Raw genomic sequence first — 47,999 nt, forward strand, 5'->3', positions numbered from 1 at the left:
GGCTTCAGCCGCGATGCTCTTGAAAAGCATCGCGGCTGAAGCCGCTCCCACAGGGGCTACGATGCTTTTACCGCTAAGCCAAACTCCTGGCTGGCGTCTTGCAACCACAGCCAGAAGTAGTCGCTGAAGCTGCGACGTACCAGCAGCTCCCAGGTGTTTTCGGCGGTGTGGCGGATCACCAGTTGCGACTTGGCGAAGGTGGTGCCCACGGCCTTGCCCACCGGGAAGTTGTTGGGGTGCACGTCGTAGCTGGTGGACTTTTTCAGCAGCTCGCGCACGTGGGTGCCGGTCAGTTCCAGCACGGTCTGCCCGCCGCTGACGTTGACGATTTGTATGTGTTGACCATCCAGCGCTTCACGCAGTTTTTTCTCGGCATCGAACTCGGTGCCACTTGGCACGATGAGCAGCCATTCATCCGGGCCCATCCATTGCAGCGAGGTTTCGCCAGCGGTGATCACCGCCAGGGCCCCGGGCAATTCCAGGCCGGTGGCTTTGTGCACGGCGCCAGCAAACGCGGCGTCGTGGCCGTCGCCGCGAAGGGTCAGGTGGCCGAGCAGTTTGCGTTCGCGCAGTTGAATACCGGCGCTGGCTTTGCCTTTGCCGGCGGCGTCGGCCAGGCCGGCGTGGTGCAGCGGCGACTCGGCTTTGCCGGCTTCAGGGCGCTGCTGGTACACGTTGATAGCTGTCATACAGACCTCGCGAATAAAACGTCCGGCATGGCGGTAAGGGTGTGATTCAGGGAGTCAAACATTCTGTTGCTCCCCTTTCGGATCGAAGAACACCGAGCTGCAAATTTCCGCTTCCACGAAACGGCCATCGGCCAACGGCGCCCACACCTTCTCGCCCATGCGTTTCAGGCCGCCTTTAACCATTGCCAGGGCAAAGCTGTAGCCCAGGCTGGCGCTGTAGTAGCTGGAGGTGACGTGGCCAACCATGGCCATGGGAATCTGCTGTTTGGTGTCGAACACCAGTTGCGCGCCTTCGGGCAGCACGAACTTGGGGTCTACCGGTTTCAGGCCAACCAGCTGTTTGCGGTTCTCGCGCACGCAGTCTTCGCGGTTCATGCCGCGCCAGCCGATCCAGGAGAACGGTTTGGTACGGCCCACGCACCAGCCCATGTTGAGGTCGTCCGGGGTGACCGAGCCGTCGGTGTCCTGGCCGACGATGATGAAGCCCTTCTCGGCCCGCAGTACGTGCATGGTTTCGGTGCCGTACGGGGTCAGGTTGTACTGCTTGCCGGCGGCGACGATTTTTTCCAGCACGCCCATGGCGTAGTCGGCCTGCACGTTGATTTCGTACGACAGTTCACCGGTAAACGAGATACGGAACACCCGCGCCGGCACGCCGCCGACCAGGCCTTCTTTCCACGTCATGAACGGGAAGCCGTCGCGGTCCAGGTCGATGTCTGTCACTTCGCTGAGCAGCTTGCGGCTGTTGGGGCCGGACAAGGTCATGGTGGCCCAGTGGTCGGTCACGGAGGTGAAGTACACCTTGAGGTCCGGCCACTCGGTCTGGTGGTAAATCTCCAGCCACTGCATCACGCGGGCAGCGCCGCCGGTGGTGGTGGTCATCAGGAAATGGTTGTCGGCCAGGCACGCGGTCACGCCGTCGTCGAAGACCATGCCGTCTTCTTTGCACATCAGACCGTAGCGGGCTTTGCCCACGTCGAGCTTGGTCCAGGCGTTGGTATACACGCGGTTGAGAAACTCACGGGCATCCGGGCCTTGAATGTCGATTTTGCCGAGGGTGGAGGCGTCCAGCAGGCCGACGCTGTCGCGCACGGCTTTGCATTCGCGGGCCACGGCGGCGTGCAGGTCTTCACCGTTTTTCGGGAAATACCACGGGCGTTTCCATTGGCCGACGTCTTCAAACTCGGCGCCCTGCGCCAGGTGCCAGGCGTGCAGTGCGGTGTAGCGAACCGGGTCGAACAGCGCGCCGCAGTTGCGCCCGGCTACCGAGCCGAAGGTCACCGGCGTGTAGTTGGGGCGGAACATGGTGGTGCCCATCTGCGGGATGCTGATGCCCAGCGAACGCGCGGCAATCGCCAGCCCGTTGATGTTGCCGAGCTTGCCCTGATCGGTACCGAAACCCAGAGCGGTGTAGCGTTTAACGTGCTCGACCGACTCGAAGCCTTCACGGGTGGCCAGTTCGATACCGGCGCTGGTGACGTCGTTTTGCAGGTCGACGAATTGTTTCGGGCCACGGGCGGTGGGTTTTTCGTGGGGCACTTGGAACAAGGCGATGCTCGCCTCTTCGCTGCGTGCAGCCACGTTTGGCACTTCACCGGTGACAGGTGCAAAACCGATTTCGCCAGCCGCTTTTACGCCCGCCTCGAAACCATCGGCCAGCACGTCGCCCAGCTGGAACACGCCGTTAACGGCACCGGCACACACGCGCTTCTGGAAACCTTCGCCGGGCACGAATGCCAGCAGGTCTTCACGCCAGGTCGGCTTGCCGCCCAGGTGCGAGGCCAGGTGAACGACCGGGCTGTAGCCGCCGGAGGTGGCCACGGTGTCGCAGTCCAGCCACTCGCCGGGGCTGGTGACTTTATGGGCAACCGGGTCGATGGCGGCGATACGCGCCGCACTCACGCGCTTGCTGCCACGGGTTTCGATCACGGCGCTGCCAGTGAGCACGCGCACGCCTTTGGCGCGGGCTTCTTCCACCCAGGCGCCGCGTGGGTTGGGGCGGGCATCAGCGATGGCGACCACTTTCAGGCCGGCTTCGAGCCAGTCCAGCGCAACGCGGTAGGCGAAGTCGTTGGTGGTCGACAGCACCAGCTGCTTGCCCGGCGCTACGCCGTAACGGCGGACATACGTCGAGATGGCGCCGGCGAGCATGTTGCCCGGCACGTCGTTATTGCCATACACCAGCGGCCGCTCGTGGGCGCCGGTGGCCAGGACCACACGTTTAGCACGCACGCGGTGCATGCGTTGACGCGTCTCGCCCAGCGGGGCGGTTTCGCCCAAGTGGTCGAAACGGCGCTCGTGAATGGTGAGGAAGTTATGGTCGTGGTAGCCGTTCACCGTGGCGCGCGGCAGCAGCAGCACTTCAGGCATGGCTTTCAATTCGGCCACGGCTTTGGCCACCCAGTCGGCAGCCGGACGACCGTCGAGGCTTTCGCGGCTGTCGAGCAACTGGCCGCCGAACTCTTCTTGCTCATCGGCCAGAATCACCCGCGCACCAGCACGGCCAGCCGCCAGCGCAGCGGCCAGACCAGCAGCGCCACCGCCGACCACCAGCACGTCGCAGTGCTGGTTCATGTGGTCGTAGCGGTCGGGATCGTTTTCCTTCGGCGCGCGGCCCAGGCCTGCGGCTTTGCGGATGTACTTTTCGTACGTCATCCACATCGACTGCGGGTACATAAAGGTTTTGTAGTAAAAGCCGGGCGCCATCATGTCGCCGCCAACCTTGCCGAGAATGCCCATCACATCGTTGTTCACGCTCGGCCAGCCGTTGGTGCTGGTGGCGACCAGGCCGCTGTACAGCGCTTGTTGCGTGGCACGCACGTTGGGGATTTGCGTGGCTTCGCGGGAGCCGATTTGCAGCACGGCGTTGGGCTCTTCAGCACCAGCGGCGACGATGCCGCGAGGGCGCGAATACTTGAAGCTGCGGCCGATGATGTCGACGCCATTGGCCAGCAACGCGGCGGCCAGGGTGTCGCCAGCAAAACCTTGGTAGGTGCTGCCGTTAAAGGTGAAGGTCAGCGGCTGGTTACGGTTGATCCGGCCACCGTTACTCAGGCGGTTGATCTGGCTCATGCCTGTTCTCCTGCGGCGCTGGCTTTCGGTTTGGCGGTCACCGAGGGCTTCTCGCCAATCTTGTAGGTTTCGAAAATTTCGTAGCTGATGGTGTCGCGCGTCGCGTTGAAGTACTGGCGGCAACCGGCGGCGTGAATCCACAGCTCGTGGTGAATGCCACGGGGGTTGTCGCGGAAGAACAGGTAATCGCCCCACTCCTGGTCAGTGCAGGCGTTGGGGTCGAGCGGGCGCGGAATATGCGCCTGGCCGGCCGCGTGAAATTCCTCTTCAGCGCGTAGCTCGCCACAGTGAGGGCAGAAAATTTGCAGCATGGCCGTACCTCCAGAATTCGTGTTTTTCGCTCCCCTCTGCCCGCCTGCGGGAGAGGGGCCGGGGGAGAGGGTTTTTGCGTCGCCGCTTAAAGCCCCTCTCCCGCCCTTTGGGCACCCTCTCCCGCATGCGGGAGAGGGAAACGCCCCCTTGATTAGTGGGCCACTGCCGCTGCGCCGTGCTCGTCGATCAAGGCGCCGTTGTGGAAGCGGTCCATCGAGAACGGTTTGGCCAGCGGGTGCATCTCGCCAGTGGCCAGGCTGGCGGCAAATACGTGGCCCGAACCGGGTGTGGCTTTAAAGCCGCCGGTGCCCCAACCGCAGTTGAAGAACAGGTTGGGCACCGGGGTTTTGCTGATGATTGGGCAGGCGTCCGGCGACGTATCGACGATGCCGCCCCATTGGCGGTTCATGCGCACGCGGCTGAGCACCGGGAACATCTCGACGATGGCTTGCAGGGTGTGTTCGATGGTCGGGTACGAGCCGCGTTGGCCATAGCCGACGTAGCCGTCAATGCCGGCACCGATCACCAGGTCGCCTTTGTCGGACTGGCTGATGTAGCCGTGCACGGCGTTGGACATGATCACGCTGTCGATAATCGGCTTGATCGGCTCCGACACCAGCGCTTGCAGCGGGTGAGATTCCAGCGGCAGACGAAAGCCGGCGAGTTTGGCCATGTGTCCGGAGTTACCCGCCGTGACCACGCCCACACGCTTGCCGCCGATAAAGCCTTTACTGGTTTCAACGCCGACGACCACGCCGTTTTCCTTACGGAAGCCGATCACTTCGGTTTGCTGAATCAGGTCCACGCCCAAGGCGTCGGCGGCACGGGCGTAGCCCCAGGCCACGGCGTCGTGACGGGCCACCCCGGCGCGCCGTTGCACGGTGGCGCCCATGACGGGGTAGCGGGTGTTTTTCGAGCAATCGAGGTACGGAATTTCGGCGGCGGTCTGCTTGGCATCCAGCAATTCACCGTCGATACCGTTGAGGCGGTTGGCGCTCACGCGGCGCTCGGAATCGCGCATGTCTTGCAGCGTGTGGCACAGGTTGTAGACGCCACGGGGGGAAAACATCACGTTGTAGTTGATGTCTTGCGACAGCCCTTCCCACAGCTTCATGGCGTGTTCGTACAGGTGCGCCGACTCATCCCACAGGTAGTTGGAGCGAACGATGGTGGTGTTGCGCGCGGTGTTGCCGCCGCCCAACCAACCCTTTTCGACCACCGCGACATTGGTGATGCCATGCACTTTGGCCAGGTAGTAAGCCGTGGCCAGACCGTGGCCGCCACCGCCGACGATAATCACGTCGTACACCGGTTTCGGTGTCGGGTTGCGCCACATGCGCTGCCAGTTTTCGTTGTGGCTGAGCGAGTGCTTGAACAGGCCGAAGCCGGAATAACGTTGCATCAGAGGTGCTCCTCGCTGCGTCCCTCGCCGACCGCTGGCGAGGGCTGGTAATTCAGTCGGGTGAAATCACTTGTAGACCGGGAAATCCGCACACAGGGCAGCGGCTTGCTTGGCCACCTGCGCCTCGACATCGGCATCGCCGAGGTGGTCGAGGATGTCGCAAATCCAGCCGGCCAATTCCACGCTCTGCGCCACTTTGAAGCCGCGTGTGGTGATGGCGGGTGTGCCGATGCGCAAGCCCGAGGTCACGAACGGCGACTGTGGGTCATTCGGCACGGCGTTCTTGTTCACGGTGATGCCGGCACGGCCGAGGGCGGCGTCGGCGTCTTTGCCGGTGAGGCCCTGGCGAATCAGGCTGACGAGGAACAAGTGGTTGTCGGTGCCGCCGGACACCACGTCATAACCGCGCTCGATAAAGACTTTAGCCATGGCCTGCGCGTTATCGATCACTTGCTGCTGATACGCCTTGAAGCCAGGCTCCAGCGCTTCCTTGAAGCACACCGCTTTGGCGGCAATCACGTGCATCAGCGGGCCGCCCTGGCCACCGGGGAAGACGGCAGCCTGGAATTTCTTTTCCAGGTCCGGGTTGGCCTTGGCCAGAATCAGACCGCCACGCGGGCCGCGCAGGGTTTTGTGGGTGGTGGTGGTGACCACATCGGCATAGGGCAGCGGGTTGGGGTACAAACCAGCGGCTACCAGACCGGCAACGTGGGCCATGTCGACAAAAAAGTAAGCGCCCACTTTGTCGGCGATTTCGCGGAAGCGCGGGAAGTCGAGGGTTTTCGAATAGGCCGAGAAGCCGGCAATGATCATCTTCGGCTTGTGCTCGACGGCCAGGCGCTCGACTTCGTCGTAATCAATCAGGCCGGTGTCGGTGTTGATACCGTACTGCACCGCGTTATAGAGCTTGCCGGAGAAACTCACCTTGGCGCCGTGGGTCAGGTGGCCGCCGTGGGCCAGGCTCATGCCCAACACGGTGTCGCCGGCTTGCAGCAGCGCGAGGTACACAGCGGCGTTGGCCTGGCTGCCGGAGTGCGGTTGCACGTTGGCGTAGTCGGCGCCGAACAGTTCTTTGGCGCGGTCGATAGCCAGTTGCTCGACCTTGTCCACATGTTCGCAGCCGCCGTAGTAACGCTTGCCCGGATAACCTTCGGCGTACTTGTTGGTCAGGCCGCTGCCCTGAGCTTGCATCACGCGCTTGCTGGTGTAGTTCTCCGACGCGATCAGCTCGATGTGATGCTCCTGGCGCGCTTCTTCGGCATCCATGGCTGCCAGCAGTGCATCGTCATAGCCTTTGATCTGGTCGTTTTTGCTGAACATCTCGGGTCTCCAGCGACAGCGGCTGCCGCATCATTGTTATGGGCGCCCACTCCGGCAGGCGGAGCGGTTGTGCGTGTAGCGATTCTGCGAAATCGCCAGCACAGCCATATGCCTGTTTGCGACGTCAAAATGCTCAAACTGACCAAGCCGGCAAACGACCCATCGCGGCTAAAGCCGCTCCCACAATGAAATACGTTCCACTGTAGGAGAGGCTTCAACCTCGATGCTCTTTGAACGACACAAAGACCGACCCGCGCTAAAGTGTTGCCCATCGCCGTCCCAGGAAATCCTCCATGACCGACACCACCCAACAGTTCGCCAGCGACAACTATTCCGGCATTTGCCCCGAAGCCTGGGCCGCCATGGCGCAGGCCAACCACGGCCACGACCGTGCCTATGGCGATGACCAATGGACGGCCCGCGCCTCGGACCACTTTCGCCGGCTGTTCGAAACCGACTGCGAGGTGTACTTCGCCTTCAACGGCACCGCCGCCAACTCGCTGGCGTTGTCGCAGTTGTGCCAGAGCTACCACAGCGTGATCTGCTCGGAGACCGCCCACGTTGAAACCGACGAATGCGGGGCGCCGGAGTTTTTCTCCAACGGCTCGAAACTGCTCACCGCGCGCACCGAAAACGGCAAGCTGACGCCCGCGACCATTCGCGAAATCGCCCTCAAGCGCCAAGACATTCACTACCCCAAACCGCGCGTGGTCACCCTCACCCAAGCCACTGAAATTGGCAGCGTGTACCGCCCCGAAGAACTCAAAGCCATCAGCGCCACCTGCCGCGAGCTGGGGCTGAACCTGCACATGGACGGCGCCCGTTTCGCCAACGCCTGCGCCTTTCTCGACTGCTCGCCTGCCGAGCTGACCTGGAAAGCCGGCATCGACGTGCTGTGCTTTGGCGGCACCAAAAACGGCATGGCCGTGGGCGAGGCGATTCTGTTCTTCAACAAACAACTGGCCGAAGACTTCGACTACCGCTGCAAACAAGCCGGCCAACTGGCCTCGAAAATGCGCTTCCTCTCCGCGCCGTGGGTCGGCCTGCTGGAAAACGACGCCTGGATGAAATACGCCCGCCACGCCAACAGCTGCGCGCGCCTGCTGGCCGAGCTGGTCAGCGACATTCCGGGCGTAAGCCTGATGTTCCCGGTGGAAGCCAACGGCGTGTTCCTACAACTCTCGGAACCGGCCATCGAAGCCCTGCGCGCGCGGGACTGGCGCTTCTACACCTTCATCGGCGCTGGCGGCGCGCGGTTTATGTGCTCGTGGGACACCGAAGAAGAACGCGTGCGCGAGCTGGCAGCGGATATTCGGTTGGTGATGCAGGCTTAACCCCTCAACCTCAACACCGTCATCCCCGCGCAGGCGGGGATCCAGAATCCCGAGCCGAACACGTTCATGGACACCCGATCCATACAGTCCCTCCCCCGCCTGTTCCTCGAACTATTCCTCGAACTCGGCTGGATCGCCCTAATCATCGTCATCCCCGTGTTCGCCCCACTCGCCCTGAGCGTGCTCGGCTGGCTGATCTACCTGCCCATCGCCTGGCTAACCAACCGCATCCGCGGCGGCGTGCCCTACCGCCTCCAGCAATTCAACTTCTTCTGGACCCTTGGCCTGGCCATCGGCATCGGCCGCGCCATCCCCACGTTTTGGATAGCCTTTTGCGCCGGCGTGCTGGTGATCTTCGGCGGCCTTCTGCTCATCAGCCACCTGGAAAAACGCCTCGCCCTGAACCTGGAAAAACAGGTCGAGCGCGCGAGCGACACCCACCCCATGCCGCTGCCCACCCCCTACAGCGCCCGCGGCGCTAGCGCCTGGGGTGGTGGCGAACCACGCCTGACGCCCGAAGGCGAAGCCGTGCGGTTACTGGGCGAAAGCGAAATCGCCATGGGCGGGCCGGTGGTGTGCGACTACCTGCTGCCCGACGGCAGCGTGATCTTCAACGCCAGCCCCTCGGCGCAATTCTCCAGCGACGGCCGCTACTTCGTGTCGCCAGCACCGAGCCGCAACGAATGGAGCTTGCTGATCTACGACCGCCAACAGCGCGTGCTGCACCACTGCGCCATCAGCCACTTCTGGGAACTGGACCACGTCAGCAGCACCGAGGTGATCGGCCGGGTCAGCCCGCTGACCTCCGACGCGCCCTACCGCGCCAACATCGACGAGCTGATAGCCGGCGCCAACCGAGTGGACACCTTCGTCGGCATTCAGGACCTGTGGCTGCCCGACAGCTACTGGCAGTACCTGCAAGCCGACCACCAGAACCGCACACTGCCCTCGCCCCCTCAGGCGCCGACGCTTGAACTGCGCACCCGCTTGCCCGAGCGCCTGATGGACCTCGGCGACCCGCTGGAACCGCTGCGCAATCCCCTAGGCGAACTGATACTCGACGGCCAGGCCACCGGCCTGATGCTGATGCAACCCGACCCCAGCCTGGTGTTCAGCAAAGACGCCCAGACCTTCGTCTGCGCCGCCAGCCGCGACGACGTCAGCGGCTTCTGGCTGTGGCAACGCAGCAGCGGCTGGCGCCTGATGAGCAACACCTGGCAGCCCAAAGCGCGCGAACCGCTGTCCAGCTCGCCAAACTTTATCGGCCTGGAAACGGAACATCTGCGCCTGCGCATGAACTGGGCGCAACCGTGCCTGGAATACCGCGACCACGGCCCCGTGACCTCGTACACCCACGGCCAAATCGAGCTGGTAACCGGCCAAACCCGTCGCGGCAAACCGACACTGGGCTACGCCGAGATGCCGGAAGTGGACCTGCTGCTGCCCCTCAACGACGCCCCGCTGCTCCTGCAAAGCGTCCCGCTGAAAAATGGCGAGCGCCTGACCTGGCAAGCGCTACGCACCAGCCGCGAAGGCGACCTGCGCGCCTACCAGTGCAGCATCGGTGACTGGCAATTGCCGGGCGAATGGGCGCTGGACCACCGGGTGTCCGATTGCGGCAATTTTATCGCCCTGATCGCCTTCGCCGAAGCGCCTGCCGTGCTCCACCGCGTCGCCATCGCCGAGCCGCGCAGCGATACGCTGCACTGGCTGCAAGACAATGTGCTCGACGTGCATTTCCAAGGCTTTATCGACGGCCAACTGCACCTGCTGCGTTTGCTCGGGCGTAATCGGTACGTGCCAATTACCGGGCCGGGGCAGGGAAACCCCGAGCGCGAAAGCCGGTTCACCGAGGCGGCGCCGGCGGCGGGCAAGGCGTATGAATTTGCCCAGCGGGACGGTAAGTGGCGATTGTTTTACCGGCAGCAGGTTGCGGTGGTTGAGGCAGGGGTTTGGCGGTTGCAGGAATTGCCCGAGGTGAAGGTTCAAGAATGAACAAACCGTATTTCTGCCGTGGCATTTTCGTTTGCAGGAATCGCGGCTAAAGCCGCTCCCACAGACGACGCACAGCCGCGATGCCTTTGATCTCCCGCTCTTGATCTTGATCTGGCTTGTGATCTACCCGCCCCGTTCATCGCAGGCCGAATGGAGGCGACGTGGAGGGGGTTGAGCGGCCGGGAGCCGCGAGAGGCGTGTCGGGCCATGGATGGCCCTTATCGCGGGGACGCCTAGTCCGTGCCCCCGGAGCGGCGGTGGAATGAGGGAAGTCGGAGCGCAGCGTAGACCCAAGGTAGGGGCTAGCGTTTTTGGTTACTTTTGGGTGGTCCGGCATACCGGCAATGACAAAAGTGACTCGCGCGTAAGGCGCGAAACAAAAACGTTCAGCACACGCGGTAATGAATACCTACGCCGATCTATCGTGTACGGCTTGAAATTCTGGATCCCCGCGTTCGCGAGGATGACGGAGGTTTTGATAACGGGCGCGGTAGAAAAGCTCGCGCGTAAGGCGCGAAACAGATCTCCGCGCAGACGCGCTAATGAAGGTTTTTCGCCGATCGAAAGCAGCCCGGCTAAGCCGGGCTTCGCTTAATAATCAATCACCACATCCCCCTTCGGCACACTGCAGCACGACAGAATGTACCCCTCCGCCACATCCTCATCCGTAATCCCCCCGTTGTGCTCCATCTCCACATCACCGGAAGTCTTCATCACCTTGCACGTCCCACAAATCCCCATCCCGCAAGCCTTGGGAATGTGCAGCCCCAGCTTGGCCGCCGCCGCATGCACGGTCTCACCAGGCGCCACGCGAATGCTTTTACCGGTGGCGGTGAATTCCACCTGATTGAGATCAGCCGCGTCCGGCGCCGGCGCTTCGGCGGCCTGTTCGGCGTTGACGATGGCTTCGGCTTTGTCTTCGGCCGGCGTCGCGCCGAACGATTCTTCGTGGTAGCGCGCCATGTCGAAACCGTTGGCTTCGAGCAGGCGTTTCACGGCGCTCATGTAAGGCGTCGGGCCGCAGCAGAAGATTTCACGATCACGAAAGTCCGGGGCGATCAGTTCCAGCATCGGTTGGTTGAGGTAGCCGCGATAGCCAGCCCACGGCTCACCTTCGCCGTGCTTTTCACAAATGATGTGCAAACCGAAATTACGCACACGCGAGGCCATGTGGTCCAGCTCGCGGCGGTAGATGACGTCGCGCGGCGAGCGGGCGCTGTGGACGAAGACCATGTCGACATTGGCGTTAGTGTCGAAGAACCAGCGCGCCATCGACATCACCGGGGTAATGCCCACGCCGCCGCTGAGGTAGAGCACTTTGTCGGTGGGGTAATCCATGGCGTTGAACAGGCCAACCGGGCCGTGCACCGGCAGCTCGTCGCCTTCTTTCAGGTTGTCGTGCAGCCAGTTCGACACCTTGCCGCCCGGCACGCGCTTGATGGTCAGCGAGAAGCTGTACGGCACCGATGGCGAGCTGGAGATGGTGTACGAACGCATGATCGGCTGGCCGTCGATTTCAAGTTCCAGGGTGACGAACTGCCCCGGCTTGAAGAAGAACATGATCGGCTGGTCGGCCATAAAGCAGAAGGTGCGCACGTCCCAGGTTTCCTGGATCACTTTGACGCAACGCACCAGGTGACGGCCGTTGGCCCAGGTCTGGGTGTTGACCGGATTAAGGAAAGTGTTGGACATGTTCGCTCCCGCTGACGCTTAGGGTTGCCTGGGTCTTGTGCCCGGGACTATGGCGCCGATTGTGGGCATGCGCCTAGTGGGTCACTTACCTATCTGCGACATCGACATGCTCACCGCGACCAGCCCCCAACCATCGGGGCTGGCGCGTCGGAAACGGATTCGGCCGTGTCGTCCATGGATAAGGCCATCAACGCGCCCGACTCCACACTCCACCTCAATCTAGAGCGCCTTACATAAGCGCCTTGCGTGAACACCAACCGCCAATTTCCGCTGCGCGCACACCGCGATCAGCCATGAGGACAGAGCCATGGATACCACCACCCTGAGTTTGGGCGACCCGCTGGAGCCGGCACGCAAGGCCACCGCCGAAATGCTGCAAAACCGCGAGCGCACCTATTCGCTGCCGCAGCCGTTTTACAGCGATGAGCGCCTGTTCGATATCGACATGCAGGAGATTTTCCACAAGGAATGGTTGATCGCCGGCATGACCTGCGAGATCCCGGCGAAGGGCAATTACCTAACCTTCCAATTGGGCAAAAACCCGATCGTGGTGATTCGCGGCGCCGACGGCGTGGTCAATGCGTTTCACAACGTATGCCGCCACCGGGGCTCGCGCCTGTGTACCGGCGAGAAAGGCAAGGTCGCCAAGCTGGTGTGCCCGTACCACCAGTGGACCTACGAACTCGACGGCCGCCTGCTGTACGCGGGCACCGAAATGGGCGACGACTTCGACATGAAGAAATTCGGCCTCAAGCCGGTGCATGTGAAAGTCGCGGGCGGCTACATCTTCGTGTCGCTGGCCGAGAACCCGCCGGCCATTGATGAATTCCTTTCCACCCTGGCTCATTACATGGAGCCCTACGACATGGAGAACACCAAGGTGGCGGTGCAAACCACCTTGATGGAAAAAGCCAACTGGAAGCTGGTGATCGAAAACAACCGCGAGTGCTACCACTGCAACGGCTCGCACCCTGAGCTGCTGAAAACCTTGCTGGAATGGGACGACGTCACCGACCCGCGCGCCGACCAGGCCTTCAAAGACCACGTCGCCGCTTCCGCTGCCGCCTGGGACGCCGAGAAAATTCCATACGCCCACGCCAGCTTCGGCCTGCGTAACCGCATCGTGCGCATGCCGCTGCTCAAGGGCACCGTATCGATGACCCTGGACGGCAAACAAGGCTGCAACAAATTGATGGGCCGCATCAAAAATCCCGACCTGGGCTCCATGCGCATCCTGCATTTGCCGCACTCGTGGAACCACTGCATGGGCGACCACATCATCGTGTTTACCGTGTGGCCGATCAGCGCCCAGGAAACCATGGTCACCACCAAATGGATCGTGCACAAAGACGCCGTTGAAGGCGTGGACTATGACCCGGTGCGCATGCGCCAAGTGTGGGACGCCACCAACGACCAGGACCGTCGCCTGGCCGAAGAAAACCAACGCGGCATCAACTCCACCGCTTATCAGCCGGGGCCGTATTCGAAGACCTATGAGTTTGGCGTGGTGAATTTTATCGACTGGTACAGCGAGCGCTTGCTGAGCAATTTGGGGGCTGCGCCGGCGCCGTATTTGTATGGGATCAAGACCCAGTAATACCCCTGGCGACGGTGTCTCTCGGGTTCGAAATAGCGTGTTACCGGTAAACTCTGGATCCCCGCCTACGCGGGGATGACGGACGTCTCGACAAATACCACCGTCATTCCCGCGCAGGCGGCGGTCCGACGATTCGGAATCCAGAATTCCAAGTGAATGGTGTGATAGAGCACGACACGGATGACGAAGGGACGTGCTCAGCCTCACACCCTGAACTGCGCCACCATCCCATTCAACCCCACCGCCAACCGCGACAACTCCTGGCTGGCCGCCGCCGTTTGGTTCGCCCCCGCCGATGACTGCAACGACAAATCGCGGATGTTGGTCAGGTTGCGGTCCACTTCTCGCGCCACCTGCGCCTGTTCTTCCGAGGCGCTGGCGATTACCAGGTTGCGTTCGTTGATGGCGGAAATGGCGACGGCGATTTCGTCCAGCGCCGTGCCCGCTTCGCGCGCGACTTCAAGCGTACTGCGCGCTCGCTGGTTGCTGTTCTGCATGGCATTCACGGCCTGATCGGCGCCGTTGCGAATGCCGCCAACCATTTGTTCGATTTCCTGGGTGGACTGTTGCGTGCGGTGCGCCAAGGCGCGCACTTCATCGGCCACCACGGCAAAGCCACGTCCGGCTTCACCGGCGCGTGCAGCTTCGATGGCGGCGTTCAGCGCCAGCAGGTTGGTTTGCTCGGCAATGGAGCGAATCACGTCGAGCACCTGGCTGATGTCGCGCACTTTTTCGGCCAGCTGCAGCACCTGATCGGCCGAGGTGGTGACGTCATCGGCCAGGCTGGAAATCGAGTTCACCGTTTGCAGCACCTGCTCACGACCGCGCTGGGTGGTGCGGTCGGATTCGCGCGAGGCTTCGGAGGTGATTACGGCGTTGCGCGCCACTTCTTCCACGGCCGTGGTCATCTCGTTGACGGCGGTGGCGGCCTGTTCAATTTCGTCGTTTTGCTGATGCAGGCCGCGCGTGGAGTCCTCGGTCACGGCGCTCAGCTCTTCGGACGCCGACGCCAATTGATTGGAGGAATCGGCAATGCTCTGAATGGTGCTGCGCAGGTTCTGCTGCATGGTGCGCAAGGCGGTGAGCAGGCGGGCGGGTTCGTCCGTGCCGTCGATTTCTATGCGTTCGGTCAGGTCACCGGAGGCCACCACTTCGGCCACATCCACAGCGCGCAGCAATGGCCGCACAATGCTGCGGGTGATCACCAGCGCCAGCACCGCCGTTGCAATGGCAGCCAAAATCATGGTGATGATCATGCTGTTGCGCGCGGTGGTGAACACATGGTCCGAGCGCTGCCGAGCGGCATTGGCGCCGGCCGTGTTGATGGCCGTCAACTGCACGATTTCCCGGGCCATGGTGTCGGTGAACTCCACCATGCGCCCAGAAGCCACTGCGGTGGCTTCGTCGAATTTCTGCTGTTGGACGAATTGGGTGATTTTTTCCTGCTCTTGCAGGTAGCTGGTCAAGGCTGCGGCAAATCGCTCGTAGCTGGCGCGTTCATCCGGGCTCGAAATCAACGCCTCGTAACGCCGCTGGTTGTCGCCCAGCGAAGCCTTGAGTTCCTGGGCGCGCTTGCTGTTGGCGGCTTGATCGTCGGCTTCACGGTTGACGATCAAGCGCAAGGTGACGGCGCGCAGTCGCAACGAATTTTGCGCCAGGGCGTCCAGCGCCAGGATACTGGGCAGCCAGTTATCGTTCACTTCCAATGAGTCGTTGCGCATGTCCGAGATCTTGGACAAGGCAATGGCGCCGAGAACCAGCACCATCAATGCAATAAGGCTGAACGCCAGGGTAGTACGTGGGCCGATGTCGATCTTTCGCAGCATGACGAATGTCCTTTCAGTCGAACCGAGCGCTGGCATTCGCTCAGGCAGGTTTTCCAGACGGCCCGCAGCACTACGCGCGAGTCGTATTGAAAACATAGCTCGAAACGGACAAACCATCGGCCTTTCGGTCGACGCTTGCTGCGCGGCTAGCGAATGACTCCTTCCTCCAGCAACAGCTTGAAGATCGCTTCCGCGCCCTCTTCGGCGCTGACGTCCTTCACTATCTGCCCGCCGCCGCCCGCCGCTTTCGCCGTCGCCGCTTTCATGCGTTCGGCACCGGTTTTGGCTTTGATTACTTTCAGCCGTTTGGGCCGCGGGCGTGCCGGTTGAAAGGTGGCGCTGGCGAGCAAGTCATCATCGAGCACTTCAACCTCATCGGCGCTCAACGTGCCGCGACGGGCTGGGCCAAAGGCGCTTTGCCGGGCGACCGGGGCGGCGTTGTCGACGCTGGCGAGAAACGGCAGGCGCACTTGCAGGCGCCGGCGTTGGCCGCGAGGCAGCGCTTGCAGCACCTGCGCTACACCGTTTTCAACCTTCTCCACTTCGGCCAGGCCGACCACCAGCGGCCAGCCCAATTGCTCGGCCAGCAGGTACGGCAACATGCCCGAACCTTCGCCGGTTTCAGCCTGGCTGCCGGTGAGTACCAGTTGCGCTTTGCTGTCTTTGAGGAAGTCGAGCAACACCGGCAACGCGTCGGCGCCGTCCGGCTGTTGCAGCACGCTGAGTTCGTTCAGGCCCATGCCCAAGTAGGCGCGCAAGGCGTCTTGCTGGGCGTCGCCGGCGTGCAGCACGCGCAGCTGTTCGCCGGCCAGGCGCAAGCCCAGTTCGACAGCGCGTGCATCTTGCTCGGCGCGACGGGCGCGGCCCGAGGTGGGGTGGGCGCCGATGGACACCAGGCACAACACTGAGAGTGGCTTAGGCTGCATCGCGATTGCCTCCGGCACGGTGCGCGGCCATGCGTTCGATTAGGGCGGTGAGAATGGCCGCCGAGTCGCCGATGACGGACAGGTCGGCGCGTTTGATCATGTCGCAGCCAGCGTCCAGGTTGACGGCCACCACTTTGTCGCAGGCGCCGATGCCTTGCAGGTGTTGGATGGCGCCGGAAATACCGACAGCCAGGTACACCCGCGCCGTCACCCAGGTGCCGGTCGCGCCGACTTGGCGGTTGCGTGCCATATGGCCGTCGTCGACCGCCACGCGTGAAGCGCCTTCGGTGGCGCCGAGGGCGACGGCGGTGCGGTGGAACAGGTCCCAGTCTTTAACGCCGTTGCCGCCGGACAGAATGAATTCCGCCTCGGCCATCGGCGTGGCGGCGGGGTCGACTGCCACGGCGCCGAGGTCTTCGATACGCGGCAGGCAACGGGCGACGTCGTGTTCAAGCACGATGGGCAGCGCTTCATGACGGGTTTCGCTGACCGGCTCGGCGCATTCGCTGGCGGCCAGAATCAGCCGGGCGAGTGGACGTTGCAGGTCTTGCTGGCCGGCACCGGCGCGGCCAATGCATTGCTCCTCGGTGACTTGCCACACGCGGGTAGCCGGACGTTCGCCCAACTGCGCCGCCAGGCGACGCCCCAGCTCGCCGCCGCCGGTGCGGCTGTCGGGCAGCAGCCAATGACGCGGTTGGAATTGCCGTTCAATGGCGGTCAAGGCTTGCACCTGTTGCTCGGGCGCGTAGCCGCTGTATAGCGCGCCGTCGAGGTGCAGCAGACGGTCGACGCCAGCGGTGTCGAAACTGTTTTCTTTGTGCTCGCCAAACACCACGGCCAACACCGCGCCCGCGCTGCCGGCGAGCTTGTGGGCCAGGCCGAGCAGGTCACGGTCGTGGGCGGTCAGGCGGCCGCCAACCATGTCGGGCACCACCACGATGTAAAAGCTGGGCGCCGGCACGCTGTGCAGCGGCAGTTGGACCACGGCGCTCTGGCTGGAGCGCTTGGTGGTGCCGCCCTGCTGCACGCCGCTGCGGTCGATGCGCTTGATGCCGTTGGGGCCGATAAAGCCGACCGCGTGGGGGTTTTTACGGATGACGCCGTTGGGGCCGATCCAGCTGGTTTCGCTGCGCTGCAAGGTGGCGTGCAACGGGTGCAGGCGGTTGCGGGCAATGCGCTCGGCGTGGGGGTTGCGGCGGATGAGGTCAGACATGGTCGGTTCTCCGGCGAGCGGGCAAGAGCGAAAGGCCCCTCTCCCCCAGCCCCTCTCCCGCAAGCGGGCGAGGGGAGTTAATTCGCGCGCGATTCGTCCCCTCGCCCCCCTGGGGGAGAGGGTTAGGGAGAGGGGGTGACAGCAAACGAAGGTCCATCATTCCACTCCCTCCGCCACGCGCTTAACCGTCACAACCGGCGTCTCCAGCAGCACCTCTGCCACCAGCTCGGCGATGTCTTTGATCTGCGGCCGAGGCTCGATCACACCTTCCAGCATCGCGGTGCATTGCGGGCAACCCACGGCTACCAACTCGGCGCCGGTTTCTTTGATGTCGACCATGCGCATGTCCGGAATTCGCTGCTTGCCCGGAATGTCGGTGATCGGCGCGCCGCCACCGCCGCCACAACAGCGTGAGCGAAAACCCGAGCGTTGCATTTCTTTCACTTCAATACCGAGGGCGCGCAGCACGTCGCGCGGCGCTTCATATTCGCCGTTGTAGCGGCCGAGGTAGCACGGGTCGTGATAGGTCACCGAACCGCCTTTGTGCTGGCCAAGGTTGAGTTTTTTCGCGGCGATCAGCTCGGCGATAAACGTGCTGTGGTGCAGCACTTGGTAGTGACCGCCGAGGGCGCCGTATTCGTTTTTCAGCACGTGAAAGCTGTGCGGGTCGCAGCTGACGATGCGTTTGAAGCTGTACTTTTCCAGCGTGGCAATGTTGCGTTTGGCCAGGCTCTGGAAGGTCGCTTCATCACCCAGACGCCGGGCCACGTCGCCGCTGTCGCGTTCTTCCAGGCCGAGCACGGCGAAGTCGACGTTGGCGGCCTTCAGCACTTTCACGAACGCGCGCAGGGTGCGTTGGTTGCGCATGTCGAAGGCGCCGTCGCCGACCCAGAACAGCACGTCGGTGGTGTGTTTTTCGCTGAGCAGGTTGAGGTTCAAATCCGCCGCCCAGTTCAGCCGGCCGCCGGGGTTGAAGCCGCCAGGGTTGTCGGTGGCGATCAGGTTGTCGAGCACTTCGGCGCCCTTGTTTGGCGTGGCGCCTTTTTCCAGGGTGAGGTGGCGGCGCATGTCGACGATGGCATCGACGTGCTCGATCATCATCGGGCACTCCTCCACGCAGGCACGGCAGGTGGTGCACGACCACAGCGTTTCGGCATCGACCAGGCCGTTAACGATGGGTTGATGCGGGCCGCCGGCGTGTTCGCCCACAGGTTTGCCCGGGTAGGGGCTGCCCGCAAACTTGGCATCGGTGCCGCCGGCCAGGCCGACGACCATGTCTTGAATCAGCTTTTTCGGGTTCAGCGGTTGCCCCGCCGCAAAGGCCGGGCACGCCGCTTCGCATTTGCCGCATTGCACGCAGGCGTCGAAACCAAGCAGTTGGTTCCAGGTGAAGTCGGTGGGTTTTTCCACGCCCAGCGGCGCGTTGGGATTGGACAGGTCGAGGGCTTTCAAGCCGGTGGAACGGCCACCGCCAAAACGCTCGGCGCGGCGGTGCCAGGCTAAGTGCAGGGCACCGGCGAAGGCGTGTTTCATCGGCCCGCCCCAGGTCATGCCGAAGAACAATTCCGACACGCCCCAGGCCACGCCAATCGCCAGCACTCCGGCGAGCACCCAGCCGCCAAAGTCGGCGGGCAGAATGCCGGCCACCGGCAAGGTGGCGATAAAGAAGCTGACGGAAAACATCAGCAGGCTTTTCGGCAGGCGCATCCACGGGCCTTTCGACAGGCGCGAGGGCGGGTCCAGCCGACGCTTGGCCACGAACAGCGCACCGACAAACATCAGCACGCAGGCGCCGAGCAAGGCAAAGCCGAGGATGCGGTTATGCAGGCCGAAACCATGCACCAGCAGCGCCAGCACGACAGCCAAGACAAAACCGCCAGCGGTGGCGACGTGGGTGTTGGCGATGTATTTGTCGCGGGCCACCACATGGTGCAAGTCGACCATGTAACGCTTGGGCATGGCCAGCAAACCGCCAAGCCAATCGACCTCGGCGGCGCGGCCACGGCGCCACATGAAAAAGCGCTTGGCCGCGCCGATCACCGCCAACAGCAGGGCGGCGAACAGGAGGATGGGCAGAAGGGTGTTTAACATCATTGGTCTCCTTCGCGGGACCGGGAAACAACACAAATCGGTCCCCTCGCCCCTGCGGGGAGAGGGCTAGGGAGAGGGGGCGGCAGGCGACGCGAATCACCGAATCAACAGCCCCTCTCCCCCGGCCCCTCTCCCGCAGGCGGGCGAGGGGAGACCATCGCTTAGAAGTCCTTACACAACCGCAACGCGTCATAAATCGCCGCGTGGGTGTTGCGCTGGGCTACGCAGTCGCCGATGCGGAACAGCAAGTAGCCGTCGCCCGCCTCGCTCAGGCACGGCTGCGGTTTGATGGCGAACAGCGCTTCGACGTCGATCTGGCCTTTGTTGCGCGAGCCTTCTTTCAGGGCGTAGTACAAAGTTTCGTCCGGCCGCACGCCGTTTTCCACCACCACCTGATCGACCACACGCTCTTCCTTGGCGCCGGTGTATTCGTTCTCCAGCACGGCCACCAGTTTGTCGCCTTCGCGGTAGACCTTTTCCAGCATCATGTCGCCGGTCATGACCACGTCTTTGGGGTACATGCTGCGGTAGTAGGTGGGGAACGAGGTGCCGCCCATGGCCACGCCGGGTTTGGTGTCGTCGGTGACGATCTCAACCTGCGAGCCCTTGTCGGCCATGAAGTCGGCGACGGACATGCCGGTAAATTCGCAAATGGTGTCGTACACCAGTACGTTTTTGGCCGGCGCCACTTTGCCGTCGAGCACGTCCCAGCTGCTGACCACCAGGCCTTCGGCCGAGCCCCAATGCTCGTTTTGTTCCAGGTACGGATGGCCGCCGTTGGCGAGCACGATCACGTCCGGGCGCAGGTCTTGAATGGTCGCGACGTCGGCGCCGGTGCCCAGGCGCAGGTCGATTTTCAGCCGCGCCAGTTCCAGCTGATACCAGCGGGTAATGCCGGCAATCTGGTCGCGCTGCGGTGCTTTCGAGGCGGTGGTGATCTGCCCGCCCAGTGCGTCTTTCTTCTCGAACAGGGTCACGTCGTGGCCACGTTCGGCAGCCACACGCGCCGCCTCCATACCGGCTGGGCCACCGCCGACCACCACAACCTTGCGTTTTACGCCGGTGGTTTTTTCGATGATGTGCGGCACGCCCATGTATTCGCGGGACGTGGCGGCGTTCTGGATGCACAGCACGTCCAGGCCTTGGTATTGGCGGTCGATGCAGTAGTTGGCGCCGACGCACTGTTTGATCTGGTCGACCTGGCCCATTTTGATTTTGGCGATAAAGTGCGGGTCGGCGATGTGCGCGCGGGTCATGCCGACCATGTCGACGTAACCGCCGTCGAGAATGCGCGTGGCCTGGTTCGGGTCTTTGATGTTCTGCGCGTGCAGCACCGGCACCTTGACCACTTCCTTGATGCCCGCCGCCAGGTGCAGGAAAGGCTCCGGCGGGTAGCTCATGTTGGGGATCACGTTGGCCAGGGTGTTGTGGGTGTCGCAGCCCGAGCCGACTACGCCGATGAAGTCGATCATGCCGGTGTCGTCGTAGTACTTGGCGATCTGCTTCATGTCCTCATGGCTGAGGCCGTCGGGGTGGAATTCGTCGCCGCAGATGCGCATGCCGACGCAGAAATCCGGGCCCACTTCCTGGCGAATGGCCTTGAGCACTTCGAGACCGAATTTCATCCGCCCTTCGAAGTCGCCGCCCCATTCATCGGTGCGCTTGTTAACGCGCGGGCTCCAGAATTGGTCGACCATGTGTTGGTGCACGGCGGACAGCTCGATACCGTCCAGGCCGCCTTCCTTCGCCCGGCGCGCGGCCTGGGCGTAGTTGCCGATCACACGCCAGATTTCTTCCACTTCAATGGTTTTGCAGGTGGCGCGGTGTACCGGTTCGCGGATGCCCGACGGCGACATCAGGGTTGGCCAGTTGAAGCCGTCCCACCGCGAGCGGCGGCCCATGTGGGTAATTTGAATCATGATTTTGGCGCCATGCTTGTGCATGGCGTCGGCCAGATTCTGGAAGTGCGGAATGATGCGGTCGGTAGACAGGTTTACCGAACTCCACCATTCCTGCGGGCTGTCGATCGCCACCACCGAAGAGCCACCACAAATCGCCAGGCCGATACCGCCCTTGGCCTTCTCTTCGTAGTACTTGATATAGCGCTCGGTAGTCATGCCGCCGTCGGTGGCATACACCTCGGCGTGCGCAGTGCTGAGCACGCGGTTGCGGATGGTCAGTTTGCCGATCTGGATCGGCTGGAACATAGATTCAAAAGCCATTACGGCACCCTCTGAAAACTACTGCGCTCGGTTATGCCGCGTTGGAGGGCAAAGCGAAAATGCTCATTTACTGAATGTAAACTCCGCTTTTCGCTTTGCCCTCCGCCTTGCCTACCCTTCGCTCGCTACGTTTTCACGTTGAGTTGGAAAGAGATGATCAGAGCGGCTTTACGACAAACAACCCATCGTCATGCCCTTCTTCCGAGCCGCCATACACCTGCTCGGCGACGGTGCGGATGCTGCTGCCGCTGGCGGCGAGAATCTGGTCCATGGCGCCGGCAAACCAGCCGGTGAACATGTAGTCCACCTTGCGCCCGACCTTGCCGTACACGTAGACGAAAGCAGAGTGTTCGAGCTTGACGCTGGCGGTGCCTTTTTCCAGGTCGATGTCCTGGATCTTGAACAGGCCCCAGCCGCGTTGGCTCAGGCGATTCATGTAGTGCTCAAACACCGCCACGCCTTCAATGCCGTGGCATTCAGCTTCTTTCTCGCACCAGTGCCAGGCCGATTTGTAGCCGGCTTTATAGAGAATGTCGGCGTAGGCGTCGGCGCCCAGCACTTCCTCGATGCCCATGTGGTTGTTGACGAAAAAGTGCCGTGGCACGTACAGCATCGGCAGCGCATCGCTGGTCCAGACACCGGTTTCGCTGTCGACTTCGATGGGCAGTTGCGGGGCGATTTTGGCCATGGTGTTACTCCGGAAAATTCATAAAGTGGCTGCCCTCTCCCCAGCCCTCTCCCGCAAGCGGGAGAGGGGGCTGATCGCGCAATGTCGTCAGATCGGGTTGGTCTTCCCTCTCCCGCTTGCGGGAGAGGGGCCGGGGGAGAGGGCCGAACGAAACGGCGTTATTCGTGCCAGACGTTAGCTAAAACGCGGACCCAGTTCTCACCCATGATCTTGCGCACCACGCGTTCGCTATGGCCGCGCTTGAGCAAGGTTTCGGTGAGGTTGGGGAATTCGCCCACGGTGCGGATGCCCAGCGGGTTGATGATCTTGCCGAAGCTGGTCAGGCGGCGGGCGTAGCCCTTGTCGTGGGTCAGGTATTCGAAGAAGTCTTGGCCGTGGCCCTGGGTGAAGTCGGTGCCAATGCCGATCGCGTCTTCGCCGACGATGTTCATCACGTATTCGATGGCTTCGGCGTAGTCGTCGATGGTGGAGTCGATGCCCTTGGCCAGGAACGGCGCGAACATGGTCACGCCGACAAAGCCGCCGTGGTCGGCGATGAATTTCAGTTCTTCATCGGATTTGTTGCGCGGGTGTTCTTTAAGCCCCGACGGCAGGCAGTGCGAGTAGCACACCGGCTTTTTCGATTCGAGGATGACTTCTTCGGACGTCTTGGAGCCGACGTGGGAGAGGTCGCACATGATGCCGACGCGGTTCATTTCCGCGACGATCTCGCGACCGAAACCCGAAAGCCCGCCGTCACGCTCGTAGCAGCCGGTGCCCACCAGGTTCTGGGTGTTGTAGCACATCTGCACAATGCCAACGCCGAGCTGCTTGAACACCTCGACGTAGCCGATCTGGTCTTCAAACGCATGGGCATTCTGGAAACCGAAGAGGATGCCGGTCTTGCCTTGTTCCTTGGCTTTACGGATGTCGGCGGTGGTGCGCACGGGCATCACCAGGTCCGCGTTCTCGCGCATCAGCTTCTGGCTGGCGGCGATGCTGTTGACGGTTGCCTGGAAACCTTCCCATACCGAGACGGTGCAGTTGGCCATGGTCAGGCCGCCTTTGCGCATGTCTTCGAACAGCTCACGGTTCCATTTGGCGATGATCAGACCGTCGATAACGATGCTGTCGGCGTGCAACTCGGCTGGGCTCATCAGGCTGTCCCCTCTCTAGTAACCTGCGCCGAATCGTTTGCCGGCGCTTTGGGGGTCAGCATATTCCTTGGGCATTGGCCGCTATCGCGCAAAAACGACAGGGGAATTGTCGAAAGCGTCAAAGTTGGGCGGGGGAGCCAAACGGACTGTAGGAGCGAGCTGGCTCGCGAAGGGTGGTGAACAGGTGGGATTAGGTCGGCGCGAATACCGCTTCGCGAGCAAGCTCGCTCCTACGGGGTCGGCGGGGATGGCGGGGAAACGCAGAAGCGGGAAAGCGGTGCTTAGCGCAGCACCGGGTCGAACTTGATACGGCGGCCAAACACCAGGGCCAGTACAAACATACCCACCAGCAAGCCGGTTGCCAGTTTCAATACTCCGACCAGCATCGCATTGCTCAACGGCGCGTAAAGCACCACAGCGCAGCAAACCAAGGCCAGTACCAGCAAGACCATCGCGGCTTTAGACATGGCAGTCATCCTCAAGCTCATACACACATAACTAACCCGACTTTCATGACAACCAGGCGCGTGGCCGGCCGGTCATTTGTCGGCTTTCAGGGAATCAGAATACAAAGCGCTGGTTAGCGGCTTGCGGGGTGTGGCCGGTTTCCACGTCGTCGCTGACGGTCAGCCACTGGGCGCCGCGCAGTACGTCGCCTTGTGGAGCGGTCTGGGCCATTTGCGGCTCAGGCTGCATGAACGGGCTTTCGGCCCATTGCGGCTCGGTCAGCGGTTTGTTCAGCAGTTGGGAATGGTTGACCTTGGCAGTCGCCTGAACGGCAACGGTGTCAGGGGCGGAGGTCGTGGCGGAAGCATATGCACCAGTGACAACCACAGCAGCGGCACTCAGCAGGTTCAGTACGGTATTCATGGCGGCGACTCCATCGCAGATCAAGTTTTCTTGAATCTGAAAGTGCAGCCGTCGTGCCAACTAAAAGTGAATTTTTTTCCCTTTAAAATCAATCACTTACAAATCAATTCCGTAATGGCCGGTTGCACATTGCACGACGGCCGTTTTTGCCGGGTTGCAAATTGCACGACCGCTTATCACCGTTTCGCAGGGGCTTAAGCGAAACGGCGTTTTTTCACGCGGCGGGGTCTGGCTCGGTGCGCGATTCCAGCGGCAGGTAAACGCGAAACAGCGAACCCTGGCCCAAGTGGCTTTCCACTTCGATGGTGCCTTGGTGCGAGGCAATGATCTGCTCGGTGATAAACAGGCCCAAGCCCAGCCCCTGGCTCACGCCGTTGGACGACACACGCTCGAATTGCTGGAAGATGCGCGCCAGGTCCGGGGCAGAAATGCCGATGCCGTGGTCTTCCACTTCCAGGCACGCGCCCTCAGGGGTGGCCAAAACGCGCAAATCCACGGGCTTCTGGTTGCCATAACGCAGCGCGTTGGTAAGCAGGTTGACCACCACCTGCTCGATACGGAATTCATCCCACAGGCCAACCACCGGTTCCGCGGCGCTCAGGGTGACTTCGCAGCCCGCTGCGGCGATTTGCGCTCCGTAGTTTTCCAGCACGCGGCCAACCAGAGCGGCAAGGTCGAAATGAGCCGGGCGGATGGACAGCTTGCCGGTGCGAATGCGCGACACGTCGAGCATGTCCTCGATCAAGCGCACCAAGCTGTTGATCTGACGTTCGTCGCGCTCGCTCATGGTCTTGAGCTTGTCGGGGGTGAACGCGCTCAGGTCGCCCTTGCTCAGGCGCAGCTTGCGCAGCTGGGTTTCCAGCACCAGACCGTTAAGCGGCGTTCGCAGCTCATGGGAGACGATGGACATAAAGTCGTCGCGCATGCGCACCGCACGCTCAAGGTCGTCCTGGGTGGCACGCAGTTCACAGAGCAGCACTTCCTGCTCCTTGCGGCTTTTTTCCAGGGCGATCACTTGTTCGTTGATGGCTTGGCGTTGGCGGAACAGTTCGACGAACACGGTGACCTTGCTTTTCACCGCCTGGATATCCAGCGGCTTTTGCAGAAAATCGACGGCACCGCTTTCGTAGCCGGTGAAGGCGTAGTTCATCTCGCGCCCGGCGGCGCTGACGAAGACGATGGGGATGTGTTTGGTCTTTTCCGTGCCACGCATCAGCTCGGCCAGCTCGAAGCCGTTCATGTCCGGCATCTGCACATCGAGAATGGCCAGGGCGAAGTCGTGTTGAAGCAGCAGCCCCAACGCCTCCTCGCCCGAGGTGGCTTGAAAAACCTGACGGCCTTCACCGCGGATCAACGCGTCGAGGGCCAGCAGGTTCTCCGGCAGGTCATCGACGATCAGCAGTTTGGTTTCGATGGTTGTCAGCATGGGCTTCTATTCAACTCTGCGAGCAGCGCCTGTATGCCGGGAACCGGCAGGACGAAATCGGCTGGATGCAACGCCAGCGCCGCTAGGGGCATGGTGGCAACCTGAGCGTCTGCGGGGTCTTGGACCACGGTCAGACCGCCACAGTGTTTTATGGTTGCCATTCCTTTTGCGCCGTCCTCGTTGGCGCCTGTCAGTAATACGCCCATCAATGCCGGGCCGTAGGCATCGGCGGCCGATTCGAACAGCACGTCGATGGAGGGCCGGGAGAAATGCTGCGGTTCTTCGCGGCTGAGGGAAAAGCTGCGGTCGTTTTCGATCAGCAAGTGATACCCGGCCCCGGCGAAATACAGCGTGCCGCCGTGCAGCGGTTCTTTGTCTTCCGCTTCTTTTACGCGAATGCCCAGGCGCGCCTGGAACACGTCGGCCAACTGGCTGCGACGGTCGTCGGGCAAATGCAGCACGGTGATGATGGGCAGGCGGTAGTCGGCGCCCAGGCCGCTGAAGATGGCCAGCAGCGCCTGCACACCGCCCGCCGACGCGCCGACCACCACCGCTTCCAACGCGTGGGCGCGGGTCAGCAGCAAGTCGTCGAGGGCGGCGGTGTTCATGATTTGCGGAAAATCCGTTCGGGTTTCACCAAGGGTTCAAAGCGTTTGGCGTAGCTGGAGAAGTCTAGGCTCTCCTTGCTGCCCAGGCCGAGGAAACCACGGTGACAGAGCGAGTCGTGGAACAGGCCGAACGCGCGGTCTTGCAGGGTTTTGTTGAAGTAGATGAGCACGTTGCGGCAGGAAATGAACTGGGTTTCCGAGAACACGCTGTCGGTGGCCAGGCTGTGGTCGGCGAAGGTCACGTTCTCGCACAGCGACCTGTCGAACAAAGCGCCTTCGTAGGCCGCCGTGTAGTAGTCGGAAAACGAGCGTTGGCCGCCGGCTTTTTGGTAGTTCTCGGTGTAGGTGCGAATGTTGTCGAGAGAAAAGATGCCGCGCTCGGCTTTTTCCAACGAGCGTGGGTTGATGTCCGTCGCGTAGATGATCGAGCGTTCCAGCAAGCCTTCTTCTTTGAGCAGAATCGCCAGCGAATAGACTTCTTCGCCCGTGCTGCAACCGGCCACCCACACTTTCACCGATGGGTAGGTTTTCAGCAGCGGCACCACTTGCTGACGCAACGCCAGGTAGTAGGTCGGGTCGCGGAACATTTCGCTGACGGGAATCGTCAGGTACTGCAACAACTGCATGAACGCGCCGGGGTCGTGCAGGATGCGCTCCTGCAACGCCGTGATGGTGTTGCAGTTGAATTGCTGCAACGCATGGCGCACGCGGCGCTTGAACGAAGCGCCGCTGTAGTCACGGAAGTCGTAGTTGTACTTGAGGTAGATGGCCTCGATCAGCAGGCGCAGCTCGATCTCAAGATCACGGTCGGGTGACATCAAATGCGTTCCAGTTTGGGCAGCCATACGCGAATTAACGAAAACAACCGATCCAGGTCGATGGGCTTGGCCAGGTAGTCATTGGCGCCCGCTTGCAGGCAGCGGTCCTGGTCATCTTTCATCGCCTTGGCGGTCACGGCAATCACCGGCAACTTGCGCCAGCGCGGATTTTTGCGAATTTCGGCGGTGGCTTCGTAGCCGTCCATTTCCGGCATCATCACGTCCATCAGCACCAGGTCGATGTCTTCGACCTCTTCCAGCTTAGTCAGTGCTTCACGCCCGTTGCGCGCCACTTCGACGATGGCGCCTTTGTGTTCCAGGGCGCTAGTGAGGGCGAAGATGTTGCGCACGTCGTCGTCGACCACCAACACGCGCCGACCTTCAAATACCTTGTCGCGGTTGCGCGCGGTTTTCAGCATGTTCTGCCGCTCGCTGGACAGCTTCGACTCGACCTTGTGCAGGAACAGCGTCACTTCATCCAGCAAGCGTTCCGGCGAGCGCGCGCCTTTGATGATGATTGAGCGCGAATACTTCATCAGCTCGATTTCTTCGTCGCGCGTCAGATTGCGGCCGGTGTAGACGATCACGGGCGGGAACGAGCAGATGTCTTCTTCAGACATGCGTTTGAGCAGCTCGTTGCCGCGCATGTCGGGCAGCTTGAGGTCGATGATCATGCAGTCGAACACCGTAGTGCGCAGCAACTCAAGCGCCTCGCGGCCGAACTCGACGGCGGTGATTTCGATGTCTTCATCGCCGATCAGGCGCGAAATACTGTCGCGCTGCAGGGCATCGTCTTCCACCAGCAGTACGCGTTTCACTTGCTGGGCGAGCTTGGCTTCGAGCTTGGCGAATACGTCTTTGAGGTGCTCTCGGGTGGTCGGTTTTACCGCATAACCGATGGCGCCCAATTGCAGCGCGGCCTCCATGCGGTCTTCAACGGAAATCACGTGCACCGGAATGTGCCGGGTGCGCGGGTTGTCTTTCAGGCGCTGCAGGGCGGCCAGGCCGGAAATGTCGGGCAGACGCATATCCAGCAGCACGGCGTCTGGCAGGAACTGCGCGGCCAACTGCAGGCCTTCGTCCGCGCCGTGCGCCACCAGGCAGTCGTATTTCAGCTCGTGGGCCAGGTCGTAGAGGATGCGCGCGAAGTTCGGCTCGTCTTCGATCACCAGAATGCGCCGGCTGCCTTCTTTGAGCTGCTCGCGGTCATCGTTGAAGCGGGGAATGGCCGGTGGCTCGGTGGCCGCTGGCACAGGCACAGGCGCAGACGGCACCACCAGCGGTGCGGGCGGCGGTGGTGGAACGTCGGCGACTGACTGGATCACCAGCCCTTCTTCGTACGACTGCGGCAACACCAAGGTAAACGTGCTGCCCTTGCCTGGCGCGCTGACCACGCTGATGGCGCCGCCGAGCAAGGTCGCCAGGTCGCGGGAAATCGACAGGCCCAACCCGGTGCCACCGTAGCGGCGGTTGGTGGTGCCATCGGCCTGGCGGAAGGCTTCGAAAATATAGGTTTGCTGGTCTTCGCGAATGCCGATGCCCGAATCTTTCACGGCGAACGCTACGCGGCCGTCTGGCTGGCCGCTGATGCTCAGCGTCACCTGGCCTTTCTCGGTGAACTTCATGGCATTGGAGAGCAGGTTTTTCAAAATCTGCTCCACGCGCTGCTGGTCGGTAAACAGCGCCGTCGGCAGGTCCGGGGCCATCTCAATGTCAAAGGCCAGCTGTTTATCCAGCGCAATCGGCTGGAACAAGGTGCGCAGGCTGTCGACCAGGCGGGTCAGCGGCATTTTTTGCGGGCGCACTTCCAGCTTGCCGGCTTCGACTTTGGAGATGTCGAGGATGTCGTTGATCAACAGCAGCAGGTCATTGCCGGCGGCGTAGATCGATTCGGCAAACTTCACCTGCTCGGGCGTCAAGTTGCCGTGCGGGTTGTCGCCCAGCAGCTTGGCCAGAATCAACGAGCTGTTGAGCGGCGTGCGCAGCTCGTGGCTCATGTTGGCGAGGAATTCGGATTTGTACAGGCTGGCGCGTTGCAGCTCTTGGGCGCGTTCTTCCAGCTCGCGCTGGGCCACGCCAAGGGCGTTGTTCTTTTCGTCCAGCGAGTCGCGCTGGTCTTCCAGGCGCTGCGCCTGGTCGGCCAGTTGCTCGTTGGTTTGCTCAAGCTCGGCTTGCTGGCTTTCCAGGTGCGCCTGGGATTCTTTGAGCACCCGCGACTGCTCTTCAAGCTCTTCGTTGGCGGTGCGCAATTCTTCCTGCTGCACTTGCAACTCTTCGTTGAGCTGCTGGGTTTCGGCCAGAGCCTGCTGCAGGCGCACACGGTAGTTAGCGGCATCGATGGAGGTGCCGATGTTGCCGGCGATGGTTTCCAGAAACTCGATGTCGGTGTCGGTGATCGGGCGCAGAAACGCCAGTTCGAGCACGCCGTTGACGACGTTGTCGCTGATGATCGGCAGCACCACGATATTGAGCTGCGAGGTGGCGCCCAGGCCCGACGCCACGCTGAGGTACGCATGGGGCAGGTTGTCCAGGCGGATCATGCGGCGCTCTTGCAGCGCTTGGCCGACCATCGATTCGTTGCCGGCCACTACTTGCTCCGAGCCATCGTGGTCGACACTGAAACCGTAGGTGGCCACGCGCTTCAACGCGCCGCCCAGCTCGCGCACATAAAACGCGCCCACGGTGGTGCCGATATAACTGGCCAGCTCGCTCAACACGCCCTGCCCCAATTGCGCCAGGGTTTGCTGGCCCAGCGCCCGCTCCGCCAGCAGGCTCTGGCCGTTGCGCAGCCAGGCTTTCTGCTCGATCACTTCGGCGCTGCGCTGTTGCTGCTGCAAGGTTTTGGCGTAACTGTTGGACAAGCCGAGCAATTCGCGACGGCCCATGAACGCCAGAATGCCGCTGACCACCAGACTGAACAGCAGGTACAGCGCGATGGTCAGCACCACCGTGTTGTTGGCTTCTTTGTTGCGCTGGAAGCGCAGCTGCTGCTCGGTGGCGATAACTTCGTCGAAACCTTTGCGGATTTCGTCAGTCAGTTCTTTGCCACGGCCGCTTGAGATGATGAGTTGGTAGTTTTCACCGGCACGGCGGCTATCGATCACCGCATCGGCGAACTTGGCCCACTGCTGCTGTAACGCCTCCAGGCGACGCAGCCGGTCAACCTGAGCCGGGTTGTCTGCCACCAGTTCTTTAAGCGATTGCAGTTCGGAATTAATGCGCGGCCGGGCAACATCAAACGGCGCGAGAAAGGATTCATTGCCGGTAATCAGGAACCCGCGCATGCCGGTTTCCTGGTCAACGGTCAGGCGGAACGCCTCGTTGGTATTACCGATGACGCGGTCGGTGTGTTCCACCCACTGCAAGACGTTAAGCAGGTAATACACCAGGCCAATAAAGAAGACCGCACTGAGAACGCCCACGCCCAACGGCAACGCGACGTTGCGGCTGAGAATGCGGCGAAAGCTGTTTTCGTCAATTGCAGTGGTGTCGCTCATTTGCCGTCCCTGCGTAAAAATTCCGGATTCTGCCGTAAAGGCCAGGAAATGTGCATGCTTATTCCTACATACGCTAGAGAAATGACCGGCTGACCGTAGCCGGTTTGTCGACCCTTCGGTAGTCTTGCGCCGCACGGAGGCTCATCGACAAACGCAAGGCCAGAGACTTGGTCAGCAGCACGTTCAAGCAGTTGCACATTTATTTTTCGTTGTTTATTTGCCCCCAATTCGAGACCGTTTCATGCCCGACAGCCTTAGTGAAAACAGCCATAAAACCATCCTGCTGGTCGAGGATGACGACGTGGTGCGCATGCTCACCGTCGAGGTGCTTGAGGAACTCGGCTACCAGCTACTGGAAGCCGAGAACGGCCCCGATGCGCTGGCCTTCATTAACAGCGAACAGCCCATCGACCTGCTGATGACCGACATCGGCCTGCCCGGCATGACCGGCCAGCAACTGATGGCCGCCGCCCATGAACGCCGGCCGAACCTGCCGGTGTTGTTCGCCAGCGGTTACGCCGCACAGGATTACCAGACGGGCGTGACCACCGCCAAAGTCGCCACCATCACCAAGCCGTTCAGCCTCGACCTGCTGCGCACCACGGTTGCCGACATGCTGGCGTAACGGCTCAAGGCTCAACCACAACAATAAGAGAGTCCGCCATGAACCCACTCAGCACCCTTAATCCGACCCGCGAGCAACTGGCCGCCTTCGCTGAAAAGCTGCCGGCCGATACGCCGATTTTGATGCTCAACCTGCTGCGCTATAACCCCGAGGCGCAGTACCCCGCCGACAGCGAGCACAGCCCATGCAGCGGCCGCGAAGCGTATGCACGCTACAGCCGCACGGCACTGACCAAAGTGCGCGGCGTGGGCGGTGAAGTGCAGGTAGTGGCGAGCATTGAAGTGGCGCTGATTGCGCCGGCGGGCGAGCAGTGGGACGAACTGCTGCTGGTGCGTTACCCGTCCAAGGACGCGTTTCTGAGCATGATCGGCGACCCCGAGTACAAGGCGGCGACGGTGCACCGCACGGCGGCCCTGGCAGATTCGCGGTTGTTGGCGAGTTTGCCCAAGCGTTGAAGCCGGCGATTATTTCGGCCGATTCATCCGATTAAGCACCACCAACAGCGCCGCTGTTTGCGCATCCGGCTGCCCGTCGAAGCGATGCGGGCGGTAGTGCATCTGGAACGCGGCGATCACGTGCCGCGTGGCCACATCCAACTCACCGTTCTGCGGCGTGGCGTAGCCCAAATGGGCCAGTTGCTGTTGATACCAGCCAATTGAAGGCAGGTTTTGTTCAAAGGCGGGCAACGCCTCGGCCACCGCGTTGGCATCGGGCCACAAGCCAAAACCGGCCTCGGCCAGGCGCTGCCAGGGGAATAGCGGCCCTGGGTCGAGTTTGCGCAGCGGCGCGATGTCGCTGTGGCCGATGACGTGGCGCGGCTCAATGTGGTTGCGCGCGGTGATGTCCTTGAGCAGCGCGATCAGCGCGGTAATTTGCTGCTCGCTGAACGGATACCAGACGCGGCCTTGCGGCGTGTCGTCGTAGCCGGCGTTCACCAGCTCAATGCCGATGGAGGTGGAATTGAGCCACGTGCGCCCTTCCCACTCGCTTTCGCCGGCGTGCCAGGCGCGTTTGTCTTCGTTCACAAGCCGGTAGATGGTCGCCGGGCCCGCGCCGATCAGGTAATGGCTGCTGACCTCGCCCTGAGTCAGCAATTGCAGCGAGCGCTCAAGGCTCGCCGAGGTGTAATGCAGGATGACGTACTGAACACGCTCATCCTGATTTTGCGAGGGATGGCGCGTGTCGATGGTCAGGCCGTTGGTGCAGCCAACGAGGGCGATAAGGAAGATGGCTAAAAACAGATTTTTCATCGGATACCGCAAAAGACTCGGGAAAAGCGGCCGGGTTGATCCCGCTCGGCGCTTGGACAAGGCTGGCTAGTTGCCACTCAAGCGCGGCCCTAGGTATAACGAGCGGTAGTTTAGTGCTTTACGCGCGCCACTGCTGCGCGGATGGACAAAGCGTCAGTTTCCCGGCGAAAAAAGCGCCAGACAAGCGGCGCAATGGAACGCAAACGCCCACCTAAATGCCCACCTATAGTTGCTGCACCCCGCTCCAGCTCTCGATCACCGCTGCCTAGCACTGAAAGGAAATCATGCATGCGCCGCTCTCTTCTTTGGTTCAAACACGACCTGCGTCTGGATGACCATCCTGCCTTGCACGCGGCTGCCCGCGCCGAGCGGATGCTGCCGGTATTTGTGCTCGATCCGAAACTATTGCAACCCGGCCCATTGGGCGCCCGCCGCCTTGGCGTGCACCGCGCACGGTTTCTGCTGGAAAGCTTGCTGGCGCTGGATGGCGCCTTGCGCGCGCGCGGCTCACACCTGTTAGTTGTACAGGGCCAACCGGAACATATTCTGCCCCTGCTGGCCGAGCGCCTGGCCATTGATGAGGTGGTGACCCACGAGGAAATCGCCCCCGAGGCGCGCGAGGAACTGGCCCGGGTGCGCGCCAAACTCGGCGCTACGTCGCTGCTGGAAGTCGCGGGCCATGGCCTGCTGCAAGCCAACGAATTGCCCTGCGCCATTGAGCAACTGCCGGCGGTGTACCGCGACTTCTGCGCGTTGATGGAAGAACGCCTGGTGGTGTTTCAACCGCTGGCGGCGCCGGAGCGTTTGCCGGCGATTCCTGAAGCGGCGAATGAATTGCTGATGCCGCCGCCGACCTTGTCGCACCTGGGTTTGGGCGAGCCGGTTTACATCGCCGACAGTGCCTTCCCGTTTTCTGGCGGCGAAGTGGCTGCCCAAGCGCGGTTGCGCGATTACCTGTGGGAGAGCCAGGACGTACGGCACTACGCAGCGGCGCGGGACAGCCTGATCGGCAGCGAATTTTCCTCGAAGCTTTCGCCGTGGCTGGCCAATGGCTGCCTGTCGGTTCGCCGTGTGGTCGCCGACCTGCGCCGCCATGAAGCGCAGTACGGGCGCAACGACTCCACCCAGGAACTGTGGCGCGCCGTGCTCTGGCGTGAATTCTTCCGCTGGACCTTGGTGCGTCGCGGCGAAGCACTGTTTCAAGCCGGCGGTTTGAAGGCCACGCAACAAGCCCCGACCGCCGTGGACGAGCGTTTTCAGCAATGGACGCAAGGCCGCACCGGCATGCCACTGGTGGACGCCTGCATGCGCGAACTGGCCGCCACTGGTTTTATCAGCAAGCGCGGCCGGCAAGTGGTGGCCAGTTATTTGGTCAACGAACTGCGCCAAGACTGGCGCCACGGCGCGGCCTGGTTCGAAGAGCATTTGCTGGATTACGAAGCGGCGAGCAACTGGGGCAATTGGGCCTATCTCACCGGTATCGCCTGCGACCCGGTGCGCAGCCAGGCGCTAAACCCACTGCTGCAAGCGCGGCGCTTCGACCCGCAAGCGGCCTATGTCAGCCTTTGGCTGAGCGAGCTTCGCGCCCTGCCAGTGAACATGCGCCACACGCCGTTTGTGCTGTCGCACCTGCAACTGGATGCGCTGAATTACCCGCGTTTGGAGCATGTGCCCGAGAGTTGGCAGCCGTATTTGCCGGGCGTGGCGGCGTAAATCGTCAGCAGTCACCAACCTGTAGGAGCCAGCTTGCTGGCGAAGCCCTTCAAGATTAAAAGCTTCGCCAGCAAGCTGGCTCCTACGGGGTTGCAGGCGACGGGATTGCAGGTGGTTTACACCGCAACCGGCGCCGAAATATGCGGGTGGGCCTGGTAGTTCTGCAGTTCGAAGTCTTCAAACTTGAAGGCGAACAAGTCTTTCACGTCCGGGTTCAGCTTCATGGTCGGCAGCGGCAGCGGCTCGCGGGTGAGCTGCAGGTCGGCCTGTTCCAGGTGGTTGGCGTACAGGTGGCAGTCGCCGCCGGTCCAGATGAATTCGCCCGGTTCAAGATTGCACACCTGCGCCACCATCAACGTCAGCAGCGCGTAGCTGGCGATGTTGAAGGGCACGCCGAGGAAGATATCCGCCGAGCGCTGGTACAACTGGCAGCTGAGCTTGCCGTCGGCGACGTAGAACTGGAACAGCGCGTGGCACGGCGGCAATGCCATCTGGTCGACCAACGCCGGGTTCCAGGCCGAAACCATCAGGCGGCGCGAATCCGGGTTCTTCTTGATCATGTCGATCAGCTTGCTGATCTGGTCCACTGACTCACCGTTGGGGGCTGGCCAGTTGCGCCACTGGTAGCCGTACACCGGGCCGAGGTCGCCGTTTTCGTCCGCCCATTCGTCCCAGATGCGCACGCCGTTGTCTTTCAGGTACTTGATGTTGGTGTCGCCCTGAAGGAACCACAGCAGCTCGTGGATGATGGATTTGAGGTGACACTTTTTAGTGGTCACCAACGGAAAACCATCGGCCAGGTTGAAGCGCATCTGGTGGGCAAACAGGCTGTAAGTGCCGGTGCCAGTGCGGTCGGCCTTGAAGGTGCCGGTCTCACGCACCAGGCGCATCATGTCGAGGTATTGCTTCATTGCACGACTCCTTTGGCGACCACGGGCGCGCGGCGGTGGGCCCAAACGACCAGGGCCAGGCCGGCGACAATCATCGGCACGCACAACACCTGCCCCATGGTCAGCCAGCCCCAGGCGAGGTAGCCCAGTTGCGCGTCCGGCACGCGGACGAATTCAACGATGAAACGGAAAATGCCATAGAACAACGCGAACATCCCGGAGATGGCCATGGTTGGCCGCGGTTTGCGCGAGTAGAACCAGAGAATGGCGAACAACGCGACGCCTTCCAGGGCGAACTGGTAAAGCTGCGAGGGGTGACGCGGCAGTTGCGCCGGGTCGGTGGGGAAAATCATGGCCCACGGTACGTCGGTGGCCTTGCCCCAGAGTTCGGCGTTGATGAAGTTGCCGATACGCCCGGCGCCCAGGCCGATCGGCACCAGCGGCGCGATAAAGTCCATCAGTTCAAAGAAGCTTTTGCCGTTGCGCCGTCCAAACCAGAGCATCGCCAGCATCACGCCGATAAAACCGCCATGGAACGACATGCCGCCGCGCCACACTTCCAAAATCAGCAGCGGGTTGGCGATGTAGGCCGGCAAATCGTAGAACAGCACGTAACCCAAACGCCCGCCGACGATCACGCCCATGGACGCCCAGAACACCAGATCGGAGAGCTTTTCCTTGGTCCAGGTGGCGTCGAAACGCTCCAGCCGGCGCGACGCCAGCCACCAGGCGCCGCCGATGCCCACCAGGTACATCAAACCGTACCAGTGGATTTTCAGCGGGCCGATGGCCAGGGCCACCGGGTCGATATTCGGGTAAGCCAGCATGTGGACTCCTTAAATCAAGAAACTCAAACCCACGCTGACAAGCAGCAGGGCGAACAGGCGCTTGAGCAACACCGGTGACAGCCGATGGGCCAGGCGCACGCCGTAACGGGCGAAAAACATACTGGTCAGGGCGATGCCCAACAAAGCCGGCAAGTACACAAAGCCCAGGCTCCAACTTGGCAGCCGTGGGTCATGCCAGCCCAATAGGATAAAACTCAGCGCGCTGGCCAGCGCGATGGGAAAGCCGCACGCCGACGAAGTGGCCACCGCCTGCTGCATCGGCACGCTGCGCCAGCTCAGGAACGGCACGGTCATAGAGCCGCCGCCCACGCCAAAGATCGCCGACGCCCAGCCGATCAACGCACCCGCTGCACCGAGACCGGTTTTGCCGGGCACGCCACGCGTAGCTTTGGGCTTCAACGAGAAGGCCATTTGAATGGCCACGGCGATGGCAAACACACCGATGATTTTTTGCAGGTATTCGCCGTGAATCGACTTGGCCGTCAGGGCGCCAAGGCCGGCGCCGACGACAATGCCCAGGCCCATCCAGCGCACGATCGTCCAGTTCACCGCGCCTTTGCGGTGGTGCTCACGAACGGCGTTGATGGAGGTGAAGATGATGGTCGCCAAGGAGGTGCCAACTGCCATCTGCGTGAGGATGGCCGGGTCAAAGCCTTGCGCGGTGAAACTGAATACCAGCACGGGAACAATGATGATGCCGCCGCCCACGCCGAACAGCCCGGCCAGCACACCGGCCCCGGCACCCAGCAGCAAATAGAGCAGGAATTCCATCGGCACCCCCGAAAACAATGCGGCATGGTAACGGAAGCCACCTTGGCTCTCCAGAGATGCCGTCGGGCTGTAGATTTTTCACCGGCCCGCAATGGAAGCGTCCTACCGGCTTGGGTAAAGTGAGCTAGCCTCCCGGCACGGGAGTACCTGTACGCAGAGCCACTGCGCCAGTTGTCTGCCGATTAAGGAATGGGTGATGTGCCTGATTGTTTTCGCGTGGCGCCCTGGCCACGTCCAGCCGCTGGTGCTGGCTGCCAACCGTGATGAGTTCTATGACCGACCTGCCCTGCCGCTAGCCCCCTGGGAGGATGCTCCACAGGTACTCGCCGGACGCGACTTGGAAGCGGGCGGCAGTTGGCTGGGCATCGGCAGTGCCGGTCGCTTTGCTGCGCTGACCAATATTCGCGACCCCCGCCAGCCCCCGCTCGGCCGGTCACGGGGTGAATTGGTGGCGGAGTTTCTACGCAGCGATCTGCCACCGGCGGCGTATCTGGATGGCCTGATGGGGCGCGCGGGCATTTATTCGGGCTTCAATCTGCTGCTGGGGGACCGCGACGGCGTGTGGTTTTTCAACTCCCGCGAAGGCCAGTCGCGCTTGCTGGCGCCGGGGGTGTACGGCCTGTCCAACGACACCTTGGACACACCGTGGCCGAAGCTCGATAAAGCCAAAGCCGCGCTGAACGAGGTGCTCGACGCGCCTGAACCCGAGGCGCTGTTTTCCATTCTCACCGACTCGCAACGACCACCCGACGCGGCGCTGCCGGACACCGGTATCGGCCTGGCCACCGAGCAATTGCTGTCGAGCGTGTTTATCGCCAGCCGCACCTACGGCACACGCGCCTGCACGGTGCTGATCACGCAAGCAGACGGCAAACGCGTGCTGATCGAGCGCAGCTTTGGGCCCTACGGCGGGCATTTGGGTGAGGTGCGGTTGGAAGACTGAAAAAGCGCTCTCCCGGTTTTCGCCGGGAGAGGCTTTAAGACTGAATGACCGACGCCGGGTTAAGCACACGGCTCAGGCCAAGATTGCGCAGCGCCAGGTGCAAGGTGCTGTGGATAACCTGTGGATTGTCGATGGTCATGATCTGCGCCAGCAGCTCTTTGGCCTTACCCAGGCTGATCTGGCGCAGCAGCCATTTCACTTTGGGCAGGTTGGTGGCGTTCATCGACAAGCCGTCAAAACCCATGGCCATCAGCAACACGGCGGACGACGGGTCGCCGGCCATTTCACCGCAAATGCTCACCGGCTTGCCTTCGGCATGGGCGCCATCGACGACCAGCTTCAAGGCCTGCAACACCGCGGGATGGAGGAAATCGTAGAGATCGGCGACGCGCGGGTTGTTGCGGTCGACGGCCAGCAAATACTGGGTCAGGTCGTTGGAGCCCACGGAGAGGAAATCCACCTGCCGCGCCAACTCGCGCACTTGGTAAACGGCGGCCGGTACTTCAATCATCACGCCGACTGGCGGCAGCGGTACGTCGGTGCCTTCGTCACGCACCTCGCCCCATGCCCTGTGGATAAGGTGCAGCGCTTCTTCCAGTTCGTGGGTGCCGGAAATCATCGGCAGCAGAATGCGCAGGTTATCCAGGCCTTCGCTGGCCTTGAGCATGGCGCGGGTCTGCACCAGGAAAATTTCCGGGTGGTCGAGGGTCACGCGAATGCCGCGCCAGCCCAGAAAGGGGTTGTCTTCTTTGATCGGAAAGTACGACAGCGCCTTGTCGCCGCCGATGTCCAGGCTGCGCATGGTCACCGGCAGCGGATGGAAGGCGGCCAACTGCTCGCGGTAGATGGCCAGCTGTTCTTTTTCGCTGGGGAAGCGCTCTTTCATGATGAAAGGCACTTCGGTGCGGTACAGGCCAACGCCTTCGGCGCCGCGCTCCTGCGCGCGCACCACGTCGGCCAGCAGACCGGTGTTCACCCACAGCGGCATGCGGTGGCCGTCGAGGGTTTCGCACGGCAACTCGCGCAACGCTGCCAGACCCTGGGTGAGCTGGCGTTCTTCTTCGACCACTTCAACGTATTGCTTGCGCAGCACGTCGCTGGGGTTGGTGAACACTTCACCGTGGTAGCCGTCGACGATCAGCTGAATGCCGTCGATTTTCGAATACGGCAGATCGACCGCACCCATCACCGTGGGAATACCCATGGCGCGGGCGAAAATAGCAACGTGGGAGTTACCCGAACCGAGTACCGAGACCAGGCCCACCAGCTTGCCTTCCGGCACTTCGCCGAGCATGGCCGGGGTGAGTTCTTCGCTGACCAGAATAGTGTTGTCGGGGTAAACCAAGTTCTGCTGACGCGCCTGTTGCAGGTAGCTGAGCAGGCGACGGCCGAGGTCTTTGACGTCAGAGGCGCGCTCGCGCAGGTAGGCGTCGTCCATCAAGCCGAAGCGGTTGACGTGTTCGCCCACCACTTGGCGCAACGCGCCCTGCGCCCACTGACCGGTTTTGATCACGGTGGTTACTTCGCCGCCGAGGGCCGCGTCGTCGAGCATCATCAGGTACACGTCGAACAGCGCGCGCTCTTCCGGGCGCAACTGGGTGGCGAGCTTGGCGGACAGCGCACGCATGTCGGCGCGCACACGCTCCAGGGCCTGATTGAACAGCAGCAGTTCGGCGGCGATATCGGAAACGGTTTTGTCGGGCACCACCTCAAGGTCAGCAGGCGGCAACACCACCACCGCCGTACCCACGGCAGCGCCCGGCGAGCCCGGCACGCCAGTGAATTTCGCTTCTTGAATGCCTTTGCCCTGACGGCCCAGGCCACGGATGGAACCGGTGGCCTCAGCGTGGGCGATAACGCCGGCGAGCTGGGCGCTCATGGTCACCAGGAAGGCTTCTTCGCCCTCGTCGAACTGGCGACGCTCCTTTTGCTGAATAACTAGAACGCCCATCACCCGCCGGTGGTGAATGATCGGCGCGCCGAGAAAGGAGGCGTAGCGCTCTTCACCGGTTTCCGCGAAGTAGCGGTAGCGAGGATGGTCGGCGGCGTTTTCCAGGTTCAGCGGTTCTTCGCGCGTGCCCACCAGGCCGACCAGACCTTCGCTGGGCGACATGCTGACTTTGCCGATGGAGCGCTTGTTCAAGCCCTCGGTGGCCATCAGCACGAAGCGATTGGTTTCGGGGTCCAGCAAGTACACCGAGCAGACCTGGCTGCCCATGGCGTCTTTTACCCGCTGCACAATGATCGTCAACGCCGACTTGAGGTCTTTGGCGCTGTTCACTTCCTGGACGATCTTGCGCAGCGTGTTGAGCATGGCTCGAGGTGAACTCCTAGGTCGGTCTTATTGCTTGCATCGTCAATCTCGCGCGAGAAGGCGCGGCGCCAGTTCCTTCAACGCGCGGCGGTAAACCTCACGCTTGAATGTCACAACCTGGCCCAGCGGGTACCAATAACTTACCCACTTCCAGCCATCGAATTCAGGTTTGTTGGTCAGGTCCATGCGCACCCGCTCTTCGGCGGATTTCAGGCGCAGCAGAAACCACTTCTGCTTTTGCCCGATGCACAACGGCTGACTGTGAGTACGGACCAAACGCTGCGGCAGACGATACCGCAACCAACCGCGGGTGCAGGCAAGAATCTGCACATCTTCCTGCTCCAACCCGACTTCTTCGTTCAATTCGCGGTACAGCGCTTCTTCGGGGGACTCGTTGTCATTAATGCCGCCTTGCGGAAACTGCCAGGCGTCCTGATTGATACGACGAGCCCAGAGCACTTGCCCAACATCATTGGTGAGAATGATGCCGACATTCGGGCGAAAACCATCAGAATCGATCACGGTACAACCTCGTAAACGCATGTTTTTGCATTCTTTCACAAAGGTCGTGATGCCAGCAACGCGCCTGCCAACCTTATGGGCAGGTCCCCCGAAACCCCGTATTCTTCCGACTCGAAGAAAAACTACTGCGCTCGGTTAGGCGGCGTTAAAAACGGATTCGCAATGCTCATTGGCTACAGCCAACTGCGCTTGCTCATCCGTTTTTGCCTTGCCTACCCTTCGCTCGCTACGTTTTTCTTCGGTCGGTTTTTCTATTTATATGTAAAGCGAGATTACGTATGCGCCTGGCCTTGTTCGACCTCGATAACACCCTTCTGGCTGGCGACAGCGACCACGCCTGGGGCGATTACCTGTGCGAGCGCGGCATCCTCGACGGCGCTACCTACAAAGCGCGCAACGACGAGTTTTATCAGGATTACCTGGCCGGCAAGCTGAACATCACCGACTACCTGAACTTCAGCCTGGAAATTCTCGGCCGCACCGACATGGCCCAATTGGACCAATGGCACTCCGAGTTCATGCGCGATTGCGTCGAGCCAATCATCCTGGCCCCTGCCCTGGCGCTGCTGGAAAAACACCGTGCTGCTGGCGACAAGCTGGTCATCATCACCGCCACCAACCGTTTCGTCACCGGCCCGATTGCCACGCGTCTGGGCGTCGACACGCTGCTGGCCACCGAATGCGAAATGGTCGACGGCCGCTACAGCGGCCGCACCACAGACATACCGTGCTTTAAAGAAGGGAAAGTGACGCGGCTGAATCGCTGGCTGGAAGAAACAGGTTTCAACCTGGACGACAGCTACTTCTATAGCGACTCGATGAACGATTTGCCGCTGCTGGAGAAAGTAGCCCACCCGTTCGCCGTTGACCCGGACCCCACGCTGCGCGCCGAAGCTGAGCGTCGGGGTTGGCCGGTGATTAGTTTGCGCGGCTGATCTCAACGGCATCGAGGCTAAAGCCTCTCCTACAGGGACCAGTCCCATGTGGGAGAGGCTTTAGCCTCGAGTTTTTGCTCTTTCTTACGCCGGCTTAGCACCCATCAGGCCAAGAATTGCCACCAGCAACAGCAGAATCAGCACGCCATACACCAGCGCAAAACGCTGCAACCGCTGCGGTGCGGCCACCGGGCCCAGCGCTTCCCAGGCGGCCAGGCGCCCCGACAGCAGCAGGCCGACAACAAACAGCACGATAAACAGCACCGAGCTGAGCAGCAGCCACAGCTGGCTAAGCGGCCAGCCGGCCACGTGCACCAGATAAAAACCGCTCACCGGCAGCGTGGCAGCCAGCACGGCGAACACCGGCAGACTCATTACGCGAGTGCGCCGTACTTTGCGTTGCAGCACGGCCAAGTCGCCCCGACGCTGGGCTTTGAACAGCATGAAGATATGAGCGATCACGCCCAGCGGCAGCAGCACGGCTACGGCGCTGTGGAGAATTTTGAAGAGCAGATAATGTTCCATGTCGCGTCCCTGTCAGGCGTGCCCATGCCGCCGAATGGCGGCTGCGCATCTGATCATTAATTAACCAAGAAACAGCTTATAGGCCGGATTGGCGCTTTCATCCCAGTACGGATAGCCAATTTCCTCCAGCGCGGCCGGCAGCAGATGACGCTCGTCTTCTGGCACTTGCAGCGCGGCTAACACTCGGCCATCGGCGGCGCCGTGGTTGCGGTAGTGGAACATGGTGATGTTCCAGCGCCCGCCCAGCTTGGTGAGAAAGTTGAAAAGCGCGCCCGGCCGTTCGGGGAATTCGAAACGGAACACGCTTTCGTCCGGCACCGCTGCCGCATGGCCGCCCACGGCGTGGCGAATGTGCAGCTTGGCCAGTTCGTTGTCGGTCAGGTCGAGCACCGGGAAGCCCTGGGCGCGCAGCCCTTCCACCAGCGTCGAACGCGGGTCGGTGTCCGGGTGCGTCTGCACCCCGACGAAAATGTGCGCCTCTTTATCGGTGTGGTAGCGGTAGTTGAATTCGGTGATCTGGCGCTTGCCGATGGCTTCGCAAAACGCTTTGAAGCTGCCCGGCTTTTCCGGAATGGTCACGGCGATGATCGCCTCGCGGCCCTCGCCCAGTTCGGCGCGCTCGGCTACATGGCGCAGGCGGTCGAAGTTCACGTTGGCGCCAGAGTCGATGCCCACCAGCACCTTGCCGGTCACGCCTTCGCGCTCGACGTACTTCTTGATGCCCGCCACGGCGAGGGCGCCGGACGGCTCGGTGATCGAGCGGGTGTCGTCGTAGATGTCTTTGATCGCCGCGCAGATTTCATCGGTGCTGACGGTGATGACTTCGTCCACGTACTCGCGGCAGATGTCGAAGTTCAGCTTGCCGATCTGCGCCACCGCCACGCCGTCGGCGAACAGGCCCACCTGGCTCAGCACCACCCGTTCGCCCGCCGCCAAGGCGGCTTGCAGGCAGTTGGAGTCGTCTGGCTCGACGCCGATGATCTTGATCTCCGGACGCAGGTACTTCACGTAGGCGGCCATGCCAGCAATCAGCCCGCCGCCGCCGACCGGGATAAAAATGGCGTCGATCGCGCCGGGCTGCTGGCGAAGAATTTCCATTGCCACCGTGCCCTGGCCGGCGATGACGTACTCGTCGTCGTACGGATGGATATAGACATAGCCTTTTTCCTCGACCAGCTTGAGCGAATGGGCCAGCGCCTCGGGGAATGCGTCGCCATGCAGCACCACTTTGCCGCCACGGCTGCGCACCCCGTTAACCTTCAGCTCGGGCGTGGTGCGCGGCATCACGATGGTGGCTTTAACGCCCAGGTGTTTGGCGGCCAATGCCAGGCCTTGCGCATGGTTGCCGGCCGAAGCGGTAACCACGCCGCGGGCGAGTTCTTCGGCGCTGAGCTGCGCCAGCTTGTTGTACGCGCCGCGAATTTTGAACGAGTAAACCGGCTGCAAATCTTCGCGCTTGAGCAGAATCTGATTGCCCAGGCGGTCCGACAACTGGCGCGCGGGCTGCAACGGGGTTTCCACCGCGACGTCATACACGCGCGAGGTCAGGGTTTTCTTCACGTACTGTTCAAGCATGGCGGCATCTTTGGCTTACAGGGCGGGTCGGCCAGTCTACTCCAGCGCTCTGGCCTGCGGCCACCTGCGGACTGGCGTGATGGCGCCTATGTTGGCGCCACCCGACCCGGCGCCAAGGCTATAATCCGCGCCTCCCCGTTTACCTTCAGGCGCAGAACCCGCGATGACTCAGGATCAACTCAAGCAAGCCGTGGCCCAGGCGGCCGTTGACTTCATTCTTCCGAAGCTCAATGACAAGAGCATCGTCGGCGTCGGCACCGGCTCGACGGCTAACTGTTTTATCGACGCGCTGGCCAAGCACAAAGGCGCTTTCGATGGCGCCGTCGCTAGCTCCGAAGCCACCGCCGCGCGCCTCAAAAGCCATGGCATCGCGGTGTATGAACTCAACAGCGTGAGCGACCTGGAGTTCTACATCGACGGCGCCGACGAAAGCGACGAGCACCTGAACCTGATCAAAGGCGGTGGCGCTGCGCTGACCCGCGAGAAAATCGTCGCCGCCGTGGCACAGACATTTATCTGCATTGCCGACGGCAGCAAGCTGGTGCCGGTGCTGGGCAATTTCCCCTTGCCGGTAGAGGTCATTCCCATGGCCCGCAGCCATGTCGCCCGCGAATTGGTGAAACTGGGCGGCGACCCGGTGTACCGCGAAGGCGTGATTACCGACAACGGCAACATCATTCTGGATGTGATGAACATGCAGATCACCAACCCGGCGGAGCTGGAAACCCAGATAAACGCCATCGTCGGCGTGGTCACCAACGGCTTGTTCGCCGCGCGCGGTGCCGATCTGTTGCTGCTGGGCACCGCCGAAGGCGTCAAGACGCTGAAGCGCGCCTAAGCAAGCGCCGCGAAGCCTTAACCGTTGCGTGCAGCCAAAAACGCCATAAAGGCTTCGCGGCTGCTGTAGCGCGGTTGATAGCCGAACTCTTCTTTCAAACGGCGGTTACTCAGCACCGGCCGGTAGCGCAGAAAGTCGAGTTGCTCCGGGCCGTACTGGCTCAACCCCAACGGTTTAAGAATGCGCAAGGCGTTGCGGATCAGGCCGGCCGGCAACGGCCGATACGGCTTGCCCAGCAGCGCGGCAATCTCGCGCAGGCTCAGGGCGCCGTCGCCGGCCAGGTTAAAAATGCCCTGCGCATGGGTTTCCAGACCTTTGCGAATGATGCTGACCACGTCCTGATCCCAGATAAAAACAAAGCGGCTGTCACTGCCTTTAATACCGAGCACGGCGCGCTTGCTGAACATGTCGGTGATCTGGTTGTTCACCCGCTTACCCAAAATCGTGCCCGGCCGCAGCACCAGCTGGTGCAGCTGCGGATGATGGCGGCGGGCATTGGCCAGGAACACCTCCACTTCCTGTTTGTGCTTGGCGTAAGCGAAATGCGGGTGGCCGCGCAGCGGATCGTTTTCGTCGATCCACTCGGCGTTTTCGGGAAAATAGCCATACGCCGCGCCGGAGCTGGTGACGATCAGCTGCTTCACGCTGCTGGCCACTGCCGCTTCAACAATCGAGCGGGTGCCGCCGACATCAATCGCGTGCAACTGCGCGTCGCTCATGCCGCGCGGCGGCGTGACCACCGACGCCAGATGAACAATCGCCTCGGGCTTCCACGCCGCCACGCATTCGCGCACCTGGTTCGGCTGGCTGATATCGAGCAACACCGGCTCGACATTCATTTTCAAACCCTGCGTGGTTTGTGAGCGGATGTCGGCGGCGATCAACGTCCATTTGGGATGCTGCGCCGCCAGGTCGTTAAGCAGTTGCTGGCCGATAAAACCTGCCGCGCCGGTAATCAGGACGCGCATGTCAGCGTCTCCTTGTCAGCGCCGGCCACCGCCAGCGGGCGATTGCGCCAGAACAGCACCAGCAGCAACCCGCTGACCAGATGCCAGGTGCCCCACAGCGCTGCGACGAGGGCCATGTTGGCCTCGCCGCCAAACTGGGAAAAGATCAGCCCCAAGGCAAGCCCGGAGTTGTGCATGGAAATCTCGATAACCATGGCCCGCAAATTGGCCCCGCGCTGGCGCGCCAACTTCGCCATCAACCAACCGAGCACGATGGCGCTGGCGTTGTGTACCACCACCAACACCAGCACCAAGCCGAGCGAGGCGGTGAACATTTTCCAGTTGCTCGCCAGCGCGCCAACCACGAAAAACGCGAACGCCAGCAGAGCGAAGCGCTTGAACCACGGCATGATCCGTTCGGCCACGTGGGGCCACAGGTTGCCCACCAACATGCCCAGCGCCAGCGGCAGACCGAGCAGCCACAGCAGGTTGAGGATGATGCTCAGGTGATCGACATGCAGGCTGCTCAGGCGCTCGGCCAGGTAGGCGGACGCTTCGGGATTGCAGGCGCTGGTCAGCGCGAAGTTGAGCGGCAACAGCACCAGCGCCAGCAGGCTGGACAGCGCCGTCATGCTCATCGACAGCGCCGTATTGCCGCGCGCCAGGTGGGTCATCACATTCGAGAGATTGCCGCCGGGGCAGCAGGCCACTAACAGCAGGCCCAGCTCCAGCCCAGGGTGCAAGTCGACCAGCAAGGTCACCAGCAGCGTGAGCCAGGGCAGCAGCAGGCACTGACCCAACATGCCGGCGAGCACCGGTTGCGGGTGCCGCACGATGGCGCGAAATTGCGCCACGCGAAGTTCCAGCGACACGCCGAAAATCAGCGCCGCCAGCACCAGGCCGAGGATGAGTTGAGAACTCGCGTCGTAATTCATAAACGGGCCTTTTATTTTTGTTTTAGCCCGCCGCACTGTACGGGCGCAAACGGGCGGGCAACAGTGGCAACGGCGGCCAGCGGCGGTGGCCAATTGCGCCAGCAGCGCCGATGAACAAACAAGCGCAACGTAATTGGCGCGCCACACTCCTACTTAAAGCGCCACCATGGACCCCCGCTGTGTCCGCCCGTATTCTGCGCTCCTGCTTTTCAACCTGCCGGCCTGCCTCCGTGATAGACACCTGGAAAACCCGCGCACTCGCCGTTATTGCCCTGCTGCAACGCTACCCTGGCGTGGTGGCGGCATTCGGTTTTATCTCGGGTGTGTTGAGCTTCGTGCTCGTCGACCGGCAAGCGCGGCTGGCCACGCCCATTGCTGTAATGCTGCTAATCAGCTGGCTATGGCTGACCTTGGAAAGCGTCGTGACCCGCGTGTTCGCCAGGCTCTTTGGCCGCGAACTGCCGCAACCTCTGGTGCGTTACCTGACGCAGATGATCCACCAGGAAAGCCTGTTCTTCGTGCTGCCGTTTTTCATCATCACCACCACCTGGAACAGCGGGCAATTAATGTTCACCGGGTTGCTGGCCTGTGCCGGCCTGGTGAGCATCATCGACCCCATCTACAACAAATGGCTGGCCCCGCGCCGCTGGCTATACCTGGCCATGCACACGCTGACCCTGTTCGCCGCGCTGCTGACGGCGCTGCCCATCATCCTGCACCTGACCACCGCGCAGAGTTACAAACTGGCGCTGGGCATTGCGGTGGCGCTGTCTTTTCCCAGTTTGCTGGTGACCTTCCCTATTCAACGCTGGTGGCGTGGCTTGGCGCTCATCGGCCTGACCCTGGCGCTGGGCGGTGCGGGTTGGTTGCTGCGCTCATGGGTGCCGCCGGCCACGCTGTGGCTGACCGAAGTGGCCGTGACCACCGAACTGGACGACTTCAACCGCGCGCCCGGTGAAAGCCTGAGCACCATGACCGCCAACGACCTGCGCACCAAAGGCCTGTATGCCTACACGGCCATCAATGCGCCGCGTGGTTTGGCCGAGCGCATCTATCATGTATGGCGCCACAACGGCGAAGAGATGGACCGCATCGCCCTGGACATCAGCGGCGGGCGGGCGAAGGGGTATCGGTCTTGGACGCACAAACAGAACTTTCCGCAGGAAGTGGAAGGGGATTGGGAGGTGCGGGTGTTGACTGAGGATGGGCAGGTGATTGGGGTGTTGCGGTTTGAGGTGACGCCTTAGGGCGTTTGGTTTGGTTTGGTTTGGTTTGGTTTGGTTTGGTTTGGTAGTTTTTCGCGGGATGGCACTTCGGTTCAATAGCCTGGATCCCCGCGTTCGCGAGGATGACGGTGGGTTAAAGAAGCCTTGCGTTCATGCCCTTCGCAAACTACCGCGAGCCGGACGCCGCACCCTCCTTCCAAAGCCTGGATCCCCGCGTTCGCGAGGATCACGGTGGGTTAAAGAAGCCTTGCGTTCATGCCCTTCGCAAACTACCGCGAGCCGGACGCCGCACCCTCCTTCCAAAGCCTGGATCCCCGCGTTCGCGAGGATCACGGTGGGTTAAAGAAGCCTTGCGTTCATGCCCTTCGCAAACTACCGCGAGCCGGACGCCGCACCCTCCTTCCAAAG

General features: G+C 61.9%; 39 protein-coding genes and 1 pseudogene. 10 read left to right on the plus strand and 30 right to left on the minus strand.

The window, feature by feature from the left end; translation table 11 throughout:
• Positions 1–56 precede the first annotated feature (56 nt).
• The 5 genes from AC0IW7_RS07490 to glyA form a co-directional block, all read right to left on the minus strand.
• Positions 57–689, minus strand: coding sequence for a sarcosine oxidase subunit gamma (locus AC0IW7_RS07490; protein ID WP_471816813.1), 633 nt, complete (start codon positions 687–689; stop codon positions 57–59).
• A gap of 54 nt (positions 690–743) precedes the next feature.
• Positions 744–3,761 carry a sarcosine oxidase subunit alpha gene (locus AC0IW7_RS07495; protein WP_471816815.1) on the minus strand — a complete coding sequence of 1,006 codons (3,018 nt, stop codon included), beginning with the start codon at positions 3,759–3,761 and terminating at the stop codon, positions 744–746.
• On the minus strand, positions 3,758–4,072 hold the full coding sequence (locus AC0IW7_RS07500; RefSeq protein WP_122492052.1) for a sarcosine oxidase subunit delta: 315 nt from the start codon (positions 4,070–4,072) through the stop codon (positions 3,758–3,760). Before AC0IW7_RS07500 ends, AC0IW7_RS07495 begins: the two co-directional genes overlap by 4 nt.
• A 152-nt stretch (positions 4,073–4,224) precedes the next feature.
• On the minus strand, positions 4,225–5,475 hold the full coding sequence (locus AC0IW7_RS07505) for a sarcosine oxidase subunit beta family protein (RefSeq protein ID WP_471816817.1): 1,251 nt from the start codon (positions 5,473–5,475) through the stop codon (positions 4,225–4,227).
• Between the two features lie 66 nt (positions 5,476–5,541).
• A complete protein-coding gene (gene glyA, locus AC0IW7_RS07510; RefSeq protein ID WP_122492053.1) occupies positions 5,542–6,795 on the minus strand; it encodes a serine hydroxymethyltransferase in 1,254 nt (417 codons plus the stop codon).
• Between the two features lie 293 nt (positions 6,796–7,088).
• On the opposite strand from glyA, the gene AC0IW7_RS07515 reads away from it, so the two are divergent.
• Positions 7,089–8,129, plus strand: coding sequence for a threonine aldolase family protein (locus AC0IW7_RS07515; protein ID WP_122492054.1), 1,041 nt, complete (start codon positions 7,089–7,091; stop codon positions 8,127–8,129).
• Between the two features lie 66 nt (positions 8,130–8,195).
• A complete protein-coding gene (locus tag AC0IW7_RS07520; RefSeq protein WP_471816819.1) occupies positions 8,196–10,124 on the plus strand; it encodes a ferredoxin in 1,929 nt (642 codons plus the stop codon).
• A gap of 591 nt (positions 10,125–10,715) precedes the next feature.
• On the opposite strand, the gene gbcB is transcribed toward AC0IW7_RS07520, so the two are convergent.
• The gene (gene gbcB / locus AC0IW7_RS07525) at positions 10,716–11,816 is read right to left on the minus strand and encodes a glycine-betaine demethylase subunit GbcB (RefSeq protein WP_471816821.1); all 1,101 of its coding nucleotides are present in this window, start codon (positions 11,814–11,816) and stop codon (positions 10,716–10,718) included.
• A 307-nt stretch (positions 11,817–12,123) separates the two neighbouring features.
• Between gbcB and gbcA the strand changes: the two genes are divergently transcribed.
• Positions 12,124–13,413, plus strand: coding sequence for a glycine-betaine demethylase subunit GbcA (gene gbcA, locus AC0IW7_RS07530; RefSeq protein ID WP_463384146.1), 1,290 nt, complete (start codon positions 12,124–12,126; stop codon positions 13,411–13,413).
• Positions 13,414–13,616: 203 nt separating this feature from the next.
• Here the strand turns inward: gbcA and AC0IW7_RS07535 are convergent, their stop codons facing one another.
• The 14 genes and pseudogenes from AC0IW7_RS07535 to AC0IW7_RS07600 all read right to left on the minus strand — a co-directional run bounded on the left by AC0IW7_RS07535 (position 13,617) and on the right by AC0IW7_RS07600 (position 30,734).
• On the minus strand, positions 13,617–14,669 hold the full coding sequence (locus AC0IW7_RS07535; RefSeq protein ID WP_471817012.1) for a methyl-accepting chemotaxis protein: 1,053 nt from the start codon (positions 14,667–14,669) through the stop codon (positions 13,617–13,619).
• A gap of 81 nt (positions 14,670–14,750) precedes the next feature.
• Positions 14,751–15,356: pseudogene (locus AC0IW7_RS07540) on the minus strand (MCP four helix bundle domain-containing protein); the annotation flags it as partial.
• Between the two features lie 29 nt (positions 15,357–15,385).
• Positions 15,386–16,165, minus strand: a complete 780-nt coding sequence (gene etfB, locus AC0IW7_RS07545; RefSeq protein ID WP_471816823.1) for an electron transfer flavoprotein subunit beta — start codon at positions 16,163–16,165, stop codon at positions 15,386–15,388.
• Positions 16,155–17,378: an electron transfer flavoprotein subunit alpha gene (etfA, locus tag AC0IW7_RS07550; RefSeq protein ID WP_471816825.1), complete on the minus strand. Its 1,224-nt coding sequence runs from the start codon at positions 17,376–17,378 to the stop codon at positions 16,155–16,157. The genes etfB and etfA overlap by 11 nt, the downstream gene beginning before the upstream one ends.
• 156 nt (positions 17,379–17,534) lie before the next feature.
• The gene (gene dgcB, locus AC0IW7_RS07555; RefSeq protein ID WP_471816827.1) at positions 17,535–19,469 is read right to left on the minus strand and encodes a dimethylglycine demethylation protein DgcB; all 1,935 of its coding nucleotides are present in this window, start codon (positions 19,467–19,469) and stop codon (positions 17,535–17,537) included.
• A 161-nt stretch (positions 19,470–19,630) separates the two neighbouring features.
• The gene (gene dgcA, locus AC0IW7_RS07560; protein WP_471816829.1) at positions 19,631–21,691 is read right to left on the minus strand and encodes a dimethylglycine demethylation protein DgcA; all 2,061 of its coding nucleotides are present in this window, start codon (positions 21,689–21,691) and stop codon (positions 19,631–19,633) included.
• Between the two features lie 157 nt (positions 21,692–21,848).
• The gene (locus tag AC0IW7_RS07565) at positions 21,849–22,379 is read right to left on the minus strand and encodes a DUF5943 domain-containing protein (protein ID WP_471816831.1); all 531 of its coding nucleotides are present in this window, start codon (positions 22,377–22,379) and stop codon (positions 21,849–21,851) included.
• 158 nt (positions 22,380–22,537) lie between these two features.
• Positions 22,538–23,515 (minus strand): dipeptidase, encoded by a 978-nt coding sequence (locus tag AC0IW7_RS07570; RefSeq protein ID WP_471816833.1) that lies wholly within the window; start codon positions 23,513–23,515, stop codon positions 22,538–22,540.
• Between the two features lie 281 nt (positions 23,516–23,796).
• Positions 23,797–23,982, minus strand: coding sequence for a PA3371 family protein (locus tag AC0IW7_RS07575; RefSeq protein ID WP_163016479.1), 186 nt, complete (start codon positions 23,980–23,982; stop codon positions 23,797–23,799).
• A 94-nt stretch (positions 23,983–24,076) separates the two neighbouring features.
• A complete protein-coding gene (locus AC0IW7_RS07580; RefSeq protein WP_122492065.1) occupies positions 24,077–24,385 on the minus strand; it encodes a hypothetical protein in 309 nt (102 codons plus the stop codon).
• 214 nt (positions 24,386–24,599) lie between these two features.
• Complete coding sequence (locus tag AC0IW7_RS07585; RefSeq protein ID WP_471816836.1) at positions 24,600–25,811, minus strand: hybrid sensor histidine kinase/response regulator; 1,212 nt, start codon at positions 25,809–25,811, stop codon at positions 24,600–24,602.
• Positions 25,805–26,419 (minus strand): chemotaxis protein CheB, encoded by a 615-nt coding sequence (locus AC0IW7_RS07590; RefSeq protein WP_463550855.1) that lies wholly within the window; start codon positions 26,417–26,419, stop codon positions 25,805–25,807. Before AC0IW7_RS07590 ends, AC0IW7_RS07585 begins: the two co-directional genes overlap by 7 nt.
• On the minus strand, positions 26,416–27,237 hold the full coding sequence (locus AC0IW7_RS07595) for a CheR family methyltransferase (protein ID WP_471816838.1): 822 nt from the start codon (positions 27,235–27,237) through the stop codon (positions 26,416–26,418). Before AC0IW7_RS07595 ends, AC0IW7_RS07590 begins: the two co-directional genes overlap by 4 nt.
• The gene (locus AC0IW7_RS07600; protein WP_471816840.1) at positions 27,237–30,734 is read right to left on the minus strand and encodes a response regulator; all 3,498 of its coding nucleotides are present in this window, start codon (positions 30,732–30,734) and stop codon (positions 27,237–27,239) included. Before AC0IW7_RS07600 ends, AC0IW7_RS07595 begins: the two co-directional genes overlap by 1 nt.
• Before the next feature lie 241 nt (positions 30,735–30,975).
• Between AC0IW7_RS07600 and AC0IW7_RS07605 the strand changes: the two genes are divergently transcribed.
• Both AC0IW7_RS07605 and AC0IW7_RS07610 read left to right on the plus strand, forming a co-directional pair.
• Positions 30,976–31,359, plus strand: a complete 384-nt coding sequence (locus AC0IW7_RS07605) for a response regulator (protein WP_463384155.1) — start codon at positions 30,976–30,978, stop codon at positions 31,357–31,359.
• A 38-nt stretch (positions 31,360–31,397) separates the two neighbouring features.
• Positions 31,398–31,814, plus strand: a complete 417-nt coding sequence (locus AC0IW7_RS07610; protein WP_471816842.1) for a DUF1330 domain-containing protein — start codon at positions 31,398–31,400, stop codon at positions 31,812–31,814.
• A gap of 9 nt (positions 31,815–31,823) precedes the next feature.
• On the opposite strand, the gene AC0IW7_RS07615 is transcribed toward AC0IW7_RS07610, so the two are convergent.
• Positions 31,824–32,609: an N-acetylmuramoyl-L-alanine amidase gene (locus AC0IW7_RS07615; RefSeq protein WP_471816844.1), complete on the minus strand. Its 786-nt coding sequence runs from the start codon at positions 32,607–32,609 to the stop codon at positions 31,824–31,826.
• Positions 32,610–32,897: 288 nt separating this feature from the next.
• Between AC0IW7_RS07615 and AC0IW7_RS07620 the strand changes: the two genes are divergently transcribed.
• Entirely contained in the window at positions 32,898–34,322 is a 1,425-nt protein-coding gene (locus tag AC0IW7_RS07620) for a DASH family cryptochrome (protein WP_471816846.1), read from the plus strand.
• A gap of 116 nt (positions 34,323–34,438) precedes the next feature.
• Here the strand turns inward: AC0IW7_RS07620 and AC0IW7_RS07625 are convergent, their stop codons facing one another.
• From AC0IW7_RS07625 to AC0IW7_RS07635, 3 genes are read right to left on the minus strand one after another with little or no spacing between them, the layout of a single operon-like run.
• Positions 34,439–35,233, minus strand: coding sequence for a thymidylate synthase (locus tag AC0IW7_RS07625; protein WP_471816848.1), 795 nt, complete (start codon positions 35,231–35,233; stop codon positions 34,439–34,441).
• Positions 35,230–36,039 carry a prolipoprotein diacylglyceryl transferase gene (gene lgt, locus AC0IW7_RS07630; protein ID WP_122492074.1) on the minus strand — a complete coding sequence of 270 codons (810 nt, stop codon included), beginning with the start codon at positions 36,037–36,039 and terminating at the stop codon, positions 35,230–35,232. The genes AC0IW7_RS07625 and lgt overlap by 4 nt, the downstream gene beginning before the upstream one ends.
• 9 nt (positions 36,040–36,048) lie before the next feature.
• Positions 36,049–36,831 (minus strand): sulfite exporter TauE/SafE family protein, encoded by a 783-nt coding sequence (locus tag AC0IW7_RS07635; protein WP_463550889.1) that lies wholly within the window; start codon positions 36,829–36,831, stop codon positions 36,049–36,051.
• A gap of 196 nt (positions 36,832–37,027) precedes the next feature.
• Here AC0IW7_RS07635 and AC0IW7_RS07640 point away from each other — a divergent pair, with 196 nt between their 5' ends.
• Positions 37,028–37,774: an NRDE family protein gene (locus AC0IW7_RS07640; protein WP_471816851.1), complete on the plus strand. Its 747-nt coding sequence runs from the start codon at positions 37,028–37,030 to the stop codon at positions 37,772–37,774.
• A gap of 34 nt (positions 37,775–37,808) precedes the next feature.
• On the opposite strand, the gene ptsP is transcribed toward AC0IW7_RS07640, so the two are convergent.
• On the minus strand, positions 37,809–40,088 hold the full coding sequence (gene ptsP / locus AC0IW7_RS07645) for a phosphoenolpyruvate--protein phosphotransferase (protein WP_122492077.1): 2,280 nt from the start codon (positions 40,086–40,088) through the stop codon (positions 37,809–37,811).
• Between the two features lie 42 nt (positions 40,089–40,130).
• The gene (locus AC0IW7_RS07650) at positions 40,131–40,610 is read right to left on the minus strand and encodes an RNA pyrophosphohydrolase (protein ID WP_122492078.1); all 480 of its coding nucleotides are present in this window, start codon (positions 40,608–40,610) and stop codon (positions 40,131–40,133) included.
• 278 nt (positions 40,611–40,888) lie between these two features.
• On the opposite strand from AC0IW7_RS07650, the gene AC0IW7_RS07655 reads away from it, so the two are divergent.
• A complete protein-coding gene (locus tag AC0IW7_RS07655; RefSeq protein ID WP_471816854.1) occupies positions 40,889–41,545 on the plus strand; it encodes a histidinol-phosphatase in 657 nt (218 codons plus the stop codon).
• 84 nt (positions 41,546–41,629) lie between these two features.
• Here the strand turns inward: AC0IW7_RS07655 and AC0IW7_RS07660 are convergent, their stop codons facing one another.
• Positions 41,630–42,070, minus strand: coding sequence for a DUF2269 family protein (locus AC0IW7_RS07660; protein WP_471816856.1), 441 nt, complete (start codon positions 42,068–42,070; stop codon positions 41,630–41,632).
• Between the two features lie 60 nt (positions 42,071–42,130).
• Positions 42,131–43,645, minus strand: coding sequence for a threonine ammonia-lyase, biosynthetic (gene ilvA / locus AC0IW7_RS07665; RefSeq protein ID WP_471816858.1), 1,515 nt, complete (start codon positions 43,643–43,645; stop codon positions 42,131–42,133).
• Positions 43,646–43,808: 163 nt separating this feature from the next.
• Between ilvA and rpiA the strand changes: the two genes are divergently transcribed.
• Positions 43,809–44,483, plus strand: coding sequence for a ribose-5-phosphate isomerase RpiA (gene rpiA / locus AC0IW7_RS07670; protein WP_471816860.1), 675 nt, complete (start codon positions 43,809–43,811; stop codon positions 44,481–44,483).
• Positions 44,484–44,500: 17 nt separating this feature from the next.
• On the opposite strand, the gene AC0IW7_RS07675 is transcribed toward rpiA, so the two are convergent.
• Positions 44,501–45,451 (minus strand): SDR family oxidoreductase, encoded by a 951-nt coding sequence (locus AC0IW7_RS07675; protein ID WP_471816862.1) that lies wholly within the window; start codon positions 45,449–45,451, stop codon positions 44,501–44,503.
• Positions 45,439–46,365, minus strand: coding sequence for a bile acid:sodium symporter family protein (locus AC0IW7_RS07680; RefSeq protein ID WP_463550894.1), 927 nt, complete (start codon positions 46,363–46,365; stop codon positions 45,439–45,441). The genes AC0IW7_RS07675 and AC0IW7_RS07680 overlap by 13 nt, the downstream gene beginning before the upstream one ends.
• Before the next feature lie 233 nt (positions 46,366–46,598).
• On the opposite strand from AC0IW7_RS07680, the gene AC0IW7_RS07685 reads away from it, so the two are divergent.
• Complete coding sequence (locus tag AC0IW7_RS07685) at positions 46,599–47,612, plus strand: DUF5924 family protein (protein WP_463384768.1); 1,014 nt, start codon at positions 46,599–46,601, stop codon at positions 47,610–47,612.
• Positions 47,613–47,999: the final 387 nt, after the last annotated feature.

The organism is Pseudomonas sp. AC229 (assembly GCF_979254655.1).

Bases quoted from the DNA above. Each gene is read 5' to 3' on its own strand.
- AC0IW7_RS07675 (WP_471816862.1), bottom strand. From the start codon at position 45,451: ATGCGCGTCCTGATTACCGGCGCGGCAGGTTTTATCGGCCAGCAACTG.
- AC0IW7_RS07580 (WP_122492065.1), bottom strand. From the start codon at position 24,385: ATGAATACCGTACTGAACCTGCTGAGTGCCGCTGCTGTGGTTGTCACT.
- dgcB (WP_471816827.1), bottom strand. From the start codon at position 19,469: ATGTTAAACACCCTTCTGCCCATCCTCCTGTTCGCCGCCCTGCTGTTG.
- AC0IW7_RS07625 (WP_471816848.1), bottom strand. From the start codon at position 35,233: ATGAAGCAATACCTCGACATGATGCGCCTGGTGCGTGAGACCGGCACC.
- ptsP (WP_122492077.1), bottom strand. From the start codon at position 40,088: ATGCTCAACACGCTGCGCAAGATCGTCCAGGAAGTGAACAGCGCCAAA.
- dgcA (WP_471816829.1), bottom strand. From the start codon at position 21,691: ATGGCTTTTGAATCTATGTTCCAGCCGATCCAGATCGGCAAACTGACC.
- ilvA (WP_471816858.1), bottom strand. From the start codon at position 43,645: ATGCTTGAACAGTACGTGAAGAAAACCCTGACCTCGCGCGTGTATGAC.
- AC0IW7_RS07610 (WP_471816842.1), top strand. From the start codon at position 31,398: ATGAACCCACTCAGCACCCTTAATCCGACCCGCGAGCAACTGGCCGCC.
- AC0IW7_RS07640 (WP_471816851.1), top strand. From the start codon at position 37,028: ATGTGCCTGATTGTTTTCGCGTGGCGCCCTGGCCACGTCCAGCCGCTG.
- AC0IW7_RS07660 (WP_471816856.1), bottom strand. From the start codon at position 42,070: ATGGAACATTATCTGCTCTTCAAAATTCTCCACAGCGCCGTAGCCGTG.
- AC0IW7_RS07620 (WP_471816846.1), top strand. From the start codon at position 32,898: ATGCGCCGCTCTCTTCTTTGGTTCAAACACGACCTGCGTCTGGATGAC.
- AC0IW7_RS07515 (WP_122492054.1), top strand. From the start codon at position 7,089: ATGACCGACACCACCCAACAGTTCGCCAGCGACAACTATTCCGGCATT.
- AC0IW7_RS07605 (WP_463384155.1), top strand. From the start codon at position 30,976: ATGCCCGACAGCCTTAGTGAAAACAGCCATAAAACCATCCTGCTGGTC.
- AC0IW7_RS07505 (WP_471816817.1), bottom strand. From the start codon at position 5,475: ATGCAACGTTATTCCGGCTTCGGCCTGTTCAAGCACTCGCTCAGCCAC.
- gbcA (WP_463384146.1), top strand. From the start codon at position 12,124: ATGGATACCACCACCCTGAGTTTGGGCGACCCGCTGGAGCCGGCACGC.
- AC0IW7_RS07585 (WP_471816836.1), bottom strand. From the start codon at position 25,811: ATGCTGACAACCATCGAAACCAAACTGCTGATCGTCGATGACCTGCCG.
- AC0IW7_RS07565 (WP_471816831.1), bottom strand. From the start codon at position 22,379: ATGGCCAAAATCGCCCCGCAACTGCCCATCGAAGTCGACAGCGAAACC.
- AC0IW7_RS07520 (WP_471816819.1), top strand. From the start codon at position 8,196: ATGGACACCCGATCCATACAGTCCCTCCCCCGCCTGTTCCTCGAACTA.
- AC0IW7_RS07595 (WP_471816838.1), bottom strand. From the start codon at position 27,237: ATGTCACCCGACCGTGATCTTGAGATCGAGCTGCGCCTGCTGATCGAG.
- AC0IW7_RS07500 (WP_122492052.1), bottom strand. From the start codon at position 4,072: ATGCTGCAAATTTTCTGCCCTCACTGTGGCGAGCTACGCGCTGAAGAG.
- AC0IW7_RS07655 (WP_471816854.1), top strand. From the start codon at position 40,889: ATGCGCCTGGCCTTGTTCGACCTCGATAACACCCTTCTGGCTGGCGAC.
- etfA (WP_471816825.1), bottom strand. From the start codon at position 17,378: ATGTCTGACCTCATCCGCCGCAACCCCCACGCCGAGCGCATTGCCCGC.
- lgt (WP_122492074.1), bottom strand. From the start codon at position 36,039: ATGCTGGCTTACCCGAATATCGACCCGGTGGCCCTGGCCATCGGCCCG.
- AC0IW7_RS07600 (WP_471816840.1), bottom strand. From the start codon at position 30,734: ATGAGCGACACCACTGCAATTGACGAAAACAGCTTTCGCCGCATTCTC.
- gbcB (WP_471816821.1), bottom strand. From the start codon at position 11,816: ATGTCCAACACTTTCCTTAATCCGGTCAACACCCAGACCTGGGCCAAC.
- AC0IW7_RS07490 (WP_471816813.1), bottom strand. From the start codon at position 689: ATGACAGCTATCAACGTGTACCAGCAGCGCCCTGAAGCCGGCAAAGCC.
- AC0IW7_RS07615 (WP_471816844.1), bottom strand. From the start codon at position 32,609: ATGAAAAATCTGTTTTTAGCCATCTTCCTTATCGCCCTCGTTGGCTGC.
- AC0IW7_RS07535 (WP_471817012.1), bottom strand. From the start codon at position 14,669: ATGATCATCACCATGATTTTGGCTGCCATTGCAACGGCGGTGCTGGCG.
- AC0IW7_RS07635 (WP_463550889.1), bottom strand. From the start codon at position 36,831: ATGGAATTCCTGCTCTATTTGCTGCTGGGTGCCGGGGCCGGTGTGCTG.
- etfB (WP_471816823.1), bottom strand. From the start codon at position 16,165: ATGCAGCCTAAGCCACTCTCAGTGTTGTGCCTGGTGTCCATCGGCGCC.
- rpiA (WP_471816860.1), top strand. From the start codon at position 43,809: ATGACTCAGGATCAACTCAAGCAAGCCGTGGCCCAGGCGGCCGTTGAC.
- AC0IW7_RS07575 (WP_163016479.1), bottom strand. From the start codon at position 23,982: ATGTCTAAAGCCGCGATGGTCTTGCTGGTACTGGCCTTGGTTTGCTGC.
- glyA (WP_122492053.1), bottom strand. From the start codon at position 6,795: ATGTTCAGCAAAAACGACCAGATCAAAGGCTATGACGATGCACTGCTG.
- AC0IW7_RS07495 (WP_471816815.1), bottom strand. From the start codon at position 3,761: ATGAGCCAGATCAACCGCCTGAGTAACGGTGGCCGGATCAACCGTAAC.
- AC0IW7_RS07570 (WP_471816833.1), bottom strand. From the start codon at position 23,515: ATGAGCCCAGCCGAGTTGCACGCCGACAGCATCGTTATCGACGGTCTG.
- AC0IW7_RS07590 (WP_463550855.1), bottom strand. From the start codon at position 26,419: ATGAACACCGCCGCCCTCGACGACTTGCTGCTGACCCGCGCCCACGCG.
- AC0IW7_RS07680 (WP_463550894.1), bottom strand. From the start codon at position 46,365: ATGAATTACGACGCGAGTTCTCAACTCATCCTCGGCCTGGTGCTGGCG.